Origin of the sequence: Pseudomonas guangdongensis, from assembly GCF_900105885.1 — a bacterium.
GTDB lineage: Bacteria > Pseudomonadota > Gammaproteobacteria > Pseudomonadales > Pseudomonadaceae > Geopseudomonas > Geopseudomonas guangdongensis.
On the sequence record NZ_LT629780.1, the window covers coordinates 1,396,541 to 1,452,026 of the forward strand.

49 protein-coding genes, 1 pseudogene and 1 riboswitch (2 of these 51 cut by a window edge) are annotated in these 55,486 nt (G+C 70.7%); of the genes and pseudogenes, 13 read left to right on the plus strand and 37 right to left on the minus strand.

Annotated features, from left to right (window positions below):
* The 3 genes in view from ribA to BLU22_RS06800 are tightly spaced (each overlapping or abutting the next) and all read left to right on the plus strand, a layout consistent with a single transcriptional unit that may run on beyond the window.
* Positions 1-106, plus strand: the 3' end of a protein-coding gene (ribA, locus tag BLU22_RS06790) for a GTP cyclohydrolase II (protein WP_090213116.1). The gene continues 506 nt to the left of window position 1, outside the view; only the last 106 of its 612 coding nucleotides appear in the window; its start codon lies beyond the left edge, outside the window; it ends in the stop codon at positions 104-106.
* On the plus strand, positions 103-525 hold the full coding sequence (locus tag BLU22_RS06795; protein ID WP_090213117.1) for a hypothetical protein: 423 nt from the start codon (positions 103-105) through the stop codon (positions 523-525). The genes ribA and BLU22_RS06795 overlap by 4 nt, the downstream gene beginning before the upstream one ends.
* Positions 525-1,376 carry a cobalamin-binding protein gene (locus BLU22_RS06800; protein ID WP_090213119.1) on the plus strand — a complete coding sequence of 284 codons (852 nt, stop codon included), beginning with the start codon at positions 525-527 and terminating at the stop codon, positions 1,374-1,376. Before BLU22_RS06795 ends, BLU22_RS06800 begins: the two co-directional genes overlap by 1 nt.
* Before the next feature lie 60 nt (positions 1,377-1,436).
* Here the strand turns inward: BLU22_RS06800 and phaC are convergent, their stop codons facing one another.
* The 3 genes from phaC to phbB all read right to left on the minus strand — a co-directional run bounded on the left by phaC (position 1,437) and on the right by phbB (position 5,212).
* A complete protein-coding gene (phaC, locus tag BLU22_RS06805; RefSeq protein ID WP_090213121.1) occupies positions 1,437-3,134 on the minus strand; it encodes a class I poly(R)-hydroxyalkanoic acid synthase in 1,698 nt (565 codons plus the stop codon).
* 88 nt (positions 3,135-3,222) lie between these two features.
* Entirely contained in the window at positions 3,223-4,401 is a 1,179-nt protein-coding gene (locus BLU22_RS06810; RefSeq protein ID WP_090213122.1) for an acetyl-CoA C-acetyltransferase, read from the minus strand.
* A gap of 67 nt (positions 4,402-4,468) precedes the next feature.
* A complete protein-coding gene (gene phbB, locus BLU22_RS06815) occupies positions 4,469-5,212 on the minus strand; it encodes an acetoacetyl-CoA reductase (RefSeq protein WP_090213124.1) in 744 nt (247 codons plus the stop codon).
* A 492-nt stretch (positions 5,213-5,704) separates the two neighbouring features.
* On the opposite strand from phbB, the gene phaP reads away from it, so the two are divergent.
* On the plus strand, positions 5,705-6,352 hold the full coding sequence (gene phaP / locus BLU22_RS06820) for a TIGR01841 family phasin (RefSeq protein WP_090213126.1): 648 nt from the start codon (positions 5,705-5,707) through the stop codon (positions 6,350-6,352).
* Between the two features lie 50 nt (positions 6,353-6,402).
* Here the strand turns inward: phaP and phaR are convergent, their stop codons facing one another.
* The 17 genes from phaR to BLU22_RS06905 form a co-directional block, all read right to left on the minus strand.
* Positions 6,403-6,915, minus strand: a complete 513-nt coding sequence (gene phaR / locus BLU22_RS06825) for a polyhydroxyalkanoate synthesis repressor PhaR (protein ID WP_090213128.1) — start codon at positions 6,913-6,915, stop codon at positions 6,403-6,405.
* 179 nt (positions 6,916-7,094) lie between these two features.
* A complete protein-coding gene (locus BLU22_RS06830) occupies positions 7,095-9,005 on the minus strand; it encodes a TonB-dependent receptor (RefSeq protein WP_090213129.1) in 1,911 nt (636 codons plus the stop codon).
* Between the two features lie 98 nt (positions 9,006-9,103).
* Positions 9,104-9,311, minus strand: a riboswitch (cobalamin riboswitch).
* A gap of 83 nt (positions 9,312-9,394) precedes the next feature.
* A complete protein-coding gene (locus tag BLU22_RS06835) occupies positions 9,395-10,582 on the minus strand; it encodes an acetate/propionate family kinase (RefSeq protein ID WP_090213131.1) in 1,188 nt (395 codons plus the stop codon).
* Entirely contained in the window at positions 10,579-11,517 is a 939-nt protein-coding gene (locus BLU22_RS06840; RefSeq protein WP_090213132.1) for a bifunctional enoyl-CoA hydratase/phosphate acetyltransferase, read from the minus strand. The genes BLU22_RS06835 and BLU22_RS06840 overlap by 4 nt, the downstream gene beginning before the upstream one ends.
* Positions 11,518-11,593: 76 nt before the next feature.
* Positions 11,594-12,367: an enoyl-ACP reductase FabI gene (gene fabI / locus BLU22_RS06845; protein ID WP_090213134.1), complete on the minus strand. Its 774-nt coding sequence runs from the start codon at positions 12,365-12,367 to the stop codon at positions 11,594-11,596.
* 281 nt (positions 12,368-12,648) lie between these two features.
* The gene (dxs, locus tag BLU22_RS06850) at positions 12,649-14,541 is read right to left on the minus strand and encodes a 1-deoxy-D-xylulose-5-phosphate synthase (RefSeq protein WP_090213136.1); all 1,893 of its coding nucleotides are present in this window, start codon (positions 14,539-14,541) and stop codon (positions 12,649-12,651) included.
* Between the two features lie 232 nt (positions 14,542-14,773).
* The gene (ispA, locus tag BLU22_RS06855; RefSeq protein WP_090213138.1) at positions 14,774-15,664 is read right to left on the minus strand and encodes a (2E,6E)-farnesyl diphosphate synthase; all 891 of its coding nucleotides are present in this window, start codon (positions 15,662-15,664) and stop codon (positions 14,774-14,776) included.
* On the minus strand, positions 15,661-15,906 hold the full coding sequence (locus tag BLU22_RS06860; RefSeq protein ID WP_090213139.1) for an exodeoxyribonuclease VII small subunit: 246 nt from the start codon (positions 15,904-15,906) through the stop codon (positions 15,661-15,663). The genes ispA and BLU22_RS06860 overlap by 4 nt, the downstream gene beginning before the upstream one ends.
* A 123-nt stretch (positions 15,907-16,029) precedes the next feature.
* Positions 16,030-16,800, minus strand: coding sequence for a sulfite exporter TauE/SafE family protein (locus BLU22_RS06865; protein WP_090213141.1), 771 nt, complete (start codon positions 16,798-16,800; stop codon positions 16,030-16,032).
* A gap of 84 nt (positions 16,801-16,884) precedes the next feature.
* The gene (gene cheZ, locus BLU22_RS06870; protein ID WP_090213143.1) at positions 16,885-17,547 is read right to left on the minus strand and encodes a protein phosphatase CheZ; all 663 of its coding nucleotides are present in this window, start codon (positions 17,545-17,547) and stop codon (positions 16,885-16,887) included.
* Positions 17,548-17,711: 164 nt separating this feature from the next.
* Complete coding sequence (locus tag BLU22_RS06875; protein WP_090213144.1) at positions 17,712-20,096, minus strand: putative bifunctional diguanylate cyclase/phosphodiesterase; 2,385 nt, start codon at positions 20,094-20,096, stop codon at positions 17,712-17,714.
* Positions 20,090-21,022, minus strand: coding sequence for an ABC transporter substrate-binding protein (locus BLU22_RS06880; RefSeq protein ID WP_090213146.1), 933 nt, complete (start codon positions 21,020-21,022; stop codon positions 20,090-20,092). The genes BLU22_RS06875 and BLU22_RS06880 overlap by 7 nt, the downstream gene beginning before the upstream one ends.
* 126 nt (positions 21,023-21,148) lie before the next feature.
* Positions 21,149-21,676, minus strand: coding sequence for an inorganic diphosphatase (ppa, locus tag BLU22_RS06885; protein ID WP_090213148.1), 528 nt, complete (start codon positions 21,674-21,676; stop codon positions 21,149-21,151).
* A 37-nt stretch (positions 21,677-21,713) separates the two neighbouring features.
* Entirely contained in the window at positions 21,714-22,583 is an 870-nt protein-coding gene (locus BLU22_RS06890; RefSeq protein WP_090213149.1) for a M90 family metallopeptidase, read from the minus strand.
* Between the two features lie 23 nt (positions 22,584-22,606).
* On the minus strand, positions 22,607-22,951 hold the full coding sequence (locus BLU22_RS06895) for a YdbL family protein (RefSeq protein ID WP_090213151.1): 345 nt from the start codon (positions 22,949-22,951) through the stop codon (positions 22,607-22,609).
* Positions 22,952-22,961: 10 nt separating this feature from the next.
* Positions 22,962-23,153, minus strand: coding sequence for a YnbE family lipoprotein (locus tag BLU22_RS06900; RefSeq protein WP_090213152.1), 192 nt, complete (start codon positions 23,151-23,153; stop codon positions 22,962-22,964).
* A gap of 13 nt (positions 23,154-23,166) precedes the next feature.
* A complete protein-coding gene (locus tag BLU22_RS06905) occupies positions 23,167-25,386 on the minus strand; it encodes a YdbH domain-containing protein (protein WP_090213154.1) in 2,220 nt (739 codons plus the stop codon).
* Positions 25,387-25,548: 162 nt separating this feature from the next.
* Here BLU22_RS06905 and mpl point away from each other — a divergent pair, with 162 nt between their 5' ends.
* From mpl to BLU22_RS06920, 3 genes are all read left to right on the plus strand, one after another.
* On the plus strand, positions 25,549-26,901 hold the full coding sequence (gene mpl / locus BLU22_RS06910; RefSeq protein WP_090213156.1) for a UDP-N-acetylmuramate:L-alanyl-gamma-D-glutamyl-meso-diaminopimelate ligase: 1,353 nt from the start codon (positions 25,549-25,551) through the stop codon (positions 26,899-26,901).
* 74 nt (positions 26,902-26,975) lie between these two features.
* Positions 26,976-27,605, plus strand: a complete 630-nt coding sequence (ubiX, locus tag BLU22_RS06915) for a flavin prenyltransferase UbiX (RefSeq protein WP_090213157.1) — start codon at positions 26,976-26,978, stop codon at positions 27,603-27,605.
* The gene (locus tag BLU22_RS06920; protein WP_090213159.1) at positions 27,605-27,892 is read left to right on the plus strand and encodes a YceK/YidQ family lipoprotein; all 288 of its coding nucleotides are present in this window, start codon (positions 27,605-27,607) and stop codon (positions 27,890-27,892) included. Before ubiX ends, BLU22_RS06920 begins: the two co-directional genes overlap by 1 nt.
* 39 nt (positions 27,893-27,931) lie before the next feature.
* Here BLU22_RS06920 and BLU22_RS06925 read toward each other — a convergent pair whose 3' ends face one another.
* The 6 genes from BLU22_RS06925 to BLU22_RS06950 all read right to left on the minus strand — a co-directional run bounded on the left by BLU22_RS06925 (position 27,932) and on the right by BLU22_RS06950 (position 35,769).
* Entirely contained in the window at positions 27,932-28,459 is a 528-nt protein-coding gene (locus tag BLU22_RS06925) for a hypothetical protein (RefSeq protein WP_090213161.1), read from the minus strand.
* 103 nt (positions 28,460-28,562) lie between these two features.
* The gene (locus tag BLU22_RS06930) at positions 28,563-29,429 is read right to left on the minus strand and encodes an MBL fold metallo-hydrolase (RefSeq protein WP_090213162.1); all 867 of its coding nucleotides are present in this window, start codon (positions 29,427-29,429) and stop codon (positions 28,563-28,565) included.
* A 41-nt stretch (positions 29,430-29,470) separates the two neighbouring features.
* On the minus strand, positions 29,471-30,652 hold the full coding sequence (locus BLU22_RS06935) for an acetyl-CoA C-acetyltransferase (RefSeq protein WP_090213163.1): 1,182 nt from the start codon (positions 30,650-30,652) through the stop codon (positions 29,471-29,473).
* Between the two features lie 122 nt (positions 30,653-30,774).
* Entirely contained in the window at positions 30,775-32,556 is a 1,782-nt protein-coding gene (locus tag BLU22_RS06940; protein ID WP_090213164.1) for an acyl-CoA dehydrogenase C-terminal domain-containing protein, read from the minus strand.
* Between the two features lie 124 nt (positions 32,557-32,680).
* Positions 32,681-34,057: a solute carrier family 23 protein gene (locus BLU22_RS06945; RefSeq protein WP_090213166.1), complete on the minus strand. Its 1,377-nt coding sequence runs from the start codon at positions 34,055-34,057 to the stop codon at positions 32,681-32,683.
* A gap of 92 nt (positions 34,058-34,149) precedes the next feature.
* Positions 34,150-35,769, minus strand: coding sequence for an acyl-CoA synthetase (locus BLU22_RS06950; protein WP_090213167.1), 1,620 nt, complete (start codon positions 35,767-35,769; stop codon positions 34,150-34,152).
* 181 nt (positions 35,770-35,950) lie between these two features.
* Between BLU22_RS06950 and BLU22_RS06955 the strand changes: the two genes are divergently transcribed.
* The 4 genes from BLU22_RS06955 to BLU22_RS06970 all read left to right on the plus strand — a co-directional run bounded on the left by BLU22_RS06955 (position 35,951) and on the right by BLU22_RS06970 (position 40,628).
* Positions 35,951-38,266, plus strand: a complete 2,316-nt coding sequence (locus tag BLU22_RS06955; protein WP_090213169.1) for a PAS domain-containing sensor histidine kinase — start codon at positions 35,951-35,953, stop codon at positions 38,264-38,266.
* Complete coding sequence (locus tag BLU22_RS06960; RefSeq protein WP_090213170.1) at positions 38,263-38,943, plus strand: response regulator transcription factor; 681 nt, start codon at positions 38,263-38,265, stop codon at positions 38,941-38,943. Before BLU22_RS06955 ends, BLU22_RS06960 begins: the two co-directional genes overlap by 4 nt.
* 200 nt (positions 38,944-39,143) lie before the next feature.
* Positions 39,144-39,596 (plus strand): azurin, encoded by a 453-nt coding sequence (gene azu / locus BLU22_RS06965; RefSeq protein WP_090213172.1) that lies wholly within the window; start codon positions 39,144-39,146, stop codon positions 39,594-39,596.
* A 138-nt stretch (positions 39,597-39,734) separates the two neighbouring features.
* Complete coding sequence (locus BLU22_RS06970) at positions 39,735-40,628, plus strand: AEC family transporter (RefSeq protein ID WP_090213174.1); 894 nt, start codon at positions 39,735-39,737, stop codon at positions 40,626-40,628.
* Positions 40,629-40,637: 9 nt separating this feature from the next.
* Here BLU22_RS06970 and BLU22_RS06975 read toward each other — a convergent pair.
* The 11 genes and pseudogenes from BLU22_RS06975 to BLU22_RS07025 all read right to left on the minus strand — a co-directional run.
* Positions 40,638-42,596 (minus strand): annotated as a pseudogene (locus BLU22_RS06975) (response regulator); the annotation flags it as partial.
* A gap of 172 nt (positions 42,597-42,768) precedes the next feature.
* Positions 42,769-44,076, minus strand: coding sequence for a phosphoribosylamine--glycine ligase (gene purD, locus BLU22_RS06980; protein ID WP_090213176.1), 1,308 nt, complete (start codon positions 44,074-44,076; stop codon positions 42,769-42,771).
* A gap of 142 nt (positions 44,077-44,218) precedes the next feature.
* Complete coding sequence (gene purH / locus BLU22_RS06985; RefSeq protein WP_090213177.1) at positions 44,219-45,826, minus strand: bifunctional phosphoribosylaminoimidazolecarboxamide formyltransferase/IMP cyclohydrolase; 1,608 nt, start codon at positions 45,824-45,826, stop codon at positions 44,219-44,221.
* Between the two features lie 70 nt (positions 45,827-45,896).
* The gene (fis, locus tag BLU22_RS06990; protein WP_090213179.1) at positions 45,897-46,217 is read right to left on the minus strand and encodes a DNA-binding transcriptional regulator Fis; all 321 of its coding nucleotides are present in this window, start codon (positions 46,215-46,217) and stop codon (positions 45,897-45,899) included.
* Positions 46,214-47,209 (minus strand): tRNA dihydrouridine synthase DusB, encoded by a 996-nt coding sequence (gene dusB, locus BLU22_RS06995; RefSeq protein ID WP_090213181.1) that lies wholly within the window; start codon positions 47,207-47,209, stop codon positions 46,214-46,216. The genes fis and dusB overlap by 4 nt, the downstream gene beginning before the upstream one ends.
* Before the next feature lie 137 nt (positions 47,210-47,346).
* Positions 47,347-48,759: a DUF3426 domain-containing protein gene (locus BLU22_RS07000; protein WP_090213182.1), complete on the minus strand. Its 1,413-nt coding sequence runs from the start codon at positions 48,757-48,759 to the stop codon at positions 47,347-47,349.
* Positions 48,760-48,843: 84 nt separating this feature from the next.
* The gene (prmA, locus tag BLU22_RS07005; protein ID WP_090213184.1) at positions 48,844-49,722 is read right to left on the minus strand and encodes a 50S ribosomal protein L11 methyltransferase; all 879 of its coding nucleotides are present in this window, start codon (positions 49,720-49,722) and stop codon (positions 48,844-48,846) included.
* A 214-nt stretch (positions 49,723-49,936) separates the two neighbouring features.
* Positions 49,937-51,286, minus strand: coding sequence for an acetyl-CoA carboxylase biotin carboxylase subunit (accC, locus tag BLU22_RS07010; protein ID WP_090213186.1), 1,350 nt, complete (start codon positions 51,284-51,286; stop codon positions 49,937-49,939).
* Positions 51,287-51,303: 17 nt separating this feature from the next.
* Positions 51,304-51,765: an acetyl-CoA carboxylase biotin carboxyl carrier protein gene (gene accB / locus BLU22_RS07015; RefSeq protein WP_090213187.1), complete on the minus strand. Its 462-nt coding sequence runs from the start codon at positions 51,763-51,765 to the stop codon at positions 51,304-51,306.
* A gap of 19 nt (positions 51,766-51,784) precedes the next feature.
* Positions 51,785-52,228, minus strand: coding sequence for a type II 3-dehydroquinate dehydratase (gene aroQ / locus BLU22_RS07020; protein WP_090213189.1), 444 nt, complete (start codon positions 52,226-52,228; stop codon positions 51,785-51,787).
* 154 nt (positions 52,229-52,382) lie between these two features.
* Positions 52,383-54,170, minus strand: a complete 1,788-nt coding sequence (locus tag BLU22_RS07025) for a protein-disulfide reductase DsbD (RefSeq protein ID WP_090213191.1) — start codon at positions 54,168-54,170, stop codon at positions 52,383-52,385.
* 204 nt (positions 54,171-54,374) lie between these two features.
* Between BLU22_RS07025 and BLU22_RS07030 the strand changes: the two genes are divergently transcribed.
* On the plus strand, positions 54,375-55,424 hold the full coding sequence (locus tag BLU22_RS07030) for a DUF2333 family protein (RefSeq protein WP_090213192.1): 1,050 nt from the start codon (positions 54,375-54,377) through the stop codon (positions 55,422-55,424).
* Positions 55,425-55,434: 10 nt separating this feature from the next.
* On the plus strand, positions 55,435-55,486 hold the beginning of the coding sequence (locus BLU22_RS07035) for a translation initiation factor Sui1 (protein WP_090216316.1). Its footprint extends 320 nt past the window's final position; the window shows 52 of its 372 coding nt (coding positions 1-52); its start codon is at positions 55,435-55,437; the stop codon falls past the right edge of the window.

Sequence of the window (55,486 nt, forward strand, 5' to 3'; positions counted from 1 at the left end):
GCCGCTGCACAGCGGGCTCAATCCGCACAACCGCCACTACCTGGCGACCAAGGCCGGCAAGCTCGGCCACCTGCTCGGCAACCTGCATCAGGCCGAAGACGAATGAGCGGCGCGCTGCTGCACCGCCCGGCCTTCGCCCGCCGCTGGTGGGCGCTGCTGGCGCTGAGCCTGCTGCCGTTGCTGCTGCTGGCGCTGTTCGGCCCGGCGCGCGGGCTGCTCGGCGACGACCTGCACATGCCGCTGTTCGTGGTCGCCCTGCTGGGCATGTTCGTCAGCCTACCGCTGTTCCGGCGCTACAAGCTGGCGCTGATCGCCTGCGCCCGCGCGCGCGGCAGCGCCGACGAGACGCCGGCCTGGCAGCGCCTCGCCGAGGCGCAGCGCAACGGCCTGCTCGGCGCCCTGCTGCCGGCCTGGCTGGCCGCGCTGGGACGCCTCGCCGGCCTGCACGGCGTGCCGGTGCTGCTGCTGGTGGCGGCCAGCCTGACCATCGCGATCCTCTACCGCCTGCCGCGCCAGCTCGACTGATGGCGCCGGGCGGTTGCGCCGCGCCGCGCCGGCCGGCGTTCCTGCTGCTGCTCGTTCTGCTCGTCGTTGTGCTGCCCGGCCTGCCGGCGCGGGCGGACGAGGGCGCGCGGCGGGTGGTGGCGCTGGCGCCCTCGCTGAGCGAGATCGTCGTCGAGCTGGGCGCCAGCGAGCGCCTGGTCGGCGTGCTCGACGGCGGCCCGCGTCCGCCGGGCCTGGAGCACCTGCCGTCCCTCGGCCGTCACGGCCAGCTCAATCTGGAGGTGCTGCTCAGCCTGCAGCCGGATCTGATCCTGCTCTGGCCGGACAGCGTCGGCCCGGCCATGCAGGCGCAGCTGCGCGGCCTGGGCATCGCGCTGATCGAGGCGCAGCCCCACAGCTTCGACGAACTGGCCGGGCAGCTCGCGCAGATCGGCGCGGCCCTCGGCCATCGCGACGCGGGCGAGCGGCTGGCCGAGCGCATGCGCGCCGGAGCGCGCTCGCTGGCGGCGCGCTATGCGCGCAGCGAACCGCTGGCGGTGTTCTATCAGGTCTGGGACCGGCCGATGTACACCCTCGGCGGGCGGCAGATCGTCAGCGACGCGCTGCGCCTGTGCGGGGCGCGCAACGTGTTCGCCGATCTGGCCCTGCCGGCGCCGCAGGTCGGCGTCGAGGCGGTGCTGGGGCGCGATCCGGCGGTGATCCTGGTCGGCACCCCGGCCCAGGCGCAAGGCTGGCAGGACTGGCCGCAGCTGCGTGCGGTGCGCAAGCGGCAGGTCTGGCTGGTGCCCGATCGCGGCCTGGAGCGGCCGAGCTTCCAGATGCTGGCGGCCACCGCCCGCTTGTGCGAGCTGCTGAGCCGGGCGCAGCCCTGAGGCGGCAATGGCTGCCCCCCAATGCAAGAGCCCCGACCGCAGGGTCGGGGCTCGATGCCGTCACTCGGTGACGTAGCGGCCGGGCGCCGCTTCCAGCGGCGGGTACTCGGCGCTGCCGCACGGCGCGGCCGGGCGGCGCTCGCCGGCATGCTGCTCCAGCCAGGCGAACCAGTCGCCCCACCAGCTGCCCGCATGCTGGGTGCTCTGCTCGCGCCAGGCGTCGGCGCTGTCCGGCACCTGGTCGCAGGTCCAGTACTGGCGCTTCTTCTTGGCCGGCGGGTTGATCACCCCGGCGATGTGTCCGGAGGCGCCCAGCACGAAGCGGCGCGGGCCCTTGAGCAGCGCGCCGCTGGCGTAGGCGCTGCGCCACGGCACGATGTGGTCTTCCTCGGCGGCCAGCACATAGGCCGGCGCCTGGACGTTGGCGAAGTCCAGCTTGACCCCGCAGCACTCCAGCTCGCCGGACTTGAGGTCGTTCTGCAGGTAGGTGTGGCGCAGGTACCAGCAGTACATCGGGCCGGGCAGGTTGGTGCTGTCGTTGTTCCAGAACAGCATGTCGAAGGGCCGCGGCTTCTCGCCCTTGAGGTACTTGTTGACGTTGTAGTTCCACCACAGGTCGTTGGGGCGCAGCTGCGAGAAGGTGTTGCCCATGTCCTCGCCGCGGAAGATGCCGTAGCGGCCGTTCAGCCCGCCGATGGTGCGCTCGCGGTAGTCGACCAGCTTCTCGTCGACGAACACCCCGACCGGGCCGGTGTCGGCGAAGTCGAGGAAGGTGGTCAGCAGGGTCACGCTGCCGATCTCGTGGTCGCCGCGCGCGCCGAGCACCGCCAGGGCGCAGCTGAGCAGGGTGCCGCCGACGCAGTAGCCCATGCAGTTGACCCGGCGCTCGCCGCTGATCGAGCGCACGGTGCGCAGGGCGGTGATGATGCCGTGCTGCAGGTAGTCGTCCCAGGTCTTGTGGGCGAGGCTTTCCTTGATGTTGCGCCAGGACATCAGGAACACCGAGTGGCCCTGTTCCAGGGCGTGGCGCACCAGCGAGTTGTCGGGCTTGAGGTCGAGGATGTAGAACTTGTTGATCGCCGGCGGGACGATCAGCAGCGGCCGCTGGAACTGGGTGTCGGTCTGCGGCGCGTAGTGGATCAGCTGGAACAGCTCGTTCTCGAACACCACCGCGCCCGGAGTGGTGGCCAGGTCGCGGCCGACCACGAAGTCGTCGCTGCTGCTCTGGCGCAGCTTGCCGTCCTTGAGGTCGTTGAGCAGGTGCAGCATGCCGTTGAACAGGCTGCTGCCGCCGCTTTCCACCATGCGCTGCAGGGCTTCGGGGTTGCTGGGCAGGAAGTTGCTCGGCGCGATGGCGGCCAGGGCCTGTTCGAGGAGGAAGTTCAGGCGCTGGCGCGAGCGCTCGTCGGGAATGCGCAGTTCTTCCACCAGCTGCAGGAGGAAGCGCGAATTGAGCAGGTAGCCGGCGGCCATCGAGCCGAACAGCGGCTCCTGCCATTGCGGCGCGGCGAAGCGCGGGTCGTCGAGGGGCAGCGGCTGGCGGGTCAGCAGCTGCAGGCCGAGGTTCGACCATTCCTGCTGGTAGTCAAGCTGCAGCTGGTTGAGGCGCTCCTGGGGCACCTCGAACCAGGGCGCGATGTCCGTCTCGCTGAACCAGGGGTTGGCGGCGACCCACAGGCGCAGCTGCTGCAGGGTCATGTGGGCGAGGAAGGGCGTTTGAGCCGACCAGAAACCGGAGAGGGCCGGGTTTGGATCCATGGCGATCATTCCTGGATGAGGGGGATTGAAAAACGGGCAGGGCGGCCGGGCCGCCCTGCGGGGAACATCGTTCGGTGCGCCAATGATCTCAGCGTGCGATGGCCAAAGCCACCCCCTGACCGCCGCCGATGCACAGGGTCGCCAGTCCCTTGCGCGCGCCGCTGCGCTGCATTTCGTGCAGCAGGCTGACCAGGATGCGGCAGCCGGAGGCGCCGATCGGGTGGCCGAGGGCGATGGCGCCGCCGTTGACGTTGACCCGTTCGGCGTCCCAGCCCAGCGCCTGGCCGACCGCCAGGGCCTGGGCGGCGAAGGCCTCGTTGGCCTCGATACGCTCGACTTCGGCGAGCTGCCAGCCGGCCTTGTCCAGGCAGCGGCGGGTGGCGTCCACCGGGCCGATGCCCATGATCGCCGGGTCGACCCCGGCGCTGGCCGCCGCGGCGATGCGCCCGAGCACCGGCAGGCCGAGGGCCGCGGCCTTGTCGGCGCTCATCAGCAGCACCGCGGCGGCGCCGTCGTTGAGGGTCGAGGCGTTGCCGGCGGTGACCGTGCCGTCCTTCTTGAACGCCGGGCGCAGCTTGGCCAGGGACTCCAGGGTGGTTTCGCCGCGCGGCTGTTCGTCGCGGGCGAACACCAGCGGTTCGCCCTTCTTCTGCGCGATGCTCACCGGGGCGATCTCGGCCTCGAAGCGCCCGGCGGCGATGGCGGCCAGCGCCTTCTGCTGCGAGGCGGCGGCGAAGGCGTCCTGCGCGTCGCGGGAGATGCCGTACTGCTCGGCGAGGTTCTCCGCGGTGATGCCCATGTGGTAGTCGTTGAAGGCGTCCCACAGGCCGTCGGCGATCAGGCTGTCGAGCACCTGGCCGTGGCCCAGACGCAGGCCGGTGCGCGCGGCGGGCAGCAGGTAGGGCGCCTGGCTCATGCTTTCCTGGCCGCCGGCGATGACGATCTCGGCGTCGCCGCAGGCGATGGCCTGGGCGCCGAGCTGGACGCTCTTGAGGCCGGAGCCGCAGACCTTGTTGACGGTCATCGCCGGCACGGTGTGCGGCAGACCGGCGCGCATCGCCGCCTGGCGGGCGGGGTTCTGCCCGCAGCCGGCGGTCAGTACCTGGCCGAGGATCACCTCGTCCACCTCGGCGCCGTTCAGGCCGCTCTGCTCCAGCAGGCGGCGGATCACCGCCGCGCCGAGGTCGGCGGCGCTCAGGCTGGCCAGGCTGCCCTGGAAGGCGCCGATGGCGGTACGGGTTGCAGCGACGATGACGACATCTTTCATCATGGAGCTCCGGACTCTGGAAGTTCAGGGAGGGGCGGGCACGGCGCCTGCCGTGCCCGCCGGAGGGTTACTGCATGTTCAAGCCGCCGTTGACCGAGAAGTCGGCGCCGGTGGCGTAGGCGGCATCGTCGGAAGCCAGCCAGGCGATCATCGCGGCGATCTCGGCCGGCTTGCCCAGGCGGCCGGCGGGAATGCCGGCGACGATGTTCTCGAGGATCTCCGGGCGGATCACCGCGGTCATGTCGGTCTCGATGTAGCCGGGGGAGAGGGTGTTGACGGTCACGCCCTTGCCGGCCACCTCGCGGGCCAGGGCCATGGTGAAGCCGTGGATGCCGGCCTTGGCCGCCGAGTAGTTGGTCTGCCCGAACTGGCCGCGCTGGCCGTTCACCGAAGAGATGTTGATGATCCGCCCCCAGCCCTGGGCCAGCATGTCCTCGACCACCTGCTTGGTGGCGTTGAACAGGCCGGTGAGGTTGGTGTCGATCACCGCGTGCCAGTTTTCCGGAGTCATCTTGCGGAAGCTGGCGTCGCGGGTGATGCCGGCGTTGTTGACCAGCACGTCGATCGGGCCGAGCTGCTCGCGGATCGCGGCGAAGGCGGCGCGGGTGCTTTCCCAGTCGGTGACGTCGTGTTCGCAGGTGTGGAAGTCGAAGCCCAGGTCGCGCTGCTGGGCCAGCCAGCTGTCGCGGCGCGAGGAGTTCGGGGTGCAGCCGACCACCACGATGAAACCGTCCTTGGCCAGACGCTGACTGATGGCGGTGCCGATGCCGCCCATGCCGCCGGTGACCAGTGCGATGCGTTGCTTGCTCATGTGCATTCCTCGTTCTTCTGTTTTTCTCGTGCCGCGCTGCCGTGTTCCTGGCCGTGCGTGCCTCCGGTGCCGGGATGCGGCGGCGGCGTCGATGGCGATGCATGTCGTCCATGCAGCTTGCCCTCGCCCGATCATCATGCGGGGCATAGATGACAGCTTGAGGGAAGCGCGGCGGATTGTAGTGGTGCCGGCCGGCCGGGGTATTGTCCCGGCTCACGCTTACCGCGTTTCGCCTTGCATCGCCCGTGCCGCTCTGCAATGGTGGCGGCGGAAATCTGCCGGGCGCGCCGTCGCCGGACGCCGGATCGGTTGTGCAAGTCCGGTGCCATGTGACTGTCGTGTGAAGTTTTTGCGGTGCGGTAAAATCGCCTTGCAGATTTCATTTTGCAGTGCAACAATTCACTTGCAGATCGAGCCGAGACAGCGCCTCAGGACAGTCGGGTTCGAATTGCAGGTTCGATACGACCCCCGCTCTCGTCAGGAGATTCGAGCATGTCCTTCTTTGATGCTGAAAAGATGCAATCCATTCAGACCGCCAACCTGGAGCTGCTGCAGCAGATGAACGGCAAGATGTTCGAGGGTATCGAGCACCTCGCCCAGCTGCAGCTCAAGGCCCTGCGCGCCCTGTCCGAAGACCAGTTCGAGGCCTGCCGCCAACTGCTCAACACCCGCGATCCGCAGTCGCTGTTCCAGCTGCAGGGCGCCTTCGTGCAGCCGATGAGCCAGGCCGAACGCCTGCTCGAATTCAACCGCAAGATCTATGACCTGCTGTCCAGCACCCAGGCCGAAGTGGCCAAGCTGGGCGAGAAGCAGGTAGCGGTCGGTGCCAAGCAGGTGCAGGAAGCCCTGGAAACCATCAGCAGCAACGCTCCGGCCAGCGCCGAGCCGGCGGTCGCCGTGCTGAAGTCGGCTATCGAAAGCGCCGGCAGCGTGCTGGAAAGCGCGCAGAAAGTCGCCAAGCAGGCCGCCGAAATGGCCGAGAGCAGCATCGCCGCCGCCGCCAATGCTGCGACCCAGGCCGCGACCCAGGCTGCCGCGCAAGCCACCCAGGCTACTCAGGCCGCGACCCAGGCCGCCACCCAAGCGACCCAGGCTGCCACCCAGGCCGCCCGCAACGCGAGCAAGGCCGCCAGCAAGTAACCGATCATGTGCCGGCGCTCGACTCGTTGAGCGTCACTGGCGACGGTGGATCACTGATCCCCGTCGCCTTTTTTATTTGCGCCCGGGCGGGCGCCGAACAGGCCGAACATGTTCTGGGTGCTCAGGTAGAGCTTCTTCGACTGCTCCAGATACTGCTGCATGAGGTTCTGCATCACCGGCATCTGGCTGCGCAGGAAGTCGTTCCAGGCCTGGGTCGACTGCTCGCCGGTCTGCTTCTGCACCTCGATCACCGCCTGGATGCTCTTGTCCAGATAGCTGCCGAGCATGCCCTGGAAGGGGCCGTAGAAACGGATGATGCTCTGCAACATTTCGCTGGAGAAGATCGGCTCGCCGTCGCGCTCGGCCTCCTGGATGATCTGCAGGAGGATGCTGCGGGTCAGGTCCTCGCCGCTCTTGGCGTCCACCACCTGGAAGGGCGTTTCGTCGATCACCAGCTGGCGGATGTCGGCCAGGGTCACATGGCTGCTGGTGTGGGTGTCGTACAGGCGACGGTTGGGATACTTCTTGATCAGGCGAACGTCGCTGCGGACGGTATCGGACATGCGGGCCTCGCGGCAGGGGAGTGGTGATGCGGGCATGGTAGCCCAAAGCCGCGGGGCTGTCCGACTGCCCCGCGATGGCGCCCGCGGCGCGCGCCGCGCACCGGCGCAGGGCGGGCTCTGTACCCTGACGCTGCGCGCCAGCCTGCATCCCCGAGGCGGAGTGCAGGCTGGTGCCCTGGTCAGAAGCGGTAGCCGACGCTGAGCTGCACGTCTTCTTCCGGTGCCGGGTAGCGGCTGTTGGCGCTGGCGAAGGCATCGTAGCGCTTGCCGGTCAGGTTGTTGATGCGCAGCTTGGCATTGAACTGCCGGTAGTCGTAGCGCAAGGCCGCGTTGAGCAGGGTGTAGCTGCCGGCCTTGCGCAGGCTGTTGGCATCGTCGCTCGAGTAGTGGCGGCGGCCGGTGTAGACGGCTTCCAGCTGGCTTGTCAGGCCGGGCAGAAGCTCATAGCCGACGTGCATACTGCCGCTGTGGCGGGCGACCCAGGGTACGTCGTTACCCTGGAAGCTGCCGGCGCGGTATTCGGCGTCGGTGAAGCTGTACTGGCCGCCGATGCTCAGGCGCTCGCTCAACTGGCGTTCGGCCTCCAGCAGCAGCCCCTTGCGCAGGGTCTTGTCCAGATTGATGTTGGCACCGCGCCCATTCTGGGACGCAGGATTGGCGATGATCGCGTCGTAGAGAATCTCGTCATTCAGTTCGAGGCGGTACAGGCTGGCCTGGTAGCGCTGACGGCCGTCGCTCCATTCGATCCCGCTTTCCCAGGATTCGCCGGTCTGCGGCTTGAGGAAGGTGGTGCCGGGCAGGGTAAAGCCATTCTCGTCGACGTTGGCCCAGCGCAGCACGTCCTCGCGCTTGATGAACAGGCGCGTCTGCTGGTTGGCCTGCCAGCTCAGGCCGATGCTGCTGCTGTCCTCTCGGTCGGAATGGCTGCGGTTGGCCGCATGATTGCGGTCTTCCGCCTCGCTGGCGCGGTAGCCGAGGGTCAGGGTCAGGTCATGTCCGAGCGGCTGGCTGAGCTGGGTATACCAGTCGCGCAGGGTCTGGCGAAACTCGGTGCTGGAGGAGGACAGCTCATAGTCGCTGGTGATGTGGTCGTGGCCGAGCAGCCATTCGCTGCGGCCGAGGCTGCTGTCCCAGCGGGCGGTCAGGCGCGGGCTGAGGCTTTCGATGCGGGTGCCCTGCTCGAACGGGGTCCAAAACTGGCCGACGCCATCCTGATCGCTGTGGCTGTAGTCGAAATTGGCGGTCCAGATCGCGTTCAGACGCTGCTCGAGGGCGAAGCGGTGTACCTGGGTCTTGCTGTCGTTCCAGTCGCTGGACAGGCTCTGCTTGCGGTCGGCCCGGCGCTGGTCGAGCGTGAGCGAGCCCGGATACAGCAGTTCGTCGTCTACCGTCTGGTATTCGTACAGCGCATGGCCAGCGGCATGGTCATAACGCAGGCGGGTGAAGGCATTGCTGTAGCTGGCATTGTTGTGGTCGCGGTAGTTGTCGCTGTTGCGGGTTTCGCCGCTGGCGTACAGCGAAAAACCTCCGCCCAGCTGCTGGAACAGGCGACCCCGGTAAGCTTCGAGGTCGTGACTGCCGATGCTGGTCTCGACATAGGCCTCGTTGTGCTGCGGCGTGCGGGTGACGATGTTGATCACCCCGCCGACGGCCTGGTCGCCGTACAGCACGGTGCCGGTGCCACGAATGATCTCGATGCGCTCGATGTTGTCCAGCGGTACCGCGTTGAGATCCGGGGTGGCCAGGCTGGGTTGGTTGAGGCGGCGGCCGTCGACCAGGATCAGCGTGTTATTGCCGGCGTTCTCGCCGAAGCCGCGCAGGCTGAGCGCAACCCGGTTGCCGTCGCCCATGGTGTCGCGGACCTGCAGGCCCGCTTGGCTGCGCAGCAGGTCGAGCAGGTCGTGGCTGGCGCTGGCTTCGATCTGCTGGCGGTCGATGACCGCCACACTGCTCGGTACCGGGTTGTGCAGTGCGGTGGCGCGGGTCACCACCAGGGGGGGCAGTTCGCTGTTCTTTCTGGTCTGTTCGGTTTCGGCCAAAACAAGGCCCGGCGCCAGGGCAACGGCCAGCGCCAGAGGGGAAAGCTTCATCGAGGAATCCTCAAAAGTGATGGGGCAGACTTTCGAGGAGGGCAGAAAGCAGAGACGCGCCGGACGGCGCGCGACTGACGGTGCGGCCCTCCGCAACACCTGTCGAATCCGTCGGGGCCGGTCTCCGGGCTGTCGACCCTTGGCCCGCCTTCCCGGGGAATCCCCAGTGGCCGTTGGGCAAGGTGGCAGGCCGAGGCCTGCGGTCGATTACCGTTGCGGGGGCAGCGCCGGCCTTGCTCCCATGGAGCGCACCGGCTTCCCGTTTAACGCAGGCCAGGCCTGCGCACCCTGACGGAATGCAAAACGCCGCGCACCTTACGGGCTGGCGGCGGCGAAAGCAATCGCGGGGCGCCCTGCGGCGCCGGCGGGAGGGCCGGCGCCGGGGCGCTTCAGCCGGCGAGCAGGGCCATGGCCTCGCGGGCCATCTGGCCTTCCTCGTCGGTGGGGATCACCCAGATGCCGCGCTGGCTGTCGGCGCTGCTCAGGCGGGCGGCGCCGCCATGGACGGCCTGGGCGGCGTTGGTCGCGGCGTCGAGGGCGAACCCCAGCCAGCTCAGGCGTTCGAGGATCATCGCGCGCACGGTGGCGCTGCGTTCGCCGATCCCGGCGGTGAACACCAGATGGTCGACGCCGCCGGCCTGGGCGGCCAGGGCCGCGACTTCGCGGGCCGCGCGGTAGCAGTACAGTTCCACCGCCAGACGCGCCTGGGGCGAGTCGCTGGCCAGCAGCACGCGCATGTCCGAGGACTCGCCGGAGACGCCGAGCAGGCCGGAGTTGCGGTACAGCTCGCGGCGTACCGCGGGGATGTCCATGCCGCCGTGCTCCATCCAGTAGAGCAGCACCTCGGGGTCGAGGTTGCCGGGACGGGTGCCCATCATCAGTCCCTCGCAGGCGCCCATGCCGGTGCTGTTGGCGACGCTGCGCCGGCGGTGCAGGACGCAGCCGCTGGAGCCGCTGCCCAGGTGCAGGACCACCACGCGCTTGTCGGCCTCGCCCTCGCCGAGTACCGCCGGCAGCTGGTGGCTGATCGCGGCGTAGGATAGGCCGTGGAAGCTGTAGCGGCGCACCCCGGCGTCGTGCCAGCGGCGGTCGATGGCGAAGCGGGTGGCCAACGGGTCCTGGGTGGCGTGGAAGGCGGTATCGAAGCAGGCGATCTGCACCACGCCGAGCGCCGCGCGGCGCGCCGCCTCCAGGCCGGCGAGGGCGGCGGGCTGGTGCAGCGGGGCCAGCGGGGTGAGGCTGTGCAGCTGGGCGCAGACCTCGCCGTCGACCCGCGTGGCGCGGGAGAACAGCTCGCCGCCGTGGACCACGCGGTGGACGATGGCGCCCGGCCGGTTCCGGCCGCTCTCGGCCAGGGCCAGCACCTGGGCGATGGCGTTCTCGTGGCGCACCTCGCGCAGCGGTTCGTCGCAGAGCACCTGGCCGTCGGCGGTGCGGGCGGCGAGGCGGCCTTCGGCCTGGCCGATGCCGTCCACCAGGCCGCGCACCAGCACGCGCGGCTCGCGGCCCTGGATGTCGAAGGTGGTGAACTTGAGGGTGGCCGAGCCGACGTTGAGGGCCAGCAGCGGGGCGCTCATCCGCGCACCTCGCCGCTCTGCAGGCGATGGCGGGCGGCCAGCGCGGCGACCGCGGTGGAAGCCAGGCGCACGCGGGCGTCCTCGGCGCGGCTGTTGAGCACGATCGGTACCCGTGCGCCCATCACCACCCCGGCCGAGGCGGCGGCGGCCAGGTAGCTGAGCTGCTTGGCCAGCATGTTGCCGGCTTCCAGGTCGGGGACCAGCAGGATGTCCGGATCGCCGGCCACCGGCGAGTCGATGCCCTTGCTGTCGGCGGCGGCGTGGGAGATGGCGTTGTCGAAGGCCAGCGGGCCGTCGAGGATCGCCCCGGTGATCTGCTTGCGGTCGGCCATCTTGCACAGCGCGGCGGCGTCGATGGTCGCCGGCATCGAGGCGGTGACGGTTTCCACGGCGGCGAGGATCGCCACCTTGGGCCGGGCGATGCCCAGCGCGTGGCAGAGGTCGATGGCGTTCTGCACGATGTGGCGCTTGGTGGCCAGGTCGGGGGCGATGTTGATCGCCGCGTCGGTGATGAACAGGTAGCGCGGGTAGCTTTCCACCTTCATCACGTAGACGTGGCTGATGCGGCGGTCGGTGCGCACGCCGGTCTGGCGGTCGAGCACCGCGCCCATGAATTCGTCGGTGTGCAGGCTGCCCTTCATCAGCGAGTCGGCCTCGCCGCTGCGCACCAGCTCCACCGCGCGGGCGGCGGCGGCGTGGCTGTGCGGCACGTCTTCCAGGCGGTAGGGCGACAGGTCGAGACCGGCGCCCTCGGCGATGTCGAGCAGGCGGTTGCGCGGGCCGACCAGGATCGGCTCGATCAGGCCGGCCTCGGCCGACTCGATGGCGCCGCACAGGGCGTCGGGGCTGCAGGGGTGGGCCACCGCCATCCGCGTCGGCGGATGGCGCAGGGCGGCCTGGATGATGTCGTCGAAAGCGCGTTCGTCACGGGTCATCGCTCGGTCCTTGGCTGAAGGTGCGTGAACGGGAAGCGCCGGCGGCGCGGCGCCGCCGGCGGGAGGCGGGCGGCCGTCAGGCCATCATGTGGAAGCCGCCGTCGACGTAGATCACTTCGCCGGTGATCGCCCGCGAGGCGTCGGAGATCAGGAAGGCGGCGGTCATGCCGACGTCCTCGATGTCCACCAGGCGGTGCTGCGGGGTGCGCTCGATGGCTTCCTCGATCAGCTTGTCGAAGTGGGCGATGCCGGAGGCGGCGCGGGTCTTCAGCGGGCCGGGGGACACGGCGTGGACGCGGATGCGCTGCTGGCCCAGCTCGGCGGCCAGGTAGCGCACGGTGGATTCCAGGGCGGCCTTGACCGGGCCCATCACGTTGTAGTTCTCGACCACCTTGTCGGCGCCGTAGTAGCTCATGGTGATGATCGAGCCGCCGTCCTTCATCAGCGGCTCGGCCAGGCGCGCCATCTCGATCAGCGAGTAGCAGGACACGCCCATGGCCTGCAGGAAGCCTTCCTTGGAGCAGTCGGTGACGCGGCCGTGCAGGTCGTCCATCGGGCAGAAGGCGATGGAGTGGATGACGAAGTCCAGCTTGCCCCAGGTCTCCTCGATGCTGCGGAACACCGCTTCCAGCTCGCCGGGCTTCTCCACGTCCATCTGCGCGATGATCGGGCTTTCCAGTTCCTCGGCCAGCGGGCGGACGAAGCGCTCGGCCTTTTCGTTCAGGTAGGTCACGGCGAACTCGGCGCCCAGGCTCTTGAGCACGCGGGCGCAGCCGTAGGCGATGGAGTTGTCGTTGGCGATGCCGACGATCAGGCCTTTCTTGCCAGCGAGCGAGTTGATGCGGTCCATGAGAAATCCTTTTGTTGCGATGCGGACAGAAGTGGGCGGTGCCGACGCGGGGCGCCGCAGATGCCTGGAGGCTTGTGCCACAGTCGTATTGCCGGGCCATGACAGCAGGCGCGGCGCAGGCTTGCCGGGCCTGGGGGATTCTATCCGATGCAGCCTTGTTGCGCTGCAAGAGGCGCCGCACCTGGGGCGGCGCGGCCCGCCCTTGCCGCAGACGGAAGCCGCTGCGGGCCGCCTGCGCCGGGTAGGGTCCGGGGCGCCGCCTCCCGGCCGGGAGGCGTGGCTCAGTGGCCGAGGCGCTGCAGGCGGGCGCGGACCGCGCGCTCGATGCCGGCGGCGTCCAGGCCGCATTCGGCGAGCATCTGCGCCGGCTTGGCGTGCTCGACGTAGCGGTCGGGCAGGCCGAGCTGCAGCAGCGGCATGACGATGCCCTCGGCGGCGAGGAACTCGGCGACCGCCGAGCCGGCGCCGCCCATGACGGCGTTCTCCTCGACGGTCACCAGCAGCGCGTGGCCGGCGGCCAGCTCGCGCACCAGCGCCGCGTCCAGCGGCTTGACGAAGCGCATGTCGGCGACCGTGGCGTCGAGCGTCTCGGCCACTTCCAGGGCGGCGGCCAGCTGCACGCCGAACACCAGCAGGGCGACCGGGCCGCTGCCGCGGCGGCGGACCACGCCCTTGCCGATCTCCACGCTGTCCAGCGCCGGGGAAATCGGCGCGTTGGGGCCGGTGCCGCGCGGGTAGCGTACCGCCGCCGGGCCCTGGTGCTGGTAGCCGGTGGTCAGCAGCAGGCGCAGCTCGTTCTCGTCGCTGGGGGTCATCACCAGCATCTCGGGGATGCAGCGCAGGTAGGAGAGGTCGAAGCTGCCGGCGTGGGTCGGGCCGTCCTCGCCGACCAGGCCGGCGCGGTCGATGGCGAACAGCACGTCGAGATCCTGCACCGCCACGTCGTGGATCAGCTGGTCGTAGGCGCGTTGCAGGAAGGTCGAGTAGATCGCCACCACCGGCTTGGCGCCCTCGCAGGCCAGACCGGCGGCGAGGGTCACCGCGTGCTGCTCGGCGATGGCGACGTCGAAGTAGCGCTCCGGGTACTGCTCGGCGAAGGCCACCAGGTCGGAGCCTTCCTTCATCGCCGGGGTGATGCCGATCAGCCGCTCATCAGCGGCGGCCATGTCGCACAGCCACTGGCCGAACACCTCGCAGTATTTCGGCCCGCTGGCCTTGGGCGCGGCGCTGCTGTCGATCTCCAGCTTACCGATGGCGTGGTAGCCGATGGGGTCGGCCTCGGCCGGGGCGAAGCCCTTGCCCTTCTTGGTGATCACGTGGAGGAACTGCGGGCCCTTGAGCTCGCGCATCTTGCCCAGGGTGGCGATCAGGGTCGGCAGGTCGTGGCCGTCGATGGGACCGATGTAGTTCCAGCCCAGCTCCTCGAACAGGGTGCCGGGCACCAGCATGCCCTTGGCATGCTCCTCGGTGCGCCGGGCGATCTCCCAGGCGCCGGGGATGCGCGAGAGGATCTTCTTGCTGCCCTCGCGCATGCTGGCGTAGGTGCGGCTGGAGAGGATCTTGGTCAGGTAGTTGTTCAGCCCGCCGACGTTGCGCGAGATCGACATGTCGTTGTCGTTGAGCACCACCAGCATGTCGGCAGCGGTTTCCGAGGCGTGGTTGAGCGCCTCGAAGGCCATCCCGGCGGTCAGCGCGCCGTCGCCGATCACCGCCACGGTGCGCCGCTCGTTGCCCTGCAGGCGGTTGGCCAGGGCCATGCCCAGCGCGGCGCCGATCGAGGTGCTGGAGTGGCCGACGCCGAAGGTGTCGTACTCGCTCTCGCTGCGCCGCGGGAAGGCGGCCAAGCCGTCCTTCTGGCGCAGGCTGGCCATCCGCTCGCGGCGCCCGGTGAGGATCTTGTGCGGGTAGGCCTGGTGGCCGACGTCCCACACCAGGCGGTCTTCCGGCGTGTGGTAGACGTGGTGCAGGGCGATGGTCAGCTCGACCACGCCGAGCCCGGCTCCGAAGTGCCCGCCGGTGCGGCCCACCGTGTAGAGCAGGTACTGGCGCAGCTCGTCGGCCAGGGTATCCAGCTCGCCTTCGCTGAGGGTGCGCAGCACGGCGGGGCTGTCGATGCGGTCGAGCAGGGGCGTGTCGGGCCGCTGGCGGGGAAACTCGTGCAGCGTCTTGGGCATCGGGCGGTTTCGGCAGTCGGACAAAAGATGCGCGAGTTTACCCGAAGCGGACGGGGTGCCCAAGCAAGGCGAAGGTCGCGGCGCCGGGGGTAGCGCGGCGGGCCGCTGGCGCCACCGCGTCTCCTGCGCGAGGCGCAGTGCAGGGATGGCGCGAGGCCGGCGTGGTGGCGAGCGCGCTAGGTGCGCGGGCTCGCCGGGGAGCTTGCCTGCCGGGCGCTGCCGGCGGCCGGCCTCAGTGGCTGCGCGCGACGATGTAGCGGGCCAGCTCGCGCAGGGCGTCGGCGCGCTGGTCGAACGGCTCCAGCGCGGCCAGTGCCTGGTCGCGCAGGGCCAGGGCGTAGGCCTTGGCGGCGTCGAGGCCGAGCAGCGCCGGGTAGGTGGGCTTGTCGTGGGCCTGATCCTTGCCCTGGGTCTTGCCGAGGGTCGCGGTGTCGCTCTCCACGTCGAGGATGTCGTCCTGCACCTGGAAGGCCAGGCCGATGGCGCGGGCGTAGCGCTGCAGGGCGTCGAGGCTGGCGGCGTCGCTGCGGCCGCTGGCCAGGGCGCCGAGGCACACGCTGGCCTCGATCAGCGCGCCGGTCTTGTGCCGGTGCATGGTTTCCAGCGCGGCCTGGTCGAGCTGCACGCCCACCGAGCCGAGGTCGATGGCCTGGCCGCCGACCATGCCCGCCGGCCCCGCGGCGCGGGCCAGGCGGGCGACCATCGCCAGCCGGGTGTCGGCGTCCTGGGGGTTATGCGCGGCATCGGCGAGCACCTCGAAGGCCAGCGCCTGCAGGCCGTCGCCGGCGAGGATGGCGCAGGCCTCGTCGAAAGCGATGTGGGTGGTCGGCTGGCCGCGGCGCAGGTCGTCGTCGTCCATCGCCGGCAGGTCGTCGTGGACCAGCGAGTAGGCATGCACCAGCTCCACCGCGCAGGCCGCGCCGTCGGCCCGCTCGGCGCCGCCGCCGAGGGCTTCGCAGGCGGCGTAGGCGAGCAGCGGGCGCACGCGCTTGCCGCCGTTGACCACGCTGTAGGCCATCGCCTGGTAGAGCCGCCGCAGTTCGGCGCGCGGCGCGGCGAACAGGCGGCGCAGCGCGGCGTCGACGCGGCCCTGGCAGGCGGCCTGGTAGTCCTTGAGGTTCATGGCGCGGGGGACTCCGGGTCGAAGGGGACGCTGTGCGCGGCGTCGCCCTGGCCGAGCAGCATCTGCACCTTCTGCTCGGCCTGGCCGAGCGCGCCCTGGCACTCGCGGGTCAGGCGGATGCCCTGCTCGAAGGCGGCCAGCGAGTCCTCCAGGGACAGCTCGCCGCTTTCCAGGCGCTCGACCAGGGTCTGCAGTTCGCCAAGCGACTGCTCGAAATCGGGGGCGGTTTTCTTGCGAGCCATGGCGGCACTCTCGAACGGCGAAAAACGGGCGCGACACTAGCAGAGCGGCGAACGACGGGCAAACGGCAGCCGGACGGCGGGGGCGCATACCGCCCCGGCGGCGGTATGCGCGGGCGCGGCGGCTCAGCGCCCGTAGGTGGCCCAGAAGTAGTAGCAGGTCATCGCGCTGCCGACGACGATCACTAGCAGGCGCAGCCAGCGTGCCGGCAGGCGCTCGCCGAGGGCGCCGCCCAGGTAGCCGCCGAGGGTGGCGCCGGCGAGCAGGACGGCCAGCTCGCTCCAGCTGACCCGGCCGGCGAGGATGAAGGTCAGGCTGGCGACGCTGTAGATCACCGCCGAGATCAGGTTCTTCAGCGCGTTGGCGCGGGCCAGGGCGTGGCCCTCGATGGAGAAGGCGGCCAGTTGCAGGATGCCCATGCCGGCGCCGAAGTAGCCACCGTACACCGAGACCAGCGCGTGGGCGGCCAGCGACAGCGGACCGTGGGGCGGCACGGCGCCGGCCTCGCGGCGCCGCGCGGCGAGCAGGCGGCCGAGCCAGGGGCTGGCGGCGAACAGGGCGGTGGCGGCCAGCAGCAGCCAGGGGATCAGCACGCGGAACACGCTGTCGCCGCCGGCCAGCAGCAACAGGCCGCCGCCGAGGCCGCCGGCCAGCCCGGCCGCCAGCAGCGGCAGCAGGTAGCCGCCCAGCGGGCGCAGCGAGCCGCGCGCCGCCCAGGCGCCGGCGAGGCTCGCCGGCCACAGCGCCACCGCGTTGGTGGCGTTGGCGGTGACCGGCGGCAGGCCGGCGGCCAGCAGCGCCGGGAAGGAGAAGAAGGTGCCGCCGCCGGCCAGGGCGTTCATGCCGCCGGCAGCCAGGCCGGCGAACAGCAGCAGGAGAAGGTCGCTCGGGTTCATGTGGGGGGACTCGGGCAGAGGGCGAGCCGCGCCGCGGGCGGCCGGTGGGAGGCCTGCCCGTGCCGGCGTGCCGGAGGGGGCGGGTCAGAAGCCCAGTTCGGCGAGCAGGTCGTCGACCTGGTCCTGGTTGGCCAGGGCGCTGCCTTCGGTCGGCTTGATCTGCGGGCCGTTGAGCAGCTGCGGCTCGGAGTGCTGGCGGCGCTCCTCTTCGGCGCGGGCCAGTTGTTCGAGGAGGGCCTTCTCGCAGACGTCGGGGCGGCCACTGAGCAGCACCTGCATGAGCTGGCGCTCGATCTGGCGGATCAGGTCCATCATCTTCTTGATCACCTGGCCGGTGAGGTCCTGGAAGTCCTGGGCCATGAGGATTTCCAGCAGTTCGGCCTGGGTGGCCTGGGTGTGGCGCGGCACCTCGGCGAGGTAGTCGCGGGTGGCCTGCGCCAGCGCCTGGGCGCTGGTCGCGTCCTGCTCCAGCGGATTGGCGAACCAGGCCTGCCAGCGCGTTTCCAGGGCCGTGGCGCCCTGGGTCAGGCTGTCCTGCAGCGGTTGCGCGCGGTCGACGGCGTTGAGCGCGCGCTCGGCGGCCTGTTCGGTCATCGCGGCGATGTAGCCGAGGCGGTCCTGGGCGTCGGGGATGGCCTGGGCGGCCTTCTCGATCTCCTTGTCCAGGCCCAGTTCGCGCATGCTGTCGCGCAGCATGTGGGTCATCTGGCCGATGCGCTGGATCAGTTCGCTGGGGACGTTGCTCATCTTCCTTATCCTCCTTGGTGGTGGTGCCGGTCCCCGTCCTGGTCGGGCCTGTGGGTTGTCCGCCTGCGGCGTTGCCGGGCAGTGGCGCGCCGCGCGCGGCGGGGCTGGAACCGTGTCGGCGGCTATTCTGGCATTCCTGGCGCGCGGCTGGCTGCGCTTTTCGCCTAACGGACGCTCGCGTCGCTGCGCGCGGGGCTGGCCAGCGCGGTGCAGGCCGCGGCGGTCTGCGGGCGGCCGAAGAGGAAACCCTGCAGGCAGTGGCAGCCGTTGAGGCGCAGGAACGCGGCCTGGCGCTCGTTCTCCACACCCTCGGCGATCACCCGCATGCCCAGCTGGCCGGCGATCATCAGGATGCCGCGCACCAGGGCGGTGGACTCGCGCTGTTCGGGCAGGCCGGCGACGAACTGGCGGTCGATCTTCACCCCGTCGAAGGGGAAGCGCTGCAGGTAGGCCAGCGAGGCGTAGCCAGTGCCGAAGTCGTCGAGGAACAGCGACAGCCCGGCGGCCTTGAGGGTCAGCAGGCAGTCGATGATCTGCTGGTCGGCGTCCAGCAGGCTGCTTTCGGTGATCTCCAGTTCCAGGCGCCAGGCCGGCGCGCGCTCCTCGGCGATGATCGTCAGCAGGGTGCCGGCGAGGTCGCTCTGGCGGAAATCCAGCGGCGACAGGTTGACCGCGATGCCCCAGTCCAGGCCCATGTCCTGCCACTGGCGCAGCTGCCGGCAGGCCTGGCGGAAGGTCCAGCGGGTGGCGGCGAGGATCAGCCCGCTGTCTTCCAGCACCGGCATGAACAGGCCCGGGCTGACCAGCCCGCGGCTCGGCGAGTGCCAGCGCAGCAGCGCCTCGAAGGAGCGCGGGCGGCCGTCGCCGTCGACCTGCGGCTGGTAGTACAGCTCGAACTCGTCGTGGGCCAGGGCGTGGCGCAGTTCGTCTTCGAGCTGGTGGCGCAGGTCGGCCTCCTCGGCCAGCCGGGTGTCGAAGTGCGCCAGGCGGTTCCGCCCGCTGCCCTTGGCGTGGTAGAGGGCCAGATCGGCCTGCTTGAGCAGCTGGGTGGCGCTGCCCTGGCCGCCCTGCTGCACGGTGATGCCGATGCTCGGGCTGCTGAACAGTTCGTACTGGCGCACCTGGAACGGCTGGCGGAAGGCCTCCAGCAGGCGCTCGGCGAGGGCCTCGGCCTGCTCGCTGAGGGCGCCCTGGAGGAGGATGACGAACTCGTCGCCGCCGAGGCGGGCGAGCAGCGCCTCGGCCGGCGCGTGGCGGCGCAGGCGCTCGGTGACGCCGCGCAGCAGCAGGTCGCCGACGTCGTGGCCGAGGGTGTCGTTGATGTGCTTGAAGTGGTCGAGGTCGAGGAACAGCAGCGCCTGCGCCTGGTGCTGCTGCAGGCCCTGTTCGAGGCGCGCGAGCAACTGGGCGCGGTTGGCGGCGCCGGTCAGCGAGTCGAAGTGGGCCAGGTGATGCAGGCGGCTTTCGGCCTGCTTGCGGTCGCTGATGTCGCGCACCAGCAGCAGCTGCAGCGGCTGGCCGCCGCGCTGGAACGGCGTGCAGGACACCTCCACCGGGAAGCTGCCGTGCTGGCGCCGGGCGTTGAACTCCAGGCAGCGGTTGGCCTGGGTGGCCAGGCGCGTCCAGGCGTCGGGTTCGAGCAGCAGGGCGCCCAGGGCGACGCCGTGCAGCTGCCCGGCGTCGCGGGCGAACAGTAGGGCGGCGGCTGGGTTGGCGGCGTCGATGCGGCCCTGGTCGTCGACCACCAGCATGCCCACCGGGGCGGCGTCGATCAGGCTGCGCAGCTGCTGTTCGCTGTCCTGCAGGGCGCGGCGGTCGCTCTCGAGCTGCTCGAACATGCGGTTGCAGCGCCGCGCCAGTTGGCCGATCTCGTCGTTGCCGCGGTCATCGGCGCGGCGCTGCCGCTGGCCGGCGGCGAAGGCGTCGGCGACCTGGCCGAGGGCGGCCAGACGGCGGGTGACCAGGCGGTCGTAGAGCTGGTTGAGCAGCGCGCCGAGGGCCAGCAACAGCAGCAGGGTCTCGCCCAGCTGCAGCCAGGCGTTGCGGGTCTGGCGGGCCAGCATGGGTGCGAAGTTCCACTCCACCAGCAGGGCGTGCTCGGGCGTCTGGGTCAGCCCCTGGGGGGCGCGCAGCGGATAGAGGGCGACGAAGCTGTGGCCGCCGAGCGGGTGCCATTGCGGGCGGCCGTGGGCGATCTGCGCGGCCAGCGGCATCTCCGCCAGCCAGGGCTGCCGGGCGGGCTCGCGGTCGAGGCGCGAGCTGGCCAGCGGCGCCAGCTGGCGGTCGATCACCGAAGCCCAGCGCACCCCCTCCAGGCTGGCCAGGTCGGCCAGGGCGGTCTGCAGCTCCTTGAGGCGCTGCTGGCGCAGATGGTCGCTGAGGTTGGCCTGCTGCAGGGCGAGGATCTCGCTGGCGTGGCGCTGCCAGGTGGCTTCCAGGTCGCGCTCCAGGCGCGGCATGTTCAGGCCGGTGAGCAGCAGCACGGCGAGCAGGCCGAACAGGGCCAGCAGCAGGGGGATCGAGCGGCGCAGCGACAGGCGTCTCAGCATTGCGCGCTCCGGCACGGCGCCGGCAGCAGGCTGCCGGTGTCGATGGCGCTGGCGAGCAGGCCGTGGCTGCGCATGAAGGCGTGCAGGCTGTCGAGGCGCTCGGCCAGGCGGCCGTCGTCGAGCAGGCGCCGGTTGAGCGCCCGGTCGCCCAGCTGCAGGCCGTCGACGGTGAGGTGCAGGGTTTCTTGGTCGATGCCCAGGCGCCGGCTCAGCCGCGCATCGGCCTGCTCGTGGTTGTCGTGCCACTCGCGCAGGCTGTCGAACCACAGCGCGCGCAGCTGCTCGCGGCGTTGCGCGCTGATGCGCCCGCGCTCGACCACCAGCACGTCGATCACCGTGTCCGGCAGGGCGCGGGTGTCGAGCAGGCGCCGCGCGCCGGCGGCGAGGAAGGCCGGCTCCTCGGTGGCGAAGCTGATCGCCGCGTCGATGCGCCCGGCGCCCAGCGCCTCGGCATGTTCGTGAATCGGCAGGCTGACCACCTGCACGTCGCGCTCGGCCAGGCCGGCCAGCTCCAGGGTGCGGGCTAGCAGGTGGCCGCCGAGGGCGCCGGTTTCCACGCCGATGCGCTGGCCGGCCAGCTCCTGCGGGCGGCCGATGCCGGGGCGGGCGTAGAGCACGTCGGCGCCGGCGGAAATATTGGTGATCAGGAGGATTTCCAGGTCGTGGCCGCGGGCCGCCAGTTGCAGGGCTTCGTCGAGGGTGAGCAGGGCGGCGTCCAGCAGGTTGTTGTCGAAGGCGCGCAGCACGCCGGTGGCGTGGGGGTATTCGAGCAACTGGATGCCCTGGCTCTGCAGCCAGCCGAGGTCGTCGGCCAGGTACACCGGGCCGTAGCCGGGCCAGCGGTTGCCGCCGATGCGCAGGGACTCGGGCTCGCCGGAGCAGGCCAGCAGCGAGCACAGCAGCGAGATGAGCAGGAACAGACGCATGGACGGACCTTGGCGGCCGGAGGACGCGTCACCTTAGCGGAACGGCCGGGCGATGAAAATCCGTCACAGATCAAGCAAACGTAAAAAAGCCGGCTTGTGGCCGGCTTTTTCTTGGCGGTTTTCGGCTTACTTCTGGTACGCCGCAACGGCCTTGAGAATCACCTGGCGCGCCTCTTCGGCGTCGCCCCAGCTTTCCACCTTGACCCACTTGCCCGGTTCGAGATCCTTGTAGTTCTCGAAGAAGTGCTTGATCTGCTCGATCAGCAGGTTCGGCAGGTCGGTGTAGTTCTGCACGTCCTTGTAGAGCACGGTCAGCTTGTCGTGGGGCACGGCCAGCACCTTGGCGTCGCCGCCGCCCTCGTCGCTCATGTGCAGGATGCCGACCGGACGGGCGCGCACCACCGAACCCGGGGCGACCGGATAGGGGGTCACCACCAGCACGTCGAGCGGGTCGCCGTCGTCGGCCAGGGTGTTGGGGATGTAGCCGTAGTTGGCCGGGTAGAACATCGGCGTGGCCATGAAGCGGTCGACGAACAGCGCATCGCTGTCCTTGTCGATCTCGTACTTGATCGGCGCGTGGTTGGCGGGGATCTCGATGGCGACGTAGATGTCGTTCGGCAGGTCCTTGCCTGCCGGGATGTTGCTGTAGCTCATGGTGACTCCAAAGGGTCAGGCCAAAAATTGCCGGCGATTATAGGGCGATTCCCGCCCCCGTGCCATGCTGCTGGGCGCCAGCCAGCGGCGCGGCCAGGCGGCTCAGCGGGTCCTGGCGGTAGAACAGCGCCAACTGCGCGTAGACCGCCGGAAAGGCGGCGTGCAGCAGGTCGGGGGCGCTGAAGAAGTATTCGCTGGTGACGGCGAAGAACTCGCCGGGGTTTTCCGCGGCGTAGGGGTCGATGGCGGTTTCGGCGTCGGGGTTGCGGTCCAGTTCGGCGTTGAGGCGGTCGTAGGCCGCCTGCAGGGCCGCGGCCCAGTCGCCGATGCGCATGTCCGGGTGCAGCGGCGGCAGGCCGTTGGCGTCGCCGTTGAGCATGTCCAGCTTGTGGGCCAGCTCGTGGATCGGCAGGTTGTAGCCGTCCAGGCCGCCGCTGGCGGCGACCCCGGGCCAGGCGAGGATCACCGGGCCCTGCTGCCAGGCCTCGCCGCTGCGCTCGTCGTCCCAGGCGTGCTCGATGCCGGCCTCGTCGCGGTAGCGCTGCGGGCTGAGGAAGTCGTCGGGATACAGCACCAGCTCGTGGAAGCCTTGGTACCAGTCCAGGTCCGGCAGGTGCAGCAGCGGCAGGCAGGCCTGCGCGGCCAGGCGCAGGCGCGCCGCGTCGTCCAGCTCGACGCCGGGCAGGCAGGTCAGGTGCTTGTCGTGCAGGAACAGCACGCACAGCTCGCGCAGGCGCTGCAGTTCGCCGCCGTCCAGGCCGGCGAGCAGCGGCAGGTCGGCGCACACGGCGCTCCACAGGGCGTCGGCGACGGGGTGGCGGGCCAGCACGCGGCGCCGGCGCCAGTTGCGGAAGAACACGGGCAACCTCCAGGATGCAGCGCGGTCGGGACGGCGATTGTACGGCATCGCCGCGCCCGTCCGCGGCGTGGCTACTTGCGCCGCCAGGCGCCGCCGATGCGGACGAACTGCCCCGGCGGGGTCTTGTCGATGGCCTTCTGTCCGGCCAGGGTCTCCACGTCGCGCAGGGCGATGCCGTTCTGGCTGGCCAGACGCTGGTATTCGGCGCGGCGCGCCTGGTTGATCAGCCGGGCGATCTCGGCGGCCTGGCCGCCGGCCGCGACCACGCCGAGGTAGCCGTCGGGCTGCTCGCCCAGCTGGCCGGCGCTCTTGGCCGCGGGCAGGGCGGTCATCGCGCCGGAAAGGTCGAGGGCCAGCGCCGGCAGGCTCAGGCACAGGCCCAGCAGCAGGGTGGCGATGCGCTTGGAAAGGGTCATGTCGGGCTCCTCAGAACAGGCCGCTGGATTCGTCGAGAATGTTGTCCAGCGCCTTGTCGACCTTGATGTAGATCTCATGCTCGATCTTCACGTTGAGGTTGATGTTGATCGGCTCCTTGGGCGCGGCCAGCTGCACCGTGGGGGTGCAGGCGCTGGCCAGCAGGCCGAGCAGCAGGGCGCAGACCGGGCGGTGCAGGGGCATGGCGAAACCTCCTTCAGGGGCGCGCCGGCAGCGGTGGCTGCACGCGGCGCTGGATGGCCTGGTTGACCCGGCCGGAGAGCTGCAGGCTGCGTAGCAGGCTCGGCAGGTTTTCCTCCAGGTTGATGCTGAAGTGTACCGGGCGACCGCCCTCCAGGGCCGGATTGCGTCCGTGCAGGCGCAGTGCCAGCAGCAGCTGGCCCTGCGCCGCGTAGTCGACCCGGCCGTCCAGCCGATCGTAGCGGAAATCGTCGAGGGCCCGCATCGCCAGCGCCAGCGCCGGGTTGTCGGCGGCAAAGCGCTGCAGCGCCGGGTTGCGCAGCTGCAGCACGCCGCCCGGGGTGCGGGCGCGCAGCGTGCCGCCGGCGATGCGCAGGCCGTCGGCGGCGAGGCTCAGCGGCAGCTCGCCGTCGAGGAGGCCGCTGCCGGCCAGCCCTTCGGCCGGGTAGGCGGCGAGCAGCTGCGCCAGATCGAGGCCCTCGACCTGCAGGCGCAGCGGCAGCGGCAGCGGCCGGTGGGCCAGCGAGAGGGCATCCGGGCGGGCGCGCAGCCGGCCGCCGAACAGGCCGGCATCGAGCTGGTAGAGGATCAGCTTGCCGGCCGGCAGGGCGTCGAGGCGCGCCTGGTAGCTGGCGCGGGCAGCGAGCGGGCCGAGGACGATGCCGGGGTCGAGGCTGGCCAGCTGCAGGGCCGGCAGCTCGACCTGCAGGCGGCCGTCGCGCAGGCTGGCCTTGAGCTGCGCGTCCAGGCCGCTCAGCGCGCTGCGCTCGTACTGTGCCGCGACCCCGTGCAGCTGCAGCTCGGCACTGGCGTGCAGGGCGCCGTGCGGGTTCAGCCGCAGCGTGGCGCCGGCCTGCAGACGCCCGGCCGCGATGGCGAGTGGCGCCGGCCAGGCGGCGAGGACGGCGGCCAGCGGATTGCCGGCGGCGAAGTCGATGTCGTTCATCCGCAGCTGCGCGCGCAGGGCGCCGTCGGCGCCGCGTTCGGCCTGCAGGGCGGCGGCAAGGCCGGCGCCGTTGTCCAGGGTGCCGGTCAGGCGCTGCCCGGCGGGGTTGGCGTCCAGGTGCAGGACGGCGCGCCAGTCGCGAGTCTGCAGCGCCGCCTGGCGCAGACTGGCGAGCTGCAGCTGCAGGGGGCCGTGCAGGCGCGGCGGCTGGCCGCCGTTCCAGTCCAGGCGCAGCCCGGCCAGCCCCAGCTGCAGGCGCTCGGCCCGCAACTGGGCGGCGGTCAGGGTTGGGCGCGTCGCCTCGATGCGCGAGCCGTCGCGCAGGGCCAGCCACGATTCGGCGCCGGCCTGCCAGACGCCGTGCAGCGCCAGCTCGGCGCGCAGCGTACGCAGGTCGAGGCCGGCCGGGTTCAGGCGCGGCAGGGCGGCCTGCAGGCGGCCCTGCTCCAGGGTGACGGACGCCGGCAGCGCATCCCCCGGCCGCCAGCCGGCGGGCAGGCCCAGGATGGCCTCGGCGTCCACGCTCAGGGTCGCGGGCAGCGCGGCCAGCCTGGTCTGGCCCTCGGCGCCGAGCAGCGGCGTCAGCCAGTATGCCGGCCACTCGACGCCCGGGCGCGCCGGCCAGTGCAGGCTGGCGTGCAGGCGCGGGGTGCCTGTGTCGTCCTGCAGGCGGGCGTCGAGGCTCAGCAGCGCTTGCTCGTCCAGCGCCAGCCGGGCTTGCAGCTGTGCGCTCGCGGCCGGGCCGGACAGCGTGGCGTCGAGGCGCAGCTGGCGCGCACCGTCGTTCAGCGCCAGCTGCAGGCGGGCCGGCAGCAGGGTGCTGCCGGCGTGCTGCAGGTGCAGCGTGCCGCTCAGCCGGCAGGTGCCGGCCGGGCAGGGCAGGCGCGTGTCGAGGCGCTCGATGCGCACCTCGCGCGGCAGCGCGCCGAGCAGGCGCGGCAGGGCGTCCGGTGCGCCAGCGCGCTGCGCCGCCGCCGTGGCCGGCTGCCAGTCCAGTTGCAGCTCGGCGATGCCGAGGTGCGGCAGGGCGAGGTCGCGCCAGTCGCGCGGCCAGTCGAGGCGCAGGCCGTGGGCGCGCAGTTGCAGGCGGGCGCCGGCGGCGTCCGCGCGGTCGAGGCGCAGGCTGTCCAGCTGCAGGCCGTGGCGCGACAGGCGCAGGCCGTCGAGCTGGCGGATGCCCAGGCGCTCGCCGAGGGCGAGTCCATAGAGGAGGGCCGCGGCAGCGGCGAGCAGCGACAGCAGCGCCAGCACGGCGAGCCGGCGGCGCCAGCGGGGCGGGCGTGCGGCCATCGGGAGCGTCCTCGCGGCGGGTATGGCGCAAGGGTGACCGGCGCGGCGCCGGGCGGCAAGCACGCGGCGGCGAATCCCGGCGCCGTCCTGTGGTCCACAGGGGGCTGTGCTAACCTGCGCGACAGTTTTCCGGGCCGTGCCCGCCCGTTTTCGAGGTCATCCATGCATATCCACATTCTCGGCATCTGCGGCACCTTCATGGGGTCGCTGGCGGTGCTGGCGAAAGAACTCGGCCACCGCGTCACCGGCTCCGATGCCAACGTCTACCCGCCGATGAGTACCCAGCTCGAAGCACAGGGCATCGAGCTGCTGCAGGGCTACGAGCCTGCCCATCTCGACCCGGCGCCGGACCTGGTGGTGATCGGCAACGCGCTGTCGCGCGGCAACCCGGCGGTGGAGCACGTGCTCAACGCCGGCCTGCCCTACGTCAGCGGCCCGCAGTGGCTGGCCGACCACGTGCTGCAGGGCCGCTGGGTGCTGGCGGTGGCCGGCACCCACGGCAAGACCACCACCAGCAGCATGCTGGCCTGGGTGCTGGAAGACGCCGGGATGAGCCCGGGCTTCCTGATCGGCGGGGTGCCGCAGAACTTCGGCGTGTCCGCGCGCCTGGGCGGCACGCCGTTCTTCGTGGTCGAGGCCGACGAGTACGACAGCGCCTTCTTCGACAAGCGCAGCAAGTTCGTCCACTACCGCCCGCGCACCGCGATCCTCAACAACCTGGAGTTCGACCACGCGGACATCTTCCCGGATCTCGCGGCCATCGAACGACAGTTCCACCACCTGGTGCGCACCGTGCCGGGTCAGGGGCTGATTATCCGCCCGGCCGCCGACGCGGCGCTGGAGCGGGTGCTGGAGACGGGCTGCTGGACCCCGGTGGAGAGCACCGGCCCCGGCGGCCAGTGGCAGGCCCGGCTGCTCGCTGCCGACGGCTCGCGCTTCGAGGTGATCCTCGACGGCGCCGTGCAGGGGGGCGTCGAGTGGGAACTGAGCGGCCAGCACAACGTCGCCAACGCCCTTGCCACCCTGGCCGCGGCACGCCACGTCGGCGTCGTCCCGGCCCAGGGCTGCGCCGCACTGTCGTCGTTCCGCAGCGTCAAGCGGCGCATGGAGAAGGTCGCCGAGATCGGCGGCGTGACCCTCTACGACGACTTCGCCCACCATCCGACCGCCATCGCCACCACCCTCGACGGCCTGCGCAAGCGGGTCGGCAGCGCGCCGATCATCGCGGTGATCGAACCGCGCTCCAACTCGATGAAGCTCGGCGCGCACCGCGACGGCCTGGCCGAGTCGGTGGTCCAGGCCGATCAGGTGTACTGGTACGCGCCGCCGAACCTCGGCTGGGACCTGGCCGCCAGCGTGGTCGGCTCGACGGTGCCCAGCGCGGTGTTCGACTCGCTGGAGGCGATCATCGGCGCGGTGAAGGCCAGCGCCACCGCCGGCACCCAGGTGGTGATCATGAGCAACGGCGGCTTCGGCGGCCTGCACGGCAAGCTGGCGGCGGCGCTGGCCGGCTAGATTGACCCCGCACGAGCGCCGGCCTGTGCTGCCGGCGTCGCGCGGCGCCCGCGGCACAGTACGGAGAACGAGCCATGTCCGGCCCCGAACGCATCACCCTCGCCATGACCGGCGCCTCCGGCGCCCAGTACGGCCTGCGCCTGCTCGACTGCCTGGTGCAGGAGGAGCGCGAGGTGCATTTCCTGATTTCCAAGGCGGCCCAGCTGGTGATGGCCACCGAAACCGACGTCGCCCTGCCGGCCAAGCCGCGCGCCATGCAGGCCTTCCTCACCGAATACACCGGCGCCGCGCCGGGACAGATCCGCGTGTTCGGCCAGGACGACTGGATGGCCCCGCCGGCCTCCGGCTCCAGCGCGCCGGCGGCCATGGTGGTGGTGCCCTGCTCCACCGGCAGCCTCTCGGCGATCGCCAGCGGCGCCTGCAACAACCTGATCGAGCGCGCCGCCGACGTGGCGCTCAAGGAGCGCCGCCAACTGATCCTGGTGCCCCGCGAGGCGCCGTTCTCCAGCATCCATCTGGAGCACATGCTCAAGCTGTCCAACCTCGGCGCGGTGATCCTGCCCGCCGCGCCGGGCTTCTACCACCAGCCGCAGAGCATCGACGACCTGATCGATTTCGTGGTGGCGCGCATCCTCAACCTGCTGAACATTCCCCAGGACATGCTGCCGCGCTGGGGCGAACAGCACCGGGTCAGCGCCGACTGATGGGCCGCCTCGCCGCCCTGTTGCTGGCGCCGCTGCTGCTCGGCGGCTGCGCCAGCGTGCGCGTGCTCGACGCCGCCCAGCCCGGCGCGCCGCTGATCTACGCCGGCACCCGGCTGGACTGGTACGCGCTGCACGGCGGCTGCTGCCCGCGCGAGCGCTTCGGCGCCGAGGCGCCGAAATACCCCGGCCTCGACCTGCCGGCCAGCGCGCTGCTGGATACCCTGTTGCTGCCGCTGTCGGTGGCGACGCAGTTGGGGATCGGGGTGCAGGTCAGTGGGGGAAACTGAGCAGGTCGCTGCCTGTAACCTGGGCGCCCGCGACCGCTTCTAGCGTTCGGAGTCGATGTTGAACCAGGGGCGCCAGATTCCCACGAGACGGTCCTCTTCGAAGAAGCGTTCGGCAATGGCGTTTTCGGCGAAGTCTGTGCGGAAGGAAAAGCCGACCGACTCGGCGATGATGCTTAGCGGTGCCTCTGCGTCGGGAAAGATATGCTCTATGCCCCAGCGCAACTGACACGATGTCGTATTTGGCGTTGCCTTCCAGTTCTGCGGGTGAGGCGGGTGCAGGCGCTCGGTACTGCCGCGCTTGATGTGGAGCGAGAAGCGGCGGCGAATGTTGGTGGACTTGCCGACATACAGGCAGGGGTAAGCCAACTCCTCTGGCCACCAGTCCTGATACTCGACATCGACGGGAATGCCTCCGGGGCCTTTGAGCACGATATGCCGGTTGGCGGCGAGCAACTGGGATTTCTGCCCGATCCACCAGAACGCATAAATTCCCGCCGTCTCCGGTAAATCGATCCTGTTGCCTGAGTATATTTGCTTTACGGGGCGGATCGCCGATTTTCGATGCATCTAGGCTGCCTTGAGAAAGCTGGAGTGGTCTGCGCGTCCGGTCGCCCGCGTCCTGCGCGTGGAAGACGCTGCGGCATGCGGGAGAACACATGCCGCAACGGTATCATTCCACCAAGCCCACCACCTCCCCCTCGCTCGCCTCTACGCCGAACTTGCCCTTGGCATCGCGCACCACCCGGCCCATTGCCACCTTGGGGTCGTGGGTGAATACCAGCCGGCCATTGCGCGCCAGCAGGTCTTCCAGCAGCGCGGTCTTCTCCTCGATCAGCCCTTCCGGGAAGCGGTCGTAGCCCATGGTGATCGGCAGGTGCACCCAGGGCGCGCCGGGGATCAGGTCGCCGGCGAATACCACCGGGCCGCCGGGCATCCGCACCTCGGGCAGGAGCTGCCCCGGGGTGTGGCCGTCGCTGACATGGAAGCGCCAGTCGGCGCCGAGGGTCGGCGAACCCGCGCCGTCGTCGAGCAGTTCCAGGCGGCCGCTGGCTTCGAGCAGTTCAAGCAGTTCGGGGATGTAGGAGGCGCGGTCGCGGGCGTGCGGCGCCATCGCGCGCTGCCACTGGCGGCGGCCGGTGACGAAACGCGCGTTGGGGAACAGCAGGCGCGGCGGCTGGTCCGCCTGCCAGGGGGCGAGCAGGCCGCCGGCGTGGTCGAAGTGCAGGTGGGTGAGCACCACCACGTCGATGTCGGCGTCGGACAGGCCCTGGGCGGCGAGGTTGTCGAGCAGCACATGGCGGCTTTCCTGCACGCCGTAGCGCTCCTTCAGTTCGGGGCTGAAGAAGGCGCCGATGCCGGTCTCGACCAGCACGTTGCGCTCGTCCTCGCGCACCAGCAGGGCGCGGCAGCCGAGGTCGATGCGGTGCAGGGCGTCGGCGCTCATCCAGCGCTCCCAGAGGGCGCGCGGGGCATTGCCGAACATGGCGCCGCCGTCGAGTTTCTGGCTGTTGCCGGGCAGGGTGGTCAGGCTTCGCATGGGTCGGGTTCCTTGTTGTTGTTATCGACAGGCGGCGGGCGTCAGTCGCGCTCGACCGCCAGGGCGACGCCCTGGCCGCCGCCGATGCACAGGGTGGCCAGGCCGCGCTTGGCGTCGCGGCGCTGCATCTCGTGCAGCAGGCTGACCAGCACGCGGCAGCCGGAGGCGCCGATCGGATGGCCGAGGGCGATGGCGCCGCCGTTGACGTTGACCTTGGCGTCGTCCCAGTGCAGCTCGCGGCCGACCGCCAGGGCCTGGGCGGCGAAGGCCTCGTTGGCCTCGATCAGGTCGAGCTGCTCCAGGCTCCAGCCGGCCTTTTCCAGCGCGCGGCAGGTGGCGAACACCGGGCCGATGCCCATGATCGCCGGATCGACCCCGGCGCTGGCCGAGGCGGCGATCCGCGCCATCACCGGCAGGCGCAGGGCGTCGGCCTTCTCGGCGCTCATCAGCAGCACCGCGGCGGCGCCGTCGTTGAGGGTCGAGGCGTTGCCGGCGGTGACCGTGCCGTCCTTCTTGAACGCCGGGCGCAGCTTGGCCAGCGCCTCGGCGCCGCTCTGCGGGCGCAGCTGTTCGTCGACGGCGAACACCAGCGGCTCGCCCTTCTTCTGCGCGATGCTCAGCGGGGCGATCTCGGCGACGAAGCGGCCGGCGGCCTGGGCGGCGGCGGCACGCTGCTGGGAGCGGGCGGCGAAGGCGTCCTGCTCCTCGCGGGACAGGCCGTACTGCTCGACCAGATTCTCCGCGGTGATGCCCATGTGGTAGTCGTGGAAGGCGTCCCACAGGCCGTCGTGGAGCAGGCTGTCGAGGGCCTGGCCATGGCCCAGGCGCAGGCCGGTGCGCGCGGCGGGCAGCAGGTAGGGCGCCTGGCTCATGTTCTCCTGGCCGCCGGCGATGACGATCTCGGCGTCGCCGCAGGCGATGGCCTGGGCGCCGAGCTGCACGGCCTTGAGGCCGGAGCCGCAGACCTTGTTGAGGGTCATCGCGGGGACGGTGTGGGGCAGGCCGGCGCGCATCGCGGCCTGGCGCGCCGGGTTCTGGCCGCAGCCGGCGCTGAGCACCTGGCCGAGGATCACCTCGTCGACCTGGGCCGGATCGAGGCCGGTCTGGGCGATCAGCTGGCGGATCACGCAGGCGCCCAGGTCGGCGGCGGGAACGCCGGCCAGGCTGCCCTGGAAGGCGCCGATGGCGGTGCGGGTGGCGGCGACGATGACGACTTCGCGCATGGTGTTTCTCCGGTGGGCGGGCGGCCGGGGGCCGTCCCGCAGGAATAAAAAGGCGCGGCGCAGGCCGCGCAAGACGCTCAAGGGGAAAGCGTGCCCCGCGCCCGTTCGGGCGCGGGTCTGGTTCAGAACTGCTCGGCGCCGAGGCCGTACAGCGAGGCGCTGCCGGCGCGGATCGCCGCTTCCAGCGAGTGGATGCGCGGCAGCAGGCGGGAGAAGTAGAACTGCGCGGTGGCCAGCTTGGCGCCGTAGAAGGCCTCGTCGTCGGCGCGGCGGCGCTCGGCGACGCTGGCCATGCGCGCCCACATGTAGGCGTAGGCGACGTAGCCGAACAGGTGCAGGTAGTCCACCGCGGCGGCGCCGACCGCCGCCGGATCGTCGGCGGCCTGTTCCAGCAGCCAGTCGCTGACGGCTTCGAGACGGTTCAGTGCGTCGAGCAGTTCGTCGCCGAACGGCTGGCCCACGCCGTCCGGGCTGTCGACGAAGGCGCGCACCTCGGCGGCGAACTGCCGCAGGCCGGCGCCCCGGTTGGCCACCAGCTTGCGGCCGAGCAGGTCGAGGGCCTGGATGCCGTTGGTGCCTTCGTAGATCTGCGCGATGCGCGCATCGCGCACCAGCTGTTCCTGGCCCCATTCGCGCACGTAGCCGTGGCCGCCGAACACCTGCTGGCCGTGGATGCAGCTTTCCAGTCCGGTGTCGGTGAAGAACGCCTTGGCGATCGGGGTGAGCAGGGCGACCATGGCCTCGGCGGCACCGCGCTCCTCGTCGTCCTCGGCGAACTTGGCCAGGTCGAGCTGCTGGCCGACGTAGGTGGAGAAGGCGCGGCCGCCCTCGGTGAGCGCCTTCATGGTCATCAGCATGCGCCGCACGTCGGCGTGCACGATGATCGGGTCGGCGCTCTTCTCCGGCGCCGCGGCGCCGCCCGGTGCGCGGCCCTGCAGGCGGTCGCGGGCGTAGGCCACGGCGTTCTGGTAGGAGGCCTCGGCGCAGCCGATGCCCTGGATGCCGATCGACAGGCGCTCGTAGTTCATCATGGTGAACATGGCGGCGAGGCCGCGGTTCGGCTCGCCGACCAGGTAGCCGACGGCGCCGTCGAAGTTCATCACGCAGGTGGCCGAGGCCTTGATGCCCATCTTGTGCTCGATGGATCCGCAGTGCACCGGGTTGCGCGCGCCGAGGCTGCCGTCGGCCTCGACCAGGAACTTGGGCACCAGGAACAGCGAGATGCCGCGCGAGCCGGGCGGCGCGTCGGGCAGGCGCGCCAGCACCAGGTGGACGATGTTGGCGGTGAGGTCCTGCTCGCCGCCGGTGATGAAGATCTTGGTGCCGGTGAGGGCGTAGCTGCCGTCGGCGCGCGGTTCGGCGCGGGTGCGCAGCAGGCCCAGGTCGCTGCCCGAGTGCGGCTCGGTCAGGCACATGGTGCCGGCCCATTCGCCGCTGTACAGGCGCGGCAGGTAGGTGCTCTTGAGTTCCTCGCTGGCGTGGGCGTCGATCGCCAGGCAGGCCCCGGAGGTCAGCGCCGAGTACAGGGCGAAGCTGGAGTCGGCGCCGTAGAGCATCTCCTCGAACTGCACGGCGAGCATCTTGGGCATGCCCAGGCCGCCGTAGGCGGGGTTGCCGGCCAGACCCACCCAGCCGCCGTCGATGTAGGTGGCGTAGGCCTCCTTGAAGCCGGCCGGGGTGCGCACCGCGCCGGCCTCGAACTGCGCGCCTTCCTCGTCGCCGCTGCGGCTGAGCGGGGCGATCAGCTGGCCGGTGACCTTGGCGGCTTCTTCGAGGATGGCGTCGGCGGTGTCGGCATCCACCGTCTCGCTGAGCGCCGGTAGGCGCGCCCACAGGCTCGGGGCGTCGAAGACTTCGTGGAGCACAAAGCGCATGTCGCGCAGGGGGGCGTTGAATTCGGGCATAGCGGACCTCTGTGGACAAGTCGGCGGCAGGCGCCGTATTCGGGTCGGGTACGAAAGATCCGGTCTTTCGTACCCGACCTGCAGGACGGTTGACGCGGCCCCCGCCGGCGGGGGCCGCGCGGGGTTACTCGGTTTCCGCGCCGGGCGCCGGCTGCTTGCCGCGCACCGAGGCGAAGCGCAGCAGGTGGGTGCGCTCGACCAGGATATACAGCACCGCGCCGGTGGCCAGGCCCCAGCCGGCGCCGTAGACGGCGAGGACCACGCCCATGGTGCCGGCGATGCCGCGCTCGGTGTTGTTCTCCAGCTGCTCGAAGCCGACCATCAGGCAGATGTAGCCGGTGAGCACCAGGGTCAGCGACAGGGCGATCGGCAGCACCGGCTGGAAGAAGCTCACCAGCGGCAGCACGAACAGGGCGAGGAAGCCGGTGATCCAGAAGGTGCCGGCGCCGCTGTAGATCGACTCCATGGCCTTGCGGCCGTACTTGTAGCGCTCGGCCATGGTCGCCGCCACGGCGGTCCACAGCGGCCCGGCCAGGCCCGGATAGGGGGCGAAGAAGGCGTGCAGGGCGTTGCGCAGGGCGGTGACCAGGTGGATGCGGTCGACGTTGTTCTCGATCTTCTCGTCGGTGCGCAGCTCGTCGGCGCGCTGCATCAGCGACTGGCCGACGATGATGTCGCCGAAGGCGATGATGTAGGCGATCACCGCGGTGGGCACGGCGAGCAGGAACACCTTGGCCTCGGGGAAGCCGACGCTGAACGGCAGGTAGGCCCACATGCCGGCGAAGTCCGGCGCGGTGATGCCCCACTTGACGTCGGGCATCGGGTACTCGCCGACCGCGATGCCGGTGAGGATCGCCACGATCATCCCCGGCACCATGCCGTAGTTGACGATCTTGCGGGCGAAGGGCACCCGCTCGGTGAGGCCCTTGAACGACACCGAGAACATCAGGTACAGGCAGATCAGGCTGCCCAGCACCAGGGAGATCGGCGTGTTGGCCAGGCGTCCGCCGGCGTCGATCTCGCCGATCAGCGCGGCGATGCCGGCGCCGATGATGATCCCGCCCTTCATCGAGTTGGGCACGATGCGCACCATGGCGCTGCCCAGGCGGGTGATGCCGAGGATCAGGAAGATGAAGAACACCAGGATCTGCAGGGCGAACAGCGCCTGGATGGCCTGCGGACCCGGCTCGTAGTCGCCGAGGAACAGCAGCACCACCGGGATGCCGGGGGTGATCCAGCCGGGCACCAGCGGCACGCCGAGCAGCGCCGGCAGCATGAAGCCGATGCCGCAGACCACCACGTAGGCCAGCGCCACCTCGTAGGGCAGGCCGAGGTACTTCTGCAGCAGCGGGATCATCGCCAGGCTGACCACGAACATGATCAGCGCCTGGAGCATTTCCGCGGTTTCCCAGCGGTAGTGGACCAAGGGCAGGCGCACCTTGAACGGGCCGAGGGGCCAGTACGGTTGCTCGTCGCCGTCCTTGCGGTTGTACAGTTGCATGTCTTCTCCGTTGGCAGCCGGCGCCCGCCGGGCGTGTCGCTGCCGGTTGTCGTTATGATCGGAACGGGGCCGGCGCACGCGCCGGCCGTGAATCAGAGGGCGCGGGCCCAGTCGCGCAGCACGTACTTCTGGATCTTGCCGGTGGAGGTCTTGGGCAGGGCGTCGAACACCACGGTGCGGGGGATCTTGAAGTGCGCCAGGTGCTCGCGGCAGAAGGCGATGATTTCCGCCTGGTCGGCCTCGTGGCCCTGCTTGAGGGTGACGAAGGCGCAGGGCGTCTCGCCCCATTTCTCGTCGGGACGGGCCACCACCGCCGCCTCCAGCACCGCCGGGTGGCGGTACAGCACGCCCTCCACCTCGATGGTGGAGATGTTCTCGCCGCCGGAAATGATGATGTCCTTGAGGCGGTCCTTGATCTCCACGTAGCCGTCGGGGTGGCAGACGGCCAGGTCGCCGGTGTGGAACCAGCCGCCGGCGAAGGCGTCGCCGGTGGCGGTGGGGTTCTTCAGGTAGCCCTTCATCACCGTGTTGCCGCGCATGAAGATCTCGCCGATGGTCTCGCCGTCGCGCGGCACCGGTTCGAGGGTCTTCGGATCGCCGACCATCACCCCTTCCAGGGTCGGGTAGCGCACGCCCTGGCGGGCCTTGATCCGCGCCCGCTCGTCGAGCGACAGGGCGTCCCATTCCTCGTGCCAGGCGCACACGGTGACCGGGCCGTAGACCTCGGTGAGGCCGTAGACGTGGGTGACCTGGATGCCCATTTCCTCCACCGCGCCGATCACCTTGGCCGGCGGCGCGGCGCCGGCGACCATGGCCTGCACCGGATGGTCGATGGCCGCCTTGGCCGAGTCGGGCATGTTGACCAGCGCGTTGAGCACGATGGGCGCGCCGCACAGGTGGCTGACGCGGTGTTCGCGGATCAGGGTGAGGATCTTCTGCGGGTCGACCCGGCGCAGGCAGACATGGGTGCCGGCCAGCGCGGTGACCGTCCAGGGGTAGCACCAGCCGTTGCAGTGGAACATCGGCAGGGTCCACAGGTACACCGGGTGGTGGCCCATGGCCCAGGTCATCTGGTTGCCGAGGGCGTTGAGGTAGGCGCCGCGGTGGTGGTAGACCACGCCCTTGGGGTTACCGGTGGTGCCGGAGGTGTAGTTGAGGCTGATCGCCTGCCACTCGTCCTCGGGCCAGGCCCAGGCGAACTCGGGATCGCCCTCGGCCAGCAGGGTTTCGTAGTCGAGATTGCTGACCGGCTGGCCCTCGCCGTATTCCGGGTCGTCGACGTCGATCACCAGGATCGGCCGGCCGAGCATGCCCAGGGCGGCGTGGATCACGTCGAAGAATTCGCGGTCGGCGATCAGCGCCTTGGCTTCGCCGTGCTGCAGCATGAAGGCGATGGCCTCGGCATCCAGGCGCACGTTGAGGGTGTTGAGCACCGCGCCGGTCATCGGCACGCCGAAGTGGGCTTCGAGCATGGCGGGGATGTTGGGTAGCATCACCGCCACGGTGTCGCCCTTGCCGATGCCGCGCCCGGCCAGCGCCGAGGCCAGCCGGCGGCAGCGCTGGTAGGTCTGCGCCCAGGTGTGGCGGATTGAACCGTGGATCACCGCGGTGCGTTCGGGATAGATGGCCGCGCTGCGTTCGAGGAACCCGAGCGGGGTGAGGGCGATATGGTTTACCGGGGCTTGCGCGAGCCCTTGTTCATAGATCGACATGGCGATATCCGCTGGCTGTTTGTTAGCTCTCTGGTTCGGTCCTCGACACGGCGCAGCCATCCGAAGACCCGCGGCACCACACTCCTGTGGTGGCTTGACCCGAGCATAACCGGGCAATCTTGAAATGTGTATAGGTTTATTTCCTGTGCTATCTAGTAGAAATACCTAAAAGGCGGCCAGCATGGCGGAAGACGTGAAACAGGGCTCGCAGCCGGGCTGGACGGCCTCTCCGGCGCTGACCGGGCTGCTGCGCCTGGCCGGCGAAGGAGCCGGGGGCGCGGCGCTGGCCGATGCGCTGCGCCGCCTGGCGCTGAGCCACGACGAGGTGCGGCAGGCCTACTGCCTGGCCTGGCAGGCGGGCACCGGCACCTACGCCGAGCTGGGCAGCGGCGAGCGCCTGCCGCCGGGCCCGGGCGACCCGCTGCAGGCCAGCGATGCGGCGCTGCGCGCGCGGCTCGCCGCGCAGGGCGAGATCGCCGTGGCGGCGCTGCTCGAACTGCCCTGCTGGCTGGCCGGACGCCTGCGTCGCGCCGGCATCCGCGCGGGGCTGGCGCTGGCCGTCGAACTGGCGCCGGGGCAGCCCGGCCTGTTGCTGCTGGTGCTGGACGAGGCGCCGGGCTCCGGCCTCGGCCGCTGGCTCGGCGAGCTGCTCGGCGCCTGCCTGCAGCTGGCCCGCGCCCAGCTGCAGCCTTCGCCGGTGCTCGGCGGCGACGACGAGGCCAGCCTGCTGCTGGACGCCGACGGCCGCCTGCTCGACCTCAACCTGGCCGCCCACCGGCTGTGCCGGGACTGCGGCCTGGAACAGGTCGAGGCGCTGCTGCCGGTCAACCACCTGCCGCTGCTGCGCGCCTGCCTCGGCCAGCGCCGCGCGGTCGGCCCGGTGAGCGTGGCGCTGGGCGAGCGCACCCTGCTGTGGCGCTTCGTGCCCGCCGGCGCCGCGCGGGTGCTGGTGCGCGGCCACGACGCCAGCGAGCGCCTCGGCAACGAGCGTGAGGCGGCCCAGGCGCGGCGTCTGTACCGGCTGATCATCGAGAACACCACCGACCTGATCTCCCGGCACACCCCCGACGGGCGCTTCCTCGACGCCTCGCCGGCGTCCTGGACGCTGCTCGGCTACTGGCCCGAGCAGCTGCGCGGCAGCCGCCTGCGCGCGCTGCTGCACCCCGACGACGTGGCGCTGATGCGCCTGGCCGGCGAGGCCCTGGAGCTGCGCGGCTACCACACCCTGAGCTACCGCCTGCGCCACCGCGACGGCCACTACCTGTGGTTCGAGAGCGCCTGCCGGGCGATCCGCGAGACCTACACCGGCGCGGTGGTGGAGATCGTCAGCGTGTCGCGCGACATCAGCGCGCGGGTGCAGGGCGAGGAGGTGCGCCGGCGCCTGGCCGAGGTGATCGAGGCGACCACCGACCTGGTGCTGTTCATCGACCGCCGCGGCGCCATCACCTACCTCAACCAGTCGGCGCGGCGCACCCTGGGGCTGGCCGAGGGGCAGGACGCGCCGCCGCTGGCCAGCCTGCTCGATGGCCGCGACCTGCAGCGCCTGCTGGAGACCGGCCTGCCCTGCGCCGAGCGCAGCGGGGCGTGGGAGAGCGACATGCGCCTGCACCCGCCGGGCGCCGCCGAGTCGCTGCCGCTGTCGCTGGTGCTGCTGGCCCACGCCGGCGCCAGCGGCGGCTACTTCTCGCTGGTGGCCCGCGACATGACCGAGCGCGAGCTGCGCGAGGCGCAGGTGCGCCGCCATCAGGACGAGCTGGCGCACACCGCGCGGCTGGTCACCCTCGGCGAGCTGGCCTCGGGGATCGCCCACGAGATCAATCAGCCGCTGGCCGCGGTGGTCAACTATGCCAGCGCCAGCCAGCGCTACCTGCAGGGCGCGGCGGACAACCCGCAGGCGCTGGCACGGGTCGCCGAGGGGCTGGAGCGGATCAACGCCCACGCCAACCACGCCTCGGCGGTGATCCGCCGCCTGCGCGCCTTCCTGCGCAAGGGCCAGCGGCGCCTGCAGGCGCTGGATGTCGCCGCGGTGGCGCGCGAGGCGGTGCGCCTGTGCGCCTGGGAGGCGGACAACAGTCGGGTGGCGATCGGCGAGCATCTGCCGGACAATCTGCCGCCGGTCTACGCCGACCGGGTGCTGCTCGAACAGGTGCTGCTCAACCTGCTGCGCAACGCCATCGACGCCAACCGCGAGACCCATCCGCACGCCGCCTCGCGCATCCGCCTGACGGCCGGCGTCGAGGCCGACGGCCAGCGCCTGTGGATCAGCGTCGAGGACCAGGGCCCGGGGGTGAGCGAGGCGGCGCTGGCGCACCTGTTCACCCCGTTCTACACCAGCAAGGCCGACGGCCTGGGCCTGGGCCTGTCGATGAGCCGCTCGATCGTCGAGGGCTTCGGCGGCGAGCTGTGCGCCGAGCGCCGGCCCCGCGGCCTGCGCCTGCTGTGCCGGCTGCCGCTGGCCGGCGGCGAGCACCCCCAATCACAACAGGAGTCACGATGAGTTTGATGCAGGAGCAGGTGGTGTATGTGGTCGACGACGACCAGGGAATGCTCGATTCGACCGTCTGGCTGCTGGAGTCGGTGGGCCTCAAGGCTCTGCCGTTCACCAGCGGCCGGGCCTTCCTGGAGGCCTGCGACGCCGCGCGCCCGGCCTGCGTGCTGCTCGATGTGCGGATGCCGGGGATGGGCGGGCTGAACGTGCAGGAGGAGCTGCGCGCGCGCGGCCTCGACCTGCCGGTGATCTTCGTCAGCGGCCACGCCGACGTGCCCATCGTGGTGCGCGCCTTCAAGTCCGGCGCCTGCGACTTCCTGGAAAAGCCCTGCAACGAGCAGCAACTGCTGGACAGCGTGCAGCAGGCGCTGCGCCGCCACGCCGAGCGGCTGCGTCGCCAGCAGGGCGGCGCGGCGCTGCGGGCGCGGCTGGACGGCCTAACCCCGCGCGAGCGCGACGTGCTGCTGCCGCTGGTGCAGGGCTACACCAGCCGGGAGATCGCCGAGCAACTGGGGATCAGCGTGAAGACCGTCGACCTGTACCGCGCGCGGGTGATGAAGCGCATGCAGGCCGAGCGCCTCAGCGATCTGGTCGGCATGGCCTGCGTGCTGGGCCTGATCGACCCGCTCGCGCCGCGCGCGCCGGGTCAGTCGTCGACGGCGCAGCCGCAACTGGCGCAGGCGTAGCAGGCCAGCAGGCGGTCGAACAGCGGTAGGAGGTTCATGGCGGCGACTCCGTGACAGGGGGCGGTAGGCCGATTGTCCGCCGCGCGGCGGGCCGGCGCCCGTTGATTGGCTGTATCGCGCCGATAGTCGGGACGGCGGAACTCGCCGGGCGCCGCCGGGGTCTGCTGGTCAGTCGTTTTCCCTCGCCCCCGGAGGCCTTCGTGATCCGCCCCTCCCTCGTCGCCGGCCTGCTCGGCCTGTGCAGCCTGCCCCTGTGGGCGGCCCCGCCCTGCAGCGTCGACCTCGAAGCCAGCGACCGCATCGCCTACGACCGCGAGCTGATCGAGGTCAGCCGCAGCTGCCGCGAGTTCACCGTCAACCTGCGCCACAGTGGCACCCAGGAAAAGACCCGGATGGGCCACAACTGGGTGCTGGTGCGCGCCGCCGACCTGCCGGCGGTCCACGACAGCGGCCTGCTCGGCGGCTTCGCCAACGGCTTCGTGCAGCCCGGCGATGCGCGGGTGATCGCTGCCAGCCGGCTGCTCGGCGGCGGCGAGTCGCAGGCGGTGACCTTCGCCGTGTCGCGCCTGCAGCCCGGCGAGCAGTACCGTTTCTTCTGCTCCTTCCCCGGTCATGGCGGGCTGATGCAGGGTCGTCTGCGCCTGGTCGACTGACGCGGCGATGGCGCGCCGGCACGCTTCCGGCAGCGGGCGGCGGCTCGCCAGGCCCGGCGGCGGGCGCGTATGCTCTGCGCCCGGCCGCGCCGCGCGACGGCCGCTTCGCGTCACTGGCCGTTGAGGAGTCCGCCGCCGATGCTCGTGTTCCAGGCCATCGTGCCGATCTTCCTGCTGGTCGCCCTCGGTTATCTGCTCTGCTGGCGCGGCTGGCTGCCCGCCGAGACGGTCGGCGGGCTGTCGACCATGACCTTCAAGCTGTTCATGCCGACCCTGCTGTTCACCGGCATCGCCCGCGCCGACCTCGGCGCCGGCCTGGACCCGGTGCTGCTGCTGGCCTATTTCGCGCCGTTGCTGGCGGTGTTCGTTCTGGTCAACCTGTGGGTGCATCGCCGGCGCGGCCGCGCCAGTCCGCTGGGGCTGGCGGCGAGCTACTCGAACAACGTGCTGATCGGCATCCCGCTGGTCACCGCCCTGCTCGGCGCCGACCGGCTGGTCTACCTGTTCGCCGTGCTGGTGTTCCACAGCCTGGCGCTGTTCTCCCTGCAGTCGCTGTACGTGGCGCTGGGCACCGGTCAGCGGGTCGAGCCGCGCGGCCTGCTGAAGAGCCTGTTCAATCCGATCATCAACGGCCTGCTGCTCGGCGCGCTGGTCAACGTGCTGGGGCTGGAGCTGCCGGCGGCGCTGTGGCGGACCGCCGACTGGCTGGCCGCCGCGGCGTTGCCTTGCGCGCTGATGGTGCTGGGCATGGGCCTGAGCCGCTACCGCTTCCATCCCTCGACGGCGGTGTTCGTGCTCACCGGGCTCAAGCTGCTGGCCTTCCCGGCGCTGGTCTGGTGGCTGGGCGCCCTGCTCGGCCTGGCGGCGCCGGCGCGCGCGGTGCTGCTGCTGATGGCGGCCTGTCCGACCGGGGTCAACGTGCTGGCCTTCGCCACCACCCCCGAGGACACCCGCACCCTCAGCTCGCAGGTGTTCCTCTCCACCGTGCTGGCGCTACTCAGCCTGCCGCTGTGGATGAGCCTGGCCGGCTGACGGGCGGACTCAGGACGGCGCGGCTTCGGCCTGGCGGCGCGCCTTGTGCGCCGCCCAGTGCTCGACCAGCGCGCGCAGCTGGGACAGCTCCACCGGCTTGGCCATGTGCCCGTCCATGCCGACGCGCTGGGCGCGCGCCTTGTGCTCGTCGAGGATGTGCGCGCTGAGCGCCACCACCGGGGTGCGCGCGCGCCCCTCGGCGGCCTCCCAGGCGCGCAGCTGCTCGGTGGCGGCGAAGCCGTCGAGCACCGGCATCTCGCAGTCCATCAGCACCAGGTCGTACTGCTGGCGCTGCATCGCCTGCAGGGCCTCGCGGCCGTTGCCGACCAGGTCGGGGCTGAGGTCGAGCTTGCCGAGCATGCCGCGGATCACCTTGGTGGAGATGCTGTTGTCCTCGGCGACCAGGATGCGGAAGCCCTCCGGCGCCGCGGCCTCGCGCTCGCGGCGCGGCGCAGCGCCACCCTGACGCCGGGCGCGGCCCAGCTCCTCGGCCAGGGTGGTCTTCAGCGCGTAGCCGGCCACCGGCTTGGCAAGGATGCGGCTGATCCCGGCGTTGCGTGCCACCACCTTGCTCGGCGCGTGGCGCTGGTTGCTGAGCATCACCAGCAGCAGGTCGTGGTTGACGAAGGGGTCTTCCTTGATCCTCGCCGCCAGTTGCAGGCCGCTCATGCCGGGCATGTCCTGGTCGAGCAGAACGATGTCGAAGTATTCGCGCAGGTTGGCCTTGGTGCGCAGCAGCGCCAGCGCCTCGGTGCCGGAGGCTGCGCCGCTGGCCTGCAGGCCCCAGCTCTGGCACTGCTGCAGCAGCACCTTGCGGCAGGTCTCGTTGTCGTCCACCACCAGCACCCGCGCCTCGCGCAGCGGCGCGCTGTCGGCGCCGCCCTGGCCGAGGCTGTCGGCCTTGAGCGGCAGGCTCAGCCACAGGGTCGAACCCTGGGCGCTGCCGCTTTCCAGGCCGAACTCGCCGTGCATCAGGCTGGCCAGCTGGCGGCTGATGATCAGCCCGAGGTGGCCGTCCAGGCGGCTCTCGGCCAGGTAGTCGCGGCTGTGCAGCGGGGTGTTGAGCAGCGCCTCGCGCTCGGCCTCGCCCAGCGGCCGGCCGCTGTCCTGCACGGCGATGCGCAGGCGCGGCGGCTGGCCGGCGGCCTGCTCGACCGCGGCGACCAGCAGGATCTCGCCCTCGTCGGTCTGCCGGAAGGCGTGTTCGAGCAGGTTGAGCAGCGCCTGGCGCAGGCGCGTCGGGTCGCCGCTGAGGGTGCGCGGCACCTGCGGCTGGACGAAGCCGATCAGCTCGACCTTCTGCAGCTCGGCCTTGGCGCGGAAGATTTCCAGGCAGTCTTCGAGCAGCGCGTGCAGGTCGAACTGCACCTCGTCCAGCTCGATCTCGCCGGACTCCAGGCCGCTGATGTCGAAGATCTCGTTGAGCAGCACCAGCAGCTCGTTGCCGGCGCTGTGGATGGTCTGCACGTAGTCGCGCTGGCGGGCCGACAGCGGCGTGTCGAGGAGCAGCTCGGTCATCCCCAGCACGCCGTTGAGCGGGGTGCGTACCTCGTGGCTGATGCGGGCGAGGAACTTGGCCTTGCCGGCCAGCTCGGCGCGGTCGGCGTCCTCGGCGCGCCGCGCGTCGAGGCGCGCATGGATGCGCCGGCGCTGGCACACGCGCAGCCACAGGCTGAGGAGGAACAGCAGCACCCCGGCGAGGGTCGCGGCCAGGCTGGCGGCCAGCGCGGTGGCCGCCAGCGCCAGGGTCGCGAGCAGCGCGGCGGCGCTCGCCGCGCCGAGCAGCAGGTTGCGCGGATCGCGCTCGCGGGCCTGGAGAAAGCGCAGCAGGTGATGGCCGCCGAGCAGCAGCAGCACGCCGAGGGACATGCCGTGGAGCAGCGCGGGATCGACGAGGGCGGGGAGCGCGGCGGCCTCGACGGCGAGGCGACCGAGCAGGGGCGTCGTCAGCAGCAGGCAGACGAGCAGGGGGGGAGTGGCGTTCCGAAGCCGGCGCACGATCGAGGCATCCCTTCTGAATCGGGTGGGCGGATTATAACCGTGGCGCAGGAGGGCGCCGCCAGCACGGCCCGCGGATGCCGTCGCCGTATGTCGGGAAGTGCGCCTGCCGCCCCGCACAGGAGGGGCGGCAGGGCGGACATCAGCCTTCGCCGCGCTCGCGGGCGATGGCGCGATAGCCGATGTCGTGGCGGTAGAACATGCCGCTCCAGCGGATCTTCTCGGCCAGGCGGTAGGCCTGCTGCTGGGCGTCGGCGACGCTGGCGCCGATCGCGGTGGCGCACAGCACGCGCCCGCCGGCGGTGACGATGCGGTTGGCGGTGTCCAGCGCGGTGCCGGCATGGAACACCTTGCCGTCCAGCGCGGCGGCCTCGTCGAGGCCTTCGATCACGTCGCCCTTGGCGTAGTCGCCGGGGTAGCCGCCGGCGGCCAGCACCACGCCCACGGTCGGCCGCGGGTCCCAGGTCGCCTCGACCTTGTCCAGCGCCCTGGCCAGGGCGGCCTCGACCAGCAGCACCAGCGAGGATTCCAGGCGCACCATGATCGGCTGGGTTTCCGGGTCGCCGAAGCGGCAGTTGAACTCGATGACCTTGGGCGCGCCGTTCTTGTCGATCATCAGGCCGGCATACAGGAAGCCGGTGTAGACGTTGCCCTCGGCCGCCATGCCGCGCACGGTCGGCATGATGATCTCGTCCATCACCCGCTGGTGGACGTCCGGGGTGACCACCGGGGCCGGCGAGTAGGCGCCCATGCCGCCGGTGTTCGGGCCGGTGTCGGCGTCGCCGACGCGCTTGTGGTCCTGGCTGGTGGCCATCGGCAGCACGTTTTCGCCGTCGACCATGACGATGAAGCTGGCTTCCTCGCCGTCGAGGAATTCCTCGATCACCACCCGCGAGCCGGCCTCGCCGAAGGCGTTGCCGGAGAGCATGTCGCGCACCGCGGCCTCGGCTTCGCTGAGGGTCAGGGCGACGATCACGCCCTTGCCGGCGGCCAGGCCGTCGGCCTTGACCACGATCGGCACGTCGCCGTTCTTCAGGGCCTGGGCGCGCAGGTAGGCCAGCGCCGGCTCGACTTCGGTGAAGTTCTGGTAGGCGGCGGTGGGGATGTTGTGGCGGGCGAGGAAGTCCTTGCTGAACGCCTTGGAGCCTTCCAGCTGGGCGGCGCCCTTGGTCGGGCCGAAGATCGCCAGGCCGCGCTCGCGGAACAGGTCGACCACGCCGGCGACCAGCGGCGCCTCGGGGCCGACGATGGTCAGCTGCACGTTGGCGGCGGCGAAGTCGGCCAGGCGCTCCAGCTCCAGCACGCCGATGTCGAGGTTCTCGCACTTGGGCTCAAGGGCGGTGCCGGCGTTGCCGGGGGCGACGAAGATCTTCTCGACGCGCGGGTCCTGCGCCACTTTCCAGGCCAGGGCGTGTTCGCGACCGCCGCTGCCGATGATCAGTACGTTCATGTTTCAAGCCTCATGTTGATCGTTCCCACGCTCTGCGTGGGAACGTTGCAGTGGACGCTCGGCGTCCGCGGCATGGGACGCCGAGCGTCCCGGGCTGCATCCCCACACGGAGCGTGGGGACGATCGGTCGGTGTGGCCGACCTCAGTGACGGAAGTGGCGCATGCCGGTGAACACCATGGCCATGCCGGCTTCGTCGGCGGCGGCGATCACCTCGGCGTCGCGCATCGAGCCACCCGGCTGGATCACCGCGGTGATGCCGGCCTTGGCGGCGTTGTCGATGCCGTCGCGGAACGGGAAGAAGGCGTCCGAGGCCATCACCGCGCCCGGCACCGGCAGGCCGGCGTGCTCGGCCTTGATCGCGGCGATGCGCGCGGAGTTGACGCGGCTCATCTGGCCGGCGCCGACGCCGACGGTCTGGCGGTTCTTGGCATAGACGATGGCGTTGGACTTGACGAACTTGGCCACTTTCCAGGCGAAGATCAGGTCGTGCAGTTCCTGCTCGCTCGGCGCGCGCTGGGTCACCACCTTGAGGTCGGCCTCGCCGATCATGCCGATGTCGCGGCTCTGCACCAGCAGGCCGCCGTTGACGCGCTTGTAGTCGAGGCCGTTGATGCGCTCGGCCGGCCACTGGCCGCATTCGAGCAGGCGCACGTTGGCCTTGGCGGCGACCACTTCGCGGGCCTCGGCGGACACGCTCGGGGCGATGATCACCTCGACGAACTGGCGCTCGACGATGGCGCGGGCAGTCTCGCCGTCCAGCTCGCGGTTGAAGGCGATGATGCCGCCGAAGGCCGATTCGCTGTCGGTGGCGTAGGCCAGGTCGTAGGCCTTGCGGATGCCGCCGTCGGCTTCCGGGACCACGGCGACGCCGCACGGGTTGGCGTGCTTGACGATCACGCAGGCCGGCTTGGTGAAGCTCTTCACGCACTCCAGGGCGGCGTCGGTGTCGGCGACGTTGTTGTAGGACAGTTCCTTGCCCTGCAGCTGGCGCGCGGTGGCGATGCTGGCCTCGGCCGGGTTGGCCTCGACGTAGAAGGCCGCGTTCTGGTGCGGGTTCTCGCCGTAGCGCATGTCCTGCGCCTTGATGAACTGGCTGTTGAAGGTGCGCGGGAACTCGGCGCGGCCTTCGGTGGAGAGGGTCTCGGCCTGCTGGTCGATGGTGCCCAGGTAGTTGGCGATCATGCCGTCGTAGGCGGCGGTGTGCTCGAAGGCCTTGAGCGCCAGGTCGAAGCGCTGGGCGTAGGTCAGGCCGCCGGCCTTCAGTGCGGCGACGATGCCGGCGTAGTCGGAGGCGTTGACCACGATGGCGACGTCCTTGTGGTTCTTCGCCGCCGAGCGGACCATGGTCGGGCCGCCGATGTCGATGTTCTCGATGGCGTCCGGCAGGCTGCAGCCAGGCTTGGCCACGGTGGCGGCGAACGGGTAGAGGTTGACCGCGACCAGGTCGATGGGGTTGATGCCGTGTTTGGCCATCACCGCGCCGTCGAGATCGCGACGGCCGAGGATGCCGCCGTGGATCTTCGGATGCAGGGTCTTCACCCGGCCGTCCATCATTTCCGGGAAGCCGGTGTAGTCGGCCACTTCCACGGCGGCGATGCCGTTGTCACGCAGCAGCTTGAAGGTGCCGCCGGTGGAGAGGATCTCGACGCCGAGGGCGGCGAGCTCGCGGGCGAAGTCGACGACGCCGGTCTTGTCGGACACGCTGATCAGCGCGCGGCGGACGGGCAGGCGGGTGGTCTGGTCGGTCATCTCGGATTCCATCAGGACAGGATTGGACGGAAGCGGCGCCGCGCCGGGCGTCGCTTCGGGCGGAATAGGGTTACAGCAGGTCGTACTGCTTGAGCTTCTTGCGCAGGGTGCCGCGATTCAGACCGAGCAGCTCGGAGGCCTTGGTCTGGTTGCCCTTGACGTAGCGCATCACGGTTTCCAGCAGCGGCGCCTCGACTTCGGACAGCACCAGATTGTAGACGTCGGTCACCGGCTGGCCGTCGAGGTGGGCAAAGTAGTTCTGCAGGGCCTGCTCCACGCTGTCGCGCAGGGTCTGCCGCTCCTCGCTGGGGGCGATGAGGTGCTGTTTCAGGTTGGCGTTTTCGCTCACGGCAGTGGTTCCACTCACAAAATTCTCGGTCAAGGTCGTCATGCGGCCGGTCCGGGGTTGTCCAGCTGGCTGGCCAGGAAGCGCCGCACGTCGGCGTGCTGGGCCTCGGGGCAGTCCAGGCGATTGAAGTCGGCGCGAAACGCCTGCGCGCCGGGCAGGGTGGCCAGGTACCAGCCGACGTGCTTGCGGGCGATGCGCACGCCCTGCTCGGGACCGTAGAAGGCATGCAGCGCGGCCAGGTGTTCGAGGAGGATGCTCTCCACCTCGGCATGGCCAGGCGCCGGCAGCCGCTCGCCGGTGCGCAGGTAGTGGTCGATCTCGCGGAAGATCCACGGCCGGCCCTGGGCGGCGCGGCCGATCATCACCGCATCGGCGCCGGTGGCGTCGAGCACCGCGCGGGCCTTTTCCGGCGAGTCGATGTCGCCGTTGGCGAACAGCGGCAGGGCCACCGCCTCGCGGATCGCCGCGATGGTCGCGTATTCGGCCTCGCCGGTGTACAGGTCGGCGCGGGTGCGCCCGTGCACCGACAGCGCGGCGATGCCGGCCTGCTCGGCGATCCGCGCCACGTTCACGCCGTTGCGGTTGTCGCGATCCCAGCCGGTGCGGATCTTCAGGGTCACCGGCACGTCGACGGCTTTGACCACCGCGTCGAGGATCTGCCCGACCAGCTGCTCGTCCTTCATCAGCGCCGAGCCGGCGGCCTTGTTGCACACCTTCTTGGCCGGGCAGCCCATGTTGATGTCGATGATCTGCGCGCCCAGCTCGACGTTGCGCCGCGCCGCCTCGGCGAGCATCTGCGGGTCGCCGCCGGCGATCTGCACCGAGCGCGGCTCGGGGTCGCCGTCGTGGAGCATGCGCAGGCGCGACTTGCGGCTGTGCCACAGGCGCACGTCGCTGGTGAGCATTTCGGCCACCACCAAGCCGGCGCCGAGGCGGCGACACAGTTGGCGGAACGGACGATCGGTGACCCCGGCCATGGGGGCCAGGATCACCCGATTGGGGAGCGTGTAAGGGCCGATGCGAACCACCGACATGGGGTATCCCTGCCGCAGGGGCAAATCAGCTGCTGGAAAAGGCTGGCGATGATACCCGCTCCGTCGGCAGGGATAAAGCCGTTCTGGACGATTTTTGAACAGCGGCGCCGGGCCGCCGCACGGCCCGGCGCTGCGCGTCAGTCCGGCGAGTGGAACTCCAGGCGGTAGTTCACCGCCTGGGCGCCGGGATCGAGGATTTCCAGGGCGATGTGGATCGGCGTCTGCGGCGGCATTTCCAGGCTGCCGGCCAGCTCGCCGGCGAGGTACTCGGCGGGCTTGAAGCGGCGGCTGGCCAGCGCGCGGCCGTTGAGGTCCTCGAAGCGCAGCTCCAGCAGCGGGAACGGCTGGGCGAAGTCGGCGCGGTTGTAGAGGATGGCGTCGACGCTCAGTGCGCCGGGATGGCGCGGGTGGCTGCGCACCACCAGGTTGCTGCTCTTGATCTGGCCGACGTCGACCCGCGCCGGCAGCGCGCAGCCGAGCGGCTGGCAGAGCTGTTCCAGCCAGGGCCGCCAGCGCTCCTGGCGGGCCAGGGCGTCGAAGTTGAAGTACAGGTACTGGCCGGCCAGGGCGGCCAGCGCCAGCAGGAGCAGCACCGCCCACAGCAGCCGGCGTCCCCACTGCGGGCGCTGCGGCTGCCAGTCCAGCTGCAGCGGCTCGTCCTGCAGGTGGCGCAGGCTTTCATCGCGCAGGCGCGGCTCGTCGCGCCACTGCGGCTCCTGACGGGCGCCGGCCTCGGCGTGGCGGGCGGGGGCGCCGTCGCGCTGGGCGCTGAGGCTGCGCAGGTGGGCGGCCTCGCGGGCGTCGTCCTCCGGGTCGGCCAGCGCCTCGTCGAGGCTGTCGAAGGCATCGAGGTCGTCCATGGCGTCGAGGGTCAGGGTCGGCTCCGCGGTACGGCGCTGGCCGGGGGCGGCTTCCTCGGCGACGGCGATGTCCGCGCGCGGGCTCTGGTCGAGCAGCAGGGCTTCGGCCCAGGACTCGTCGTGGGGCTCGCGCGGCTCGTCGAGGACGCTGATGCTGGGCATCTGCGGCGGCTGGCGGTGGCGCAGTTCCTGGCTGAGTTCGAAGCTGTCCGGCTCCAGCTTGGCCAGTTCCTCGTCCAGGTCGAGGCTGTCGAGGTCGAGGTCGTCGTGGATCCACAGGGTCTGTTCGGCCCGCGCCGGGCCTGGAGCCTGTGGGGGGGGCGGTGGGTTATCCGCTGCGCGGGGCAGGTCGTCCGGCTCCGGCTCCGGCTCCGGTTGCGGGCGGGCGGGGGGCGTCTCGACGGGCGGCAGCGGCGGGGCTGCGCGGGGGCGTTCGGCCGGCTCGCCGCTGCGCTTCAGGGCGGCCAGTCCGGCGGCCTGGGTGCCGGCGGCGAGCTGGGCGAGGCCGTCGGCACCGTCGGCCGGCGGCGCATCGAACGGCTGTACCGGCAGGCCGAGCTGTTCGGCGGCATTGAACACCTTCAGGCAGGCGCCGCAACGCACGGCCCCGTGGGCCATGCCCAGTTGCGCCGCGGTGACGCGGAAACGGGTCTGGCAGTGCGGGCATTGGGTGACGTGCGAGTCGTTCATGCGCGAAGGTCCTGACGGAGACTGGTGCTTATTCTAGCGCTGCCGGCGCCGCGCCGGCAGCTCTGGCCGGGCGGCGCGGCGGGCTCAGCGGCGCACGCCGCTGATGCGCACCCAGCCATCCTTCTCGGCGGTGGGGTCGAGTTCGAAGGCGCCTGCGTAGGCGGCGCGGACTTCCTCGGCCTGCTCGGCGAGGATGCCGGACAGCGCCAGGCGGCCACCGGGGGCGACCTGCGCGGTGATGGTCGGCGCCAGTTGCACCAGCGGGCCGGCGAGGATGTTGGCGACCACTACGTCGGCGGCCTGCGGCGGCAGGTCGGCCGGCAGGTAGACCGGGAAGCGCGCCGGGTCGATGCCGTTGCGCGCGGCATTGTCGCGCGAGGCTTCCAGCGCCTGGGGGTCGATGTCGGTGCCGACCGCCCGGGGCGCGCCGAGCAGCAGCGCGGCGATGGCGAGGATGCCCGAGCCGCAGCCGAAATCCAGCACGGTGCAGTCGTTCAGATCCTGGCCGTCCAGCCACTCCAGGCACAGCGCGGTGGTCGGGTGGGTGCCGGTGCCGAAGGCCAGGCCGGGATCGAGCAGCAGGTTGACCGCGTCCGGCTCGGGCGCCTGGTGCCAGCTCGGCACGATCCACAGGCGGCGGCCGAAGCGCATCGGGTGGAAGTTGTCCATCCAGCTGCGTTCCCAGTCCTGGTCCTCGATGCGCTCGACCTGGTGCTCGGGCAGCTCGCCGCCGCGCAGCAGGCGTAGGTGGGCGAGCACCGCATCGCCGTCGGTGCCGTCCTCGAACAGGGCGAGCAGATGGGTGTGGCTCCACAGCGGGGTGGTGCCCAGATCCGGCTCGAAGATCGGCTGGTCCTCGGCGTCCATGAAGGTCACCGAGACGGCGCCCAGCTCCAGCAACTGGTCTTCCAGTGCGGAGGCCTGGTCGGGGGTGATGGCGAGGCGGATTTGCAGCCAGGGCATGGGCGGTCTCTCGGCAAGGGGGGAATGGCGGGCAAGCTTACTGGAGGGGCGGTTGCGCGGCCAGTGCAGGGGCGGAGAACGACGGCAGGTCTGTTCCACCGCTGTCACCGAGCATCGGGTGGAAAATCGCTGCGCGAGTTTTCCACCCTGCGGACAGCGCAAACGACAGAGGCCGCCCGAAGGCGGCCTCTGCATGCGGCACCGGGCTTGTGGCTCAGTGCTTGTCCATACCCAGTTTCTTTTCCAGGTAATGGATGTTCACGCCACCCTTGCAGAAGCCTGCGTCGCGCACCAGGTCGCGGTGCAGCGGGGTGTTGGTCTTGATGCCGTCGACGATCAGCTCGTCCAGCGCGTTGCGCATGCGCAGCATGGCTTCCTCGCGGCTGGCGCCGAAGGTGATGACCTTGCCGATCAGCGAATCGTAGTACGGCGGAACCGCATAGCCGTCGTACAGGTGCGAGTCGACGCGCACGCCGTTGCCGCCCGGGGCGTGGAAGTGCTTGACCTTGCCCGGCGAGGGCATGAAGGTCTTCGGGTCTTCGGCGTTGATCCGGCATTCGATGGCATGGCCGCGGATCACCACGTCTTCCTGCTTGATCGACAGCTTCTCGCCGCCGCCGATGCGCAGCATCTCCTTGACGATGTCCACGCCGGTGACCATCTCGGTGACCGGGTGTTCGACCTGCACGCGGGTGTTCATCTCGATGAAGTAGAAGTTGCCGTCTTCATAGAGGAACTCGAAGGTGCCGGCACCGCGGTAGCCGATGTCGATGCACGCCTGCACGCAGTGGGCCTGGACCTTGCGGCGGGCCTCCTCGTCGATCAGCGGAGCGGGCGCTTCCTCGATGACCTTCTGGTGGCGGCGCTGCAGCGAGCAGTCGCGGTCGCCCAGGTGGATGGCGTTGCCCTGGCCGTCGGCCAGCACCTGGATCTCCACGTGGCGCGGGTTGACCAGGAACTTCTCCAGATAAACCATCGGGTTGCCGAAGGCGGCACCGGCTTCGGTGCGGGTCAGCTTGGCGGAGGCGATCAGATCCTCCTCCTTGTGCACCACGCGCATGCCGCGACCACCGCCGCCGCCGGCGGCCTTGATGATCACCGGATAGCCCACTTCGCGGGCGATCTTCAGCGCTTCGGCCTCGTCCTCCGGCAGCGGGCCGGCGGAACCCGGCACGGTCGGCACGCCGGCCTTCTTCATCGCGTCCTTGGCCGACACCTTGTCGCCCATCAGGCGGATCACGTCGGCTTTCGGGCCGATGAAGGTGAAGCCGGAGTTCTCCACCTGCTCGGCGAAGTCGGCGTTCTCGGCGAGGAAGCCGTAGCCCGGGTGGATGCCGTCGGCACCGGTCACCTCGGCGGCGGCGATGATCGCCGGGATGCTCAGGTAGGACTGCGCGGCGGCCGCCGGGCCGATGCACACGGACTCGTCGGCCAGGGACACGTGCATCAGATCGCGGTCGGCAGTCGAATGCACGGCCACGGTCTTGATGCCCAGTTCCTTGCAGGCGCGCAGCACGCGCAGGGCGATCTCGCCGCGGTTGGCAATCAGGACTTTTTGCAACATCGCAGGTACTCCGCGTGTCAGACGATGGTGAACAGCGGCTGGTCGAACTCGACCGGATGACCGTTCTCCACCAGGATCTGGCCGATGGTGCCACTGGCTTCGGCTTCGATGTGGTTCATCATCTTCATGGCTTCGACGATGCACAGGATGTCGCCCTTCTTGACGCTCTGGCCGACTTCGACGAAGGCCTTGGCTTCCGGCGAGGAGGCGCGGTAGAAGGTGCCGACCATCGGCGAGCGAACCACGTTGCCGGTCAGTGCCGGGGCGGCCGGCGCGGCGGCAGCGGCCGGAGCGGCAGCCGGGGCGGCGACCGGAGCCGGGGCCGGAGCGGCGGCGTAGACCGGCTGGGCGGCGTACTGCGGCTGCTTGTTGCTGTGGCGGCTGATGCGTACCGACTCTTCGCCTTCGCAGATTTCCAGCTCGTCGATACCGGACTCTTCCAGCAGTTCGATCAGTTTCTTGACTTTACGAATGTCCATCAGGCACTCCGAAATGAGGTCAGGGGCGTTGAATTTGTTCTATGGCCGCTTCCAGGGCCAGGCGGTAACCGCTGGCGCCCAGTCCGCAGATCACCCCTACCGCCACATCGGAAAAGTAGGAGTGCTGACGGAACGGCTCGCGCTTGTGCACGTTCGACAGGTGAACTTCGATGAATGGGATGCTCACCGCCAGCAACGCGTCACGCAATGCGACACTGGTATGGGTGAAGGCGGCCGGGTTGATCACGATGAAGTCGACGCCCTCGCCGCGGGCGGCGTGGATGCGTTCGATCAGCAGGTGTTCGGCGTTGCTCTGCAGGTGCAGCAGCCGGTGGCCGCAGGCCTTGGCGCGGGCTTCCAGGTCGGCGTTGATGTCGGCCAGCGTGGTGGCGCCGTAGACGCCCGGTTCGCGGGTGCCGAGCAGGTTCAGGTTGGGACCGTGCAGAACCAGGATGGTGGCCATCGGGGTGTCCTGTCGAGAAGCGCCGCCGGGCGCGTTCGGGCTGTGTCGGGAAAAGCTGCCGGACTATGCCGGAAAAACCGACCGCCTGTCCAGTCGCCCGTTTTTTGCCGTAGATGGCCGCACGATACCTGACGTTGGCGTGACTCGCTCTGCCTCAGCGCGCCGCTGCGGCGCGCTCCAGGGCGCTGGCCAGAGCGCTGGCGTCGGTTTCGCCGACGATGCGCAGGTCCAGCCGCTCGTTGCCGTCGGCGGCGAACAGTTGCAGTGCCGGCGGGCCGAACAGCCGGTAGCGGTCGAGCAGGGCGCGCTGCTCGGCGCTGCTGGCGGTGATGTCGAAGCGCAGCAGGCGGTAGCCGGCCAGGCGCTCGCGCACCTGTGGCGCCTGCAGCACCTCGCGCTCGATCACCTTGCAGCTGATGCACCAGTCGGCATACCAGTCGAGCAGCAGCGGCTGGCCGGCGGCGCGCGCGGCGGCCAACGCGGCGTCCAGCTCGCCGGGGGTGGACACGGTCTGCCAGGCGTCCTGCGCCGCGCCTGCCGGCGTGGCGAAGGTGGCGGCGCCGCCCTGCCCGAGCGGGCGCAGCGGATCGCTTTCGCCGCGCAGCGCGCCGACCCAGGCGGCCAGGGCGTAAACCAGCAGTAGCAGGCCGAACAGCTGGGCGAGGCGCTGGCGGTGGGTCTTGGGAATCCACTCCAGGGCGCCTAGGTTGAGCGCCACGCCGCCGGCCAGCAGGCCCCACAGCGCCAGGCTCAGCGGGCCGGGCAGCACTCGCTCCAGCAGCCAGATCGCCACGCCGAGCAGCAGCACGCCGAAGGCGTTGCGCACCGTGACCATCCACACCCCGGCGCGCGGCAGCAGGGCGTTGCCGCCGCTGGCGAACAGCACCAGCGGCGCGCCCATGCCCATGCCCAGGGCGAACAGCTTGAGGCCGCCGCCGACGGCGTCGCCGCTGGCGCCGATGTACAGCAGCGCGCCGGCCAGCGGCGCCGACACGCAGGGCGACACCAGCAGGCTGGAGAACACCCCGAGCAGCGCCGCGCCGAGCAGCGAGCCGCCGCGGGCGTTGCCGGCCAGGCGATCCAGCGGCTCGCGGATGCAGGCCGGCAGGCGCAGCTCGAAGACGCCGAACATGGCCAGGGCGAAGGCGCTGAAGAACAGCGCGAAGGGCACCAGCACCCAGGGCGACTGCAGGCGCGCCTGCAGGTTGAGTTCGGCGCCGAACAGGCCCATCAGCGCGCCGAGCACGGCGAAGCAGGCGGCCATCGGCAGCACGTAGGCCAGCGACAGGGCCAGCCCGCGCGCGCCGCCGACCTGGCCGCGCAGCACCACCCCGGAGAGGATCGGCAGCATCGGCAGCACGCAGGGGGTGAAGGTCAGGCCGAGGCCGGCGAGGAAGAACAGCGCCAGGGCGCGCCAGTCCAGGCCGCTGGCGGCGCCGGGCGCTGCGGTTGCGGCTGTGGCTGTGGCGGGCGCGGCAGCGCCGGCACCGATGGCGAAGCTGGCGGTTTCCGGCGGATAGCACAGGCCCTTGTCGGCGCAGCCCTGGTAGCCGACCTTGAGGGTGAAGGGCGTGGCGTCCGTGCCTTGCAGCGGCACTTCGATGTCCAGCACCCCGTAGTACACCTCGACGTCGCCGAAGTATTCGTCCTGCTTGGGCGTGCCCGGCGGCAGCTGCGCGTCGCCGAGGCGCCCCGGCGGCTCGCTGCTCAGGGTCAGGCGGTGGCGGTACAGGTAGTAGCCGTCGGCGTTGACGAAGCGCAGCTTGAGGCGCTGGCCGTCCTGCTCCAGCAGGTCGAGGCGGAAGGCTTCGCCGACCGGGAGGAAGTCGCTGCTGTTGTTCAGCGCGCTGGCGCCGAGCAGCGGAGCGGGGCGACTGTCGAACAGGCTGGCGGCGGCGGGCAGGATGCAGAGCAGCAGAAGCAGGGGCAGCAGGCGACGCATTGCGGTTTCTCGACGGGGAACGCCGGCATCATAGCGGAAAGGGCCTGCGGCGGCCTGCGGCAGACTGCCCCCGTAGGTAACCGGGCTTTTCGGCGTGAGCCTGCGCGGTGTCGCGCGCATGCTTTATAGTGCAAGGCAATCAGCGGCTGCCCAGCGCGCAGCCGCCCGCCTGCAATCGACTGCTCGGGGAGTGGGAAGCCAATCATGCTGAACTGGAAAAAACGCGTGGGAACCGTGCGCGACAGCGTCGACGACTCGGTGGAGGATGTGCGCAGCTATCTGGGCGGAATCTGGGCCAGCCGCGCGGTCGGCGCGGTGGTCGGCGTCTACCTGCTCGGCACCCTGGTGGTCGGCTGGTACTGGAGCATCGAGCCGGAACGCTTCGCCGTGCAGCAGCAGGCCCAGGCCGCCGCCGAGCAGGCGCAGGTCGAGCTGGTGCCCGGCTACACCACGGTGGAAACCCTGAAGCGCGTGGCCGGCACCCTGCTCGACAAGTCGGGCGGCTACCTGTCCAACGACCTGGCGCCGCCGGGGCTGTGGCTGGACAACATGCCCAACTGGGAATACGGCGTGCTGGTGCAGGTGCGCGACCTGTCCCGCGCGCTGCGCAAGGACTTCGCCCGCTCGCAGTCGCAGTCCACCGAGGACGCCGACCTGGCCAAGGCCGAGCCGCGTTTCAACTTCGACAACAAGAGCTGGGCGCTGCCGGCCAGCGAGCAGGAGTACCGCGCCGGCATCCAGTCGCTGAGCCGCTTCCAGACGCGCCTGGCCGACCCCAACCAGAGCCAGGCGCAGTTCTACGCCCGCGCCGACAACCTGCGCAACTGGCTGACCGACGTGGAAACCCGCCTCGGCTCGCTGTCCCAGCGGCTGTCCGCCAGCGTCGGGCAGATGCGCCTGAACACCGACCTCAGCGGCGCCATCCCCGCCGGCAGCGAGGAGATCGTCAAGACGCCCTGGCTGCAGATCGACAACGTGTTCTACGAGGCGCGCGGCCAGGCCTGGGCGCTGTCGCACTTCCTGCGCGCCATCGAGGTGGACTTCGCCGACGTGCTGGCGAAGAAGAACGCCACGGTCGGCGTGCGGCAGATCATCCGCGAGCTGGAGGCCGCCCAGGAGCCGCTGTGGAGCCCGATGATCCTCAACGGCGACGGCTTCGGCATCCTCGCCAACCACTCGCTGGTGATGGCCAACTACATCTCGCGGGCCAACGCGGCGATCATCGACCTGCGTCAGCTGCTCGAACAGGGTTGAGGTGGCCGGCGTGAGCAAGAAACTCTCTTCCCTCGCCGCCCTCGGCGGCCTGGTCTATTCCA

What these genes read in the sequence shown, in the direction of transcription:
- BLU22_RS06795 (WP_090213117.1), top strand. Translation starts at nt 103, where the DNA reads ATGAGCGGCGCGCTGCTGCACCGCCCGGCCTTCGCCCGCCGCTGGTGG.
- BLU22_RS06800 (WP_090213119.1), top strand. Translation starts at nt 525, where the DNA reads ATGGCGCCGGGCGGTTGCGCCGCGCCGCGCCGGCCGGCGTTCCTGCTG.
- phaC (WP_090213121.1), bottom strand. Translation starts at nt 3,134, where the DNA reads ATGGATCCAAACCCGGCCCTCTCCGGTTTCTGGTCGGCTCAAACGCCC.
- BLU22_RS06810 (WP_090213122.1), bottom strand. Translation starts at nt 4,401, where the DNA reads ATGAAAGATGTCGTCATCGTCGCTGCAACCCGTACCGCCATCGGCGCC.
- phbB (WP_090213124.1), bottom strand. Translation starts at nt 5,212, where the DNA reads ATGAGCAAGCAACGCATCGCACTGGTCACCGGCGGCATGGGCGGCATC.
- phaP (WP_090213126.1), top strand. Translation starts at nt 5,705, where the DNA reads ATGTCCTTCTTTGATGCTGAAAAGATGCAATCCATTCAGACCGCCAAC.
- phaR (WP_090213128.1), bottom strand. Translation starts at nt 6,915, where the DNA reads ATGTCCGATACCGTCCGCAGCGACGTTCGCCTGATCAAGAAGTATCCC.
- BLU22_RS06830 (WP_090213129.1), bottom strand. Translation starts at nt 9,005, where the DNA reads ATGAAGCTTTCCCCTCTGGCGCTGGCCGTTGCCCTGGCGCCGGGCCTT.
- BLU22_RS06835 (WP_090213131.1), bottom strand. Translation starts at nt 10,582, where the DNA reads ATGAGCGCCCCGCTGCTGGCCCTCAACGTCGGCTCGGCCACCCTCAAG.
- BLU22_RS06840 (WP_090213132.1), bottom strand. Translation starts at nt 11,517, where the DNA reads ATGACCCGTGACGAACGCGCTTTCGACGACATCATCCAGGCCGCCCTG.
- fabI (WP_090213134.1), bottom strand. Translation starts at nt 12,367, where the DNA reads ATGGACCGCATCAACTCGCTCGCTGGCAAGAAAGGCCTGATCGTCGGC.
- dxs (WP_090213136.1), bottom strand. Translation starts at nt 14,541, where the DNA reads ATGCCCAAGACGCTGCACGAGTTTCCCCGCCAGCGGCCCGACACGCCC.
- ispA (WP_090213138.1), bottom strand. Translation starts at nt 15,664, where the DNA reads ATGAACCTCAAGGACTACCAGGCCGCCTGCCAGGGCCGCGTCGACGCC.
- BLU22_RS06860 (WP_090213139.1), bottom strand. Translation starts at nt 15,906, where the DNA reads ATGGCTCGCAAGAAAACCGCCCCCGATTTCGAGCAGTCGCTTGGCGAA.
- BLU22_RS06865 (WP_090213141.1), bottom strand. Translation starts at nt 16,800, where the DNA reads ATGAACCCGAGCGACCTTCTCCTGCTGCTGTTCGCCGGCCTGGCTGCC.
- cheZ (WP_090213143.1), bottom strand. Translation starts at nt 17,547, where the DNA reads ATGAGCAACGTCCCCAGCGAACTGATCCAGCGCATCGGCCAGATGACC.
- BLU22_RS06875 (WP_090213144.1), bottom strand. Translation starts at nt 20,096, where the DNA reads ATGCTGAGACGCCTGTCGCTGCGCCGCTCGATCCCCCTGCTGCTGGCC.
- BLU22_RS06880 (WP_090213146.1), bottom strand. Translation starts at nt 21,022, where the DNA reads ATGCGTCTGTTCCTGCTCATCTCGCTGCTGTGCTCGCTGCTGGCCTGC.
- ppa (WP_090213148.1), bottom strand. Translation starts at nt 21,676, where the DNA reads ATGAGCTACAGCAACATCCCGGCAGGCAAGGACCTGCCGAACGACATC.
- BLU22_RS06890 (WP_090213149.1), bottom strand. Translation starts at nt 22,583, where the DNA reads ATGCCGTACAATCGCCGTCCCGACCGCGCTGCATCCTGGAGGTTGCCC.
- BLU22_RS06895 (WP_090213151.1), bottom strand. Translation starts at nt 22,951, where the DNA reads ATGACCCTTTCCAAGCGCATCGCCACCCTGCTGCTGGGCCTGTGCCTG.
- BLU22_RS06900 (WP_090213152.1), bottom strand. Translation starts at nt 23,153, where the DNA reads ATGCCCCTGCACCGCCCGGTCTGCGCCCTGCTGCTCGGCCTGCTGGCC.
- BLU22_RS06905 (WP_090213154.1), bottom strand. Translation starts at nt 25,386, where the DNA reads ATGGCCGCACGCCCGCCCCGCTGGCGCCGCCGGCTCGCCGTGCTGGCG.
- mpl (WP_090213156.1), top strand. Translation starts at nt 25,549, where the DNA reads ATGCATATCCACATTCTCGGCATCTGCGGCACCTTCATGGGGTCGCTG.
- ubiX (WP_090213157.1), top strand. Translation starts at nt 26,976, where the DNA reads ATGTCCGGCCCCGAACGCATCACCCTCGCCATGACCGGCGCCTCCGGC.
- BLU22_RS06920 (WP_090213159.1), top strand. Translation starts at nt 27,605, where the DNA reads ATGGGCCGCCTCGCCGCCCTGTTGCTGGCGCCGCTGCTGCTCGGCGGC.
- BLU22_RS06925 (WP_090213161.1), bottom strand. Translation starts at nt 28,459, where the DNA reads ATGCATCGAAAATCGGCGATCCGCCCCGTAAAGCAAATATACTCAGGC.
- BLU22_RS06930 (WP_090213162.1), bottom strand. Translation starts at nt 29,429, where the DNA reads ATGCGAAGCCTGACCACCCTGCCCGGCAACAGCCAGAAACTCGACGGC.
- BLU22_RS06935 (WP_090213163.1), bottom strand. Translation starts at nt 30,652, where the DNA reads ATGCGCGAAGTCGTCATCGTCGCCGCCACCCGCACCGCCATCGGCGCC.
- BLU22_RS06940 (WP_090213164.1), bottom strand. Translation starts at nt 32,556, where the DNA reads ATGCCCGAATTCAACGCCCCCCTGCGCGACATGCGCTTTGTGCTCCAC.
- BLU22_RS06945 (WP_090213166.1), bottom strand. Translation starts at nt 34,057, where the DNA reads ATGCAACTGTACAACCGCAAGGACGGCGACGAGCAACCGTACTGGCCC.
- BLU22_RS06950 (WP_090213167.1), bottom strand. Translation starts at nt 35,769, where the DNA reads ATGTCGATCTATGAACAAGGGCTCGCGCAAGCCCCGGTAAACCATATC.
- BLU22_RS06955 (WP_090213169.1), top strand. Translation starts at nt 35,951, where the DNA reads ATGGCGGAAGACGTGAAACAGGGCTCGCAGCCGGGCTGGACGGCCTCT.
- BLU22_RS06960 (WP_090213170.1), top strand. Translation starts at nt 38,263, where the DNA reads ATGAGTTTGATGCAGGAGCAGGTGGTGTATGTGGTCGACGACGACCAG.
- BLU22_RS06970 (WP_090213174.1), top strand. Translation starts at nt 39,735, where the DNA reads ATGCTCGTGTTCCAGGCCATCGTGCCGATCTTCCTGCTGGTCGCCCTC.
- purD (WP_090213176.1), bottom strand. Translation starts at nt 44,076, where the DNA reads ATGAACGTACTGATCATCGGCAGCGGCGGTCGCGAACACGCCCTGGCC.
- purH (WP_090213177.1), bottom strand. Translation starts at nt 45,826, where the DNA reads ATGACCGACCAGACCACCCGCCTGCCCGTCCGCCGCGCGCTGATCAGC.
- fis (WP_090213179.1), bottom strand. Translation starts at nt 46,217, where the DNA reads ATGACGACCTTGACCGAGAATTTTGTGAGTGGAACCACTGCCGTGAGC.
- dusB (WP_090213181.1), bottom strand. Translation starts at nt 47,209, where the DNA reads ATGTCGGTGGTTCGCATCGGCCCTTACACGCTCCCCAATCGGGTGATC.
- BLU22_RS07000 (WP_090213182.1), bottom strand. Translation starts at nt 48,759, where the DNA reads ATGAACGACTCGCACGTCACCCAATGCCCGCACTGCCAGACCCGTTTC.
- prmA (WP_090213184.1), bottom strand. Translation starts at nt 49,722, where the DNA reads ATGCCCTGGCTGCAAATCCGCCTCGCCATCACCCCCGACCAGGCCTCC.
- accC (WP_090213186.1), bottom strand. Translation starts at nt 51,286, where the DNA reads ATGTTGCAAAAAGTCCTGATTGCCAACCGCGGCGAGATCGCCCTGCGC.
- accB (WP_090213187.1), bottom strand. Translation starts at nt 51,765, where the DNA reads ATGGACATTCGTAAAGTCAAGAAACTGATCGAACTGCTGGAAGAGTCC.
- aroQ (WP_090213189.1), bottom strand. Translation starts at nt 52,228, where the DNA reads ATGGCCACCATCCTGGTTCTGCACGGTCCCAACCTGAACCTGCTCGGC.
- BLU22_RS07025 (WP_090213191.1), bottom strand. Translation starts at nt 54,170, where the DNA reads ATGCGTCGCCTGCTGCCCCTGCTTCTGCTGCTCTGCATCCTGCCCGCC.
- BLU22_RS07030 (WP_090213192.1), top strand. Translation starts at nt 54,375, where the DNA reads ATGCTGAACTGGAAAAAACGCGTGGGAACCGTGCGCGACAGCGTCGAC.